Genomic DNA, 57,671 nt, shown 5'->3' with positions numbered 1-57,671 from the left:
TGCAAATTAATCCCTTCGGCGCTCACACTCAGTACACTGCCTTGCTCATACCAATCGCCCACCACAATACGTTGACAGCCATTGGCAAGTTGATGAATGGCGGGTCTATGGGTATGACCGTGGATCATATGTTTGGTGTGGGTCTTGGCAAATAACTCATCGACCGCATTGGGCTCCACATCCATGATGGTATAGCTTTTTTGCTGATTGCTGCTTTTGCTATTGCTGCGAATTTTATCGGCGATACCCTGACGGGTTTTCTTGGATAAACAACCATATAGCCAACGCGCCAGTGACAAACTGCGCAGTTTCCGAAAGCGCTGGTAGGCTTTATCTAAAGTACACAAGCTGTCGCCGTGTAAGATAACCGTCTCTATGCCGTATAAATTCAGGCACGTCACTTCGGGTAAGATTTGCATTCCTGCGGCGCGCGCATACTGCTTGCCTAACATAAAGTCACGGTTACCGTGGATGAAATAGACCGGTAGCTTTTGCGATACTTGCTTGAGTTTTTCGGCGAGTTCGAGGGCAAAAGGCAAGGCAATATCATCGCCAACCCAGACTTCAAACAAATCACCTAAGATATAGAGGGCGTCGGCATCATCGAGCTCAGTGTCGAGGAAGCGAGTGAACGCTTGGGTGATATCAAGACGATCTGCACTCAGGTGCAGATCGCCTATAAATAAAGTTCGCATCCGCAGGGATTATGCCGCAACGCTGACTTTTTCAATCACAATGGCTTCTAATGGCACATCTTGATGCATGCCACGGTTGCCAGTGCTAACAGCTTTGATTTTTTCGATAATGTCCATGCCTTCAACGATTTCGCCGAATACGCAGTAGCCCCAGCCCTGTGAGGTTTCTGATTTAAAATCGAGGAAAGTGTTGTCGTTCACGTTAATGAAGAACTGTGCAGTGGCTGAATGTGGATCAGAAGTACGGGCCATAGCGACAGTACCAGTACGGTTTGATAAACCGTTATTGGCTTCGTTTTTCACTGGCTCGTTACAACGCTTTTGGCTCATGTCTTCGTTGAAGCCACCACCTTGGATCATGAAACCGTCAATCACACGGTGGAAGATAGTGCCGTCGAAGAAACCTTCGTCAACATATTTCATAAAGTTTGCTACTGTTAACGGCGCTTTTTCAGCGTTCAGTTGCAGTTTAATGTCGCCCAAATTGGTGTGTATTGTGATCATGTTTTCATACTCTCTGTAAATAGTGGCGCGATTCTAACTTATCTCGGATTGCGCGCAAAGTGCAGTATTCAAAACCTGTCAGGCCGTGGTAGACTGACTCCTTGATTTTACACCTGAATGTATCATTGAAGAGAATATCGATGTTGAAGATTTACAACAGTATTACCCGCCAAAAACAGGAATTTAAGCCGATTACTCCCGGAAAAATCGGGATGTACGTGTGTGGTGTGACCATATACGATCTCTGTCATATTGGTCATGGCCGTACTTTTGTTTCCTTTGACATGATAGTGCGCTACCTGCGTTATGCGGGTTATGAAGTGAATTTTCAGCGCAATATCACCGATGTTGATGACAAAATCATCAAGCGCGCTAACGAGAATAACGAAAGCTGTGAAGCCTTAACCGAGCGTTTGATCGGTGAAATGCATCAAGACTTCGATGCCTTAAATATGTTGCGCCCAGACTTTGAACCGCGCGCAACCCTGCATATTGCCGAAATCATCGACATGGTTGAGTTATTACTCGCCCGTGGTCATGCCTATGTGGCGAGCGATGGTGATGTGCTTTTCAGCGTGGCTTCCTATCCTGATTACGGCCGTTTATCAGGCCAGAATTTAGATCAACTGCAAGCCGGTGCTCGGGTAGAAGTGGACGAAACAAAACAAAATCCAATGGATTTTGTGTTGTGGAAAATGTCTAAACCTGGCGAACCGACGTGGGAATCGCCATGGGGACCGGGTCGTCCTGGCTGGCATATCGAATGTTCGGCCATGAACAGCAAACATTTAGGTCTACATTTTGATATTCATGGCGGCGGCTCTGACTTACAGTTCCCGCACCATGAGAACGAAATCGCCCAGTCTTGCTGTGCCCATGACACGCCATACGTTAACTATTGGATGCACACTGGCATGGTGATGGTTGACCGTGAAAAAATGTCTAAGTCGTTAGGCAATTTCTTTACCATTCGCGATGTACTTGGTCACTATGATGCTGAAACTGTGCGTTATTTCCTGTTATCTGGCCATTATCGTAGCCAACTGAACTATTCAGAAGATAACTTGAAACAAGCTCGCTCAGCTTTAGAGCGTTTGTATACGGCCATTAAAGATGTCGACTTGACTGTCGCTGCAGCGCCAGCAGAAGAGTTTGTCGCGAAATTTAAAGCGGCGATGGATGATGACTTTAATACACCTGAAGCCTACTCAGTCCTGTTTGACATGGTACGTGAGATCAATCGCTTAAAACTGACCGATATGGCACAGGCATCGGCATTAGCAGTCACCTTGAAGCAATTAGCGGATGTTTTAGGCTTATTAAGCCAAGAGCCTGAAGCTTTCTTCCAAGGCGGCGGTAGTGATGATGAAGTGGCTGAAATCGAAGCTTTAATCGTTGAACGTAACCGTGCTCGTACTGAAAAGGACTGGGCTGCTGCGGATGTGGCGCGTAACCGTTTGAATGAGTTAGGCGTTGAGCTCGAAGATGGCCCAAGTGGCACCACTTGGCGCAAGAAATAAGCTTAGTTAGTTGTTTTCTCTCATCTAGATGAAATCTTCAGCCATAAAAAAACCTGCATCATGCAGGTTTTTTTATGGCTGAAGAACTTTAGAACTTAGAACTTAGTCGTGATATTGCTCAGCAGCGTATAAGGTGTTTTCCAATAGACTCGCAATCGTCATCGGGCCAACACCGCCGGGGACCGGAGTGATAAAGCTGGCATTTTGCGCCGCAACGTCATATTGCACATCGCCGACTAAGGTGCCGTTATCTAAACGGTTAATGCCTACGTCAATGACGATAGCGCCGGGCTTGATCCACTCACCAGGAATGAAGCCGGGTTTACCGACTGCGACAACCACGAGATCTGCGATACGAATTTTTTGCTCAAGATTCTTAGTGAAACGGTGGCAAGTGGTCGTAGTGCAACCCGCCAACAGTAATTCTAACGTCATAGGGCGGCCGACAATATTAGACGCACCAACCACGACAGCATCTAAACCATAGGTATCAACGCCGGTGGATTTGATGAGTGTCATTATGCCCATCGGCGTGCAAGAGCGCAGCACCGGAATACGCTGGGCTAAACGGCCAACGTTGTACGGGTGAAATCCATCGACATCTTTATCTGGGCGAATACGTTCGATGACTTTTGAATCTTCGATATGGGCGGGTAGTGGCAGTTGCACTAAAATGCCATCGATGGTCGGATCATCATTCAGACTATCAATAAGGCTCAGCAACTCATCTTCACTGCAACTTGTTTCTAAATCGTATGAACGAGAAATAAATCCAACTTCCTCACAGGCCTTACGTTTGCTTCCAACATAAACCTGTGATGCCGGATCGGCTCCCACTAATACTACGGCTAAACCCGGAATGCGCTGTCCAGCCTCTTTGCGGGCGGTGACTTTTTCGCTGAGCTTAGTGCGGATGGATTGAGCAATCGCCTTGCCGTCGATTATTTGGGCTGTCATGGGTGTAGGATATCCTTTATATGGGCGATGGTTAAAACAGTAGTTAACACAGAGATTGGCAATCGCGGCTATTTTAACAGGGCACAGCTACTGTGTCATGGTTAAAGCCGTCGCCAAATGGATAAAAAAAACCGGATTAGCCTGATAATTCAGCACCTAGAGTCAATCAATAAAAAAATCGTTGACGGTTGTAAAGTGAGGGGATAAGATGCGCTCCGTTCTCAGGCAGATGTGTTCATCTAGCACTGAAAATGTTATTTAAGACCTTCGGTGATTGGCGCGTCCGGTAATGCATCTTGTTTTTAGATGAGAGCGGGCCAGAGGAAACCCTCTGAGTTGATACCAAAAAAATGTAAGACCTTCGGTGATTAGCGCAGCCCGGTAGCGCATCTGGTTTGGGACCAGAGGGTCAGAGGTTCGAATCCTCTATCACCGACCACTTTATTATTGTTTGCTTCAATGAATTTGAAGATAATTTGAACTCAAATAAGCGAATGGTAGGGTTAGCTAAGTGCTTTCCAAAATCGGTTAGGATACAGAAAGTTCTGTAAACCATGCGCCCGTAGCTCAGTTGGATAGAGCACCCGCCTTCTAAGCGGGTGGTCGCAGGTTCGAATCCTGCCGGGCGTACCAGTTTCAGTGGTGATTGTAGCTCAGTTGGTAGAGTCCCGGATTGTGATTCCGGTTGTCGTGGGTTCGAGCCCCATCAGTCACCCCATTTTTTAGTACTTTGAGTACAAATTAAAAAAAGCGACCTTGTGTCGCTTTTTTTATACCCCAGATTCGGCTGTTGAGGCTCGACTCTGCAGAAAACGGTGGCTATAATGTCGCGTCTTGATAGATATCAACTATGAGCGACCTGTGCCTAAAGCCAGTAGTGGTGGGCATTGTAGTCAAATTTAATGATCAAGAAACGAATACCTGAATAGTTGATGAATCGGCTATTACAAAGGACGTTAGACAAATTTCGAGGTAAAACAATGCAAGTTTCTGTTGAAGCAACCCAAGGCCTAGAGCGTCGCCTGACCATTTCTGTTCCTGCTGAACAAATTGAAAAGCTGGTTAAAGACAGTTTACAACGTGAAGCTAAGCGTGCTCGTATCCCAGGTTTCCGTCCTGGTAAAGTGCCTATTACTGTGATTAACAAACGTTACGGAGCAGCGATTCGTCAAGACATCATGGGTGAAGTGATGCAACGTAACTTCATCGAAGCAATTATTGCTGAGAAGTTAAACCCAGCCGGTGCACCGACTTTTGTTCCAGGTTCAACTGATGGCGAAAAGTTCGAATTTATCGCTACCTTTGAAATCTATCCAGAAGTTGAGCTGAAAGGCTTAGATGCAATCGAAGTAGAACAACCAAAAGCTGAAGTGACTGACGCTGACGTTGACACTATGATTGAAACGCTACGTAAACAACACGCAACTTTCGCTGCTGTTGAACGTGAAGCTGCCGATGGCGACAAAGTGAAAATGAACTTTGTTGGCTCAGTTGACGGTGAAGAATTTGAAGGCGGCAAAGCTGACGATTTCGAACTGCAATTAGGCAGCGGCCGTATGATCCCTGGTTTTGAAGCGGGTATTTTAGGTCACAAAGCGGGTGAAGAATTTGTTATCGACGTGAACTTCCCAGAAGAATATCACGCTGAAAACCTGAAAGGTAAAGCCGCTAAGTTCGCGATCACGCTGACTGAAGTTCAAGCAGCTAACCTGCCAGAAGTAAACGATGAGTTTGCTGCTCTGTTCGGTATCAGCGAAGGTGGCTTAGAAGCCCTTAAAGCTGAAATCCGTAAAAACATGAACCGTGAACTTGAGCAAGCGTTAAAAGCTAACGTGAAAGAGCAAGTGATCAACGGTCTGTTAGCGAACAATGACATCACTTTGCCAAAAGCACTGATCGATGGCGAAGTTAACGTACTGCGTCAACAAGCAATGCAACGTTTTGGCAATCAAACGGCAAACATGCCTGAACTGCCAGCTGAATTGTTCACTGAACAAGCTGCACGTCGCGTTAAAATCGGTCTGTTATTAGGCGAAGTCATCAAGACTAACGAACTTAAAGCAGAAGACGAACGCGTACAAGGCTTGATCGCTTCTATGGCTTCTGCCTACGAAGATCCAAGTGAAGTTGTTGCTTATTACAACAGCAACAAAGAGCTGATGCAAAACATGCGCAACGTTGCTTTAGAAGAGCAAGCAGTTGAAGCACTGTTGAAATCTGCCAAAGTGACCGAAAAAGAAGTCGCTTTTGAAGAATTTATGAACAAGGCTACTGGTCGCGCATAAGCTAAGCTTGACTTGATTAGCTGTTCGCCATTTATAATGGCTCGTATGAGGCTCCTCATGCGAGCCATTTTTATTTAGGGAAGTGAATAATGCATAATGCGTCAGACATACAAAGTGCTTTAGTGCCTATGGTGATCGAACAGACTGCTAAGGGTGAACGCTCATACGATATTTATTCTCGTTTGTTGAAAGAGCGGATTATCTTTTTGGTAGGTCAAGTTGAAGAACACATGGCAAACCTTATCGTGGCGCAACTATTATTCTTAGAATCAGAAAGCCCAGATAAAGATATCTTTTTATACATTAACTCTCCAGGTGGCTCAGTCACCGCAGGCATGGCGATTTATGATACCATGCAGTTTATCAAACCGAATGTTAGCACTGTCTGTATCGGCCAAGCGGCCAGCATGGGCGCTTTCTTATTAGCCGGTGGTGAGAAGGGCAAACGTCACTGTTTACCAAACTCTCGCGTGATGATCCATCAACCACTGGGTGGTTTCCAAGGTCAAGCTTCTGACATCGCTATCCATGCCAAAGAAATCTTAGGCATTAAGAATAAGCTTAACCAAATGTTAGCCGAGCACACTGGCCAACCGCTCGAAGTGGTTGAACGCGATACCGATCGTGACAACTTTATGAGCGCGACTCAAGCCGTCGAATATGGCTTAGTTGACTCTGTGATGACGAAACGCGGCTGATTTTTGCTTTTGACTGAGCTATGCTCTGTAAAGGTTAAGCAAATTTAAGACAGGCAGTAGAGCAGACTGCAAATGAGGTAATTAATGGGCGACAACAAAAATAATGGTGACAGCGGTAAATTGCTGTACTGCTCTTTTTGCGGAAAGAGCCAGCATGAAGTCAGAAAACTCATTGCTGGCCCATCAGTGTATGTATGCGACGAATGTGTTGAGTTATGTAACGACATCATTCGTGAAGAGATTAAAGAAATCTCTCCAAAGCGCGATAGCGATAAGTTACCGACACCACATGAGTTGCGTGCACATTTAGACGATTATGTGATTGGCCAAGACAGAGCGAAAAAAGTGCTGTCTGTGGCAGTGTATAACCACTATAAGCGTTTGAAAAATGCGTCGCCTAAAGATGGTATCGAGCTGGGTAAGAGTAACATTTTGCTTATCGGTCCAACGGGTAGCGGTAAGACGTTATTGGCTGAAACCCTTGCGCGTTCACTCAATGTACCTTTCACTATGGCCGATGCCACGACACTGACTGAAGCGGGTTATGTGGGTGAAGACGTTGAAAACATCATTCAAAAGTTGCTGCAAAAGTGCGACTACGATGTAGAGAAAGCGCAGCGTGGTATCGTTTATATCGATGAAATCGATAAAATTAGCCGTAAGTCAGACAATCCATCGATCACCCGTGACGTATCGGGTGAGGGCGTGCAGCAAGCGCTGCTTAAGCTGATTGAAGGTACTGTTGCCGCGGTTCCACCTCAAGGTGGCCGTAAGCATCCACAGCAAGAATTCTTACAAGTCGATACTTCTAAGATCCTGTTTATCTGTGGCGGTGCGTTTGCAGGGCTTGAGAAAGTGATTGAGCAACGTGCACACGTTGGTTCGGGTATCGGTTTTGGTGCTCAGGTAAAAGGCGAAAAAGAGAAGGCGACGATTTCTGAAACCTTAACTCAAGTTGAACCTGGCGATTTGGTCAAATATGGCTTAATTCCTGAGTTTATCGGCCGTCTGCCAGTGGTTGCGACTCTGACTGAGCTGGATGAAGAAGCCCTAGTGCAAATTTTATCTCAACCTAAAAATGCCCTGACTAAGCAGTACAGTGCCTTATTTGAGATGGAAGGTGTCGAGCTTGAGTTCCGCGAAGATGCACTTAAAGCGATAGCACACAAGGCGATGTCACGTAAGACAGGTGCCCGTGGTTTACGCTCAATCGTTGAAAGTATTCTACTGGATACTATGTACGATATTCCTTCAGTCGATGGTGTTGTGAAGGCCGTTGTCGATGAATCAGTGGTGAAAGGTGAATCTGCACCTATCCTGATTTATGAGCACAATGAAGCCCAAGCAGCCTCTGGCGAGCAATAATTGTACTGATTGCTAATAAACTGAAAAACAAGGAGTCCAATGGACTCCTTTTTTCGTATTAGCCATTGAAACTCAATAAAGCGTCCCAATATACTCCAGTATTAATCCATTTCACCAAAACGGAATCGAACTATGACCCAAGAGCGTGAAGCGCATATCGAACTCCCCGTGCTGCCACTGCGAGATGTGGTGGTCTATCCCCATATGGTAATTCCGTTATTTGTCGGACGAGAAAAATCTATTCGATGTCTCGAAACCGCAATGGCGCAGGATAAGCAAATTATTTTAGTGGCGCAGCGTGATGCCGAACTCGATGAACCATCAAAAGATGACATCTTCGAAGTGGGTACGGTTGCCTCTATTTTACAGTTACTTAAGCTGCCAGACGGCACAGTCAAAGTGTTGGTAGAAGGCGGACGTCGCGCCCGCATTACCCGTTACACCCAAGAAACAGAGTTTTTTGTGGCTAAGGCTGAGTATCTGGAATCAGAACCGCTGGAAGACAAAGAAGAAGAAGTGTTAGTGCGCAGTGCTATTGGTCAGTTTGAAGGTTATATCAAGCTGAACAAAAAGATACCGCCAGAAGTATTGACCTCTTTATCGGGTATCGATGAAGCGGCGCGTCTGGCTGATACTATGGCCGCACACATGCCACTTAAGCTTGAAGATAAGCAATCTGTGCTTGAGATGATCAACGTTGGCGAGCGTCTGGAATATTTAATGGCGATGATGGAATCGGAGATCGACCTATTGCAGGTTGAGAAACGTATCCGTACCCGCGTTAAAAAACAGATGGAAAAAAGTCAGCGTGAGTACTATCTGAACGAACAGATGAAAGCCATCCAGAAAGAACTGGGTGACTTAGACGAAGGCCATGACGAGTTTGAAGCCTTAAATCGTAAGATTGAAGAGGCTAACATGCCCGCCGAGGCGAAAGAAAAAGCCCTGGCTGAGCTTAACAAGCTACGTATGATGTCGCCAATGTCGGCAGAAGCCACAGTTGTTCGCAGCTATGTGGATTGGATGACGTCAGTGCCTTGGAGCCAACGCTCTAAAATCAAACGTGATTTAGCGAAAGCCCAAGAAGTGCTCGATACCGATCATTTTGGTCTGGAAAAAGTTAAAGAACGTATCTTGGAATATTTGGCAGTCCAAAGCCGAGTGCGTCAGCTTAAAGGGCCAATCCTGTGTCTCGTTGGACCTCCAGGTGTGGGTAAAACTTCCTTGGGTCAATCGATCGCTAAGGCGACCGGGCGTAAGTATGTGCGTGTTGCCTTAGGCGGCGTGCGTGATGAAGCGGAAATCCGTGGTCATCGCCGTACCTATATTGGTTCTATGCCAGGTAAAGTCATTCAAAAAATGGCTAAAGTGGGCGTGAAAAACCCATTATTCTTGCTCGATGAAATCGACAAGATGAGTTCAGACATGCGCGGCGATCCGGCTTCTGCTTTATTAGAAGTCCTCGATCCTGAGCAAAATGCGACCTTTAACGATCATTACCTCGAAGTCGATTACGACTTATCCGATGTGATGTTTGTGGCAACGTCTAACTCTATGGATATTCCTGGTCCACTACTGGACCGTATGGAAGTGATCCGTTTGTCGGGTTACACCGAAGACGAGAAGTTGAATATTGCTAAGCAACATTTGCTGAATAAGCAAATTGAGCGCAACGGCTTAAAAGCGGCTGAAATTAAAGTCGAGGATAGCGCTATCGTTGGCATTATCCGCTATTACACCCGTGAAGCGGGCGTGCGTTCGCTTGAGCGTGAATTGTCTAAGATTTGCCGTAAAGTCGTGAAAATGATTTTGCTCGATAAATCAGTAAAATCTGTCACTGTGAATCAAGAGAACCTTAAGTCATTCCTTGGCGTGCAGCGCTTCGATTACGGTAAAGCCGAGTCGAAGAACCAAATCGGTCAAGTGACAGGCTTAGCGTGGACACAAGTAGGCGGTGATCTGCTAACGATTGAAGCAACGTCAGTGCCTGGTAAAGGTAAGTTAACTTATACCGGTTCCCTTGGCGACGTCATGCAAGAGTCGATTCAAGCGGCGATGACAGTTGTTCGCGCCCGTGCGGAACAATTAGGCATCAATGCGGATTTCTACGAGAAACGTGATATCCATGTGCATGTGCCAGAAGGTGCAACGCCAAAAGATGGTCCATCGGCCGGTGCGGCTATGTGTACCGCTTTAGTATCCAGCTTAACGGGTAACCCAGTGCGTAGCGACGTGGCCATGACAGGTGAAATAACCTTACGTGGTGAAGTGTTACCTATCGGTGGTTTGAAAGAAAAACTGCTGGCAGCACACCGCGGCGGCATAAAATTAGTGCTTATACCAAAAGAAAACGAGCGTGATCTGGAAGAAATTCCTGCCAATGTGATTGCCGATTTAGAAATTCGTCCCGTGCGTTGGGTCGATGAAGTGTTAAAACTGGCCCTAGAAAGACCGGTTGAAGGCTTCGAAGTGGTTAAAAACTTGGCATAACGCAAGAAATTGCGCTATCACGTTAAAAAAAATGAAAAAAGGGGCTTAACAAAGCGTAGACCTGTGGTAGCCTAGGTCTGTGGAGAGCCAGCTGCTCCAAGCCCTTGGCGCAACTGGCTTTGAGCTGTATCCAGTTTTATTTCTTTGGTTTTCGAACTCAGCTTGAACTTTGAATTCAAGCTTGTTATAAAAGCCTCCGCAGACCGCTCTAGAGACGGATTTGGTTGCGGCGCAAAAAAATTACATTCAAGGGGATGACATGAACAAATCTGAACTAATCGAGAAAATCGCATCTGGTGCTGACATTTCTAAAGCCGCTGCCGGCCGTGCACTGGATTCTTTTATCGCTGCTGTGACCGAAGGTCTGAAAGAAGGCGATAAAATTTCTCTTGTTGGTTTTGGTACTTTTGAAGTGCGTGAACGTGCTGAGCGTACTGGTCGCAACCCACAAACGGGTGAAGAAATCAAAATCGCAGCAGCTAAAATTCCAGCATTCAAAGCTGGTAAAGCACTGAAAGACGCTGTTAATTAATCATTAATATCGTAGCCTTTGTAAGGCATTCGTAATGACAAGCACTGTTTATCAGTGCTTTTTACGAATTGAAAGTAATGGAATATGAAGCTTAATTTCTACCATTACTCGGGGTTTTAGAATTTACCAGTGGTAGCGTCTGAATATTCCCCATAAATTACAGAAAGGCGCATCTCAAACTGATGCGCCTTTTTATTTTGTTAATCGCAACAAGCGAGAAATCTGATGTTAGAAAAGATCCGCGATGGTTCGCAAGGCGTGATTGCTAAAGGCATTCTCGTACTTGTGATTTTATCTTTTGCATTTGCAGGAGTCAGCAGTTACTTAGGTTCTACAACTGATGTGCCTGCAGCAGAAGTGAACGGTGACATAATCACTAAAGCTGAGCTTGAGCAGGCTTACCAAAGCGAGCGCTCTCGTATGGAGCAACAGCTAGGTGAGATGTTTGCTGCGTTATCTGCTGACGAAAAATATCTACAAAGCATTAAGCAGAGCGTATTAGAGCGCTTAGTGGCTGACAAACTGATAGATCAAGCGGCTAAGGCTATGGGTTTGCGAGTATCTGACGAACAGATTATTGCTGCCGTGAAAACTGAACCCGCATTCCAAACCGATGGCAAATTTGATAACGACCGTTATCAAGCGATTCTACGTCAGTTAGGTTATCAACCACAGGCATTCAGAGACATGATGCGCGTCGATATGACCCGTCGTCAGTTAACGGCAGCGCTAGTTGGTACTGAATTTGTGTTAGCTGGCGAAGCTAAGCAGTTAGCTGAGTTACAAGGCCAAACTCGCGATGTGCGTTATTTAGTCGTTGATTCTGCGCCATTCTTAGCGACAGCGGTTGTGACTGACGAGCAAGTGAAAAACTATTATGACGCAAACCAAGGGCAGTTTATGAGCCCTGAAATGGTGAGCTTAGAATATGTTGAGCTGAATGCGGCTGATTTTGCTAAAAATAACCCAGTTTCTGACGAAGAAGCGCAAGCTTATTACGAAGAACATAAAGCGCAATACGTGTCTAATGAGAAGCGTCTTGCCGCACACATTCTGGTTATGCCAGGTAGCGATGAAGCGGCTGCAAAAGCCAAGGCTGAAGATTTAGCGAAGCAATTAGACAGCGGTGCCGATTTTGCTGATCTGGCTAAAGCGAACTCTGACGATACCTTGAGTGCAGAGCAGGGCGGTAAACTGGATTGGTTTGAACCAGGTGTGATGGACCCCGCTTTCGATGCTGCATTATTTGCATTGAACAAAGGCCAACATTCAGCGGTAGTTAAAACTGACTTTGGTTTCCACATTATCAAGCTATTAGATGTGCAACCGGGTGTGACTGTACCGTTTGCCGATGTGAAAGCTAAGATAGTAGCGCAATTGCAAGATAAGAAAGCGGTTGATCAATTCTACAGCTTACAAAGCAAATTAGCTGATACTAGCTATGAAGTGCCAGATACGTTATCTGAAACCGCTAAAGCTGTGGGCGTCGATATTAAGACGACTCCACTGTTCTCTCGCGATAACGTTCCTGCTGCGCTGAACAAGCCAGACTTAGTTAAAGCCGCGTTCTCTGAAACTGTTATGCTGAAAGGGTTAAACAGTGAAGTGATTGAGCTTGAACCTAACCACGTGGTGGTGGTTCGTGTGAAGGAACATCATGATGCGGGCACTTTGGCCCTAGCGGAAGTGAAAGCCAATATCACAGAGCGTTTGAAGCAAGATCAAGCAAACGAAGCTGCCCGTGCGAAAGCACAAGAGCTGATGGCACAAGTTAAAGCCGGTGCAATGGATCTTGGTTTAGTGGCTAAAGCAAAACTAGGCCGCGGCGCGCAAGATGTTGATGCTGCTATTGTAGGCAAAGCGTTCCAAATGCCAACGCCAAGTACTTCTCCAGTTGTCGATACCGTGGGTTTAGCAAATGGTTATGCCGTGGTTGCGCTAGATAAAGTCAACGCTGCTGAAGGTGTGAGTGATGAGCTGGTGAATGCGCTTAAACAACGCCTGAACGCACAATACAGCGAAGCAGACTACCGTGGCTTGATAGACTCACTTAAAGCCAATGCCAAGGTGCTTTACCCTGTAGAAGAATGATTTAAGCGAGGATAGCGCGTTGAACTGGTTATCCTACTTGTAAACTTCGATTAAAAAGGCCAAGTGATTTCACTTGGCCTTTTTGTTTTTCAATGCGATGAAGTATGTCGATGATTGTGCAGTGAATAAGTTACAGCAACACAGTCAGACTCAATACGCCATAACATCAAGCGCGACGTTACAGTCGTGCTAATCATCAACGCCTATCATCACGCTGCTGGCTTTGATAAGTGCATAAGCCGAATCCCCCACTTTAAGACCTAGGCGCTCACAGGACGCTTTAGTCACCACAGAGGTCAATACCACTCCGGGTGCAAGTTCGATCGTCACTTCATTGTTTACCGCGCCCATTTCTATGGATTTGATCGTACCGCTGAGCGTATTTCTTGCGCTAATTTTCATCGTCTTTCCTTATTGAGGGATTATTAGGGAGTGATTGGTGAAAGCTAGTGTAGCGCATCTTAGTTCGGGCGTTGCAAATAAAAACGCCACTAAAAAGTGGCGTTTAACGTTGTGATAAGCAGTGACTAGCTATCGCAGTCGATTAGAGCTCGATAACGTCAAACTCAACGTATGGGTTAACGTCGGCATCGTAATCAATACCTTCGATACCAAAGCCGAATAATTTAATAAATTCAGCTTTGTATTCACGGTAATCCGTTAATTCTGACAAGTTTTCTGTGGTCACTTGTGGCCACAGATTACGGCAGTGTTGCTGAATATCTTCACGCAGTTCCCAATCGTCTAAACGGATGCGATTGTCGCTGTCAGTTTCTGGCTTAGCACCATCGGCGCGGAATAGACGCTCACTGAACATGCGATAGATTTGCTCCATACAACCTTCATGCAGACCTTCCTGACGCATTTTCTTGAATACCATAGCGATATACAAAGGCATGACTGGAATAGCCGAACTCGCTTGAGTCACAACGCTCTTCAGTACCGCGACGTTAGCGCTGCCACCAGTGGCTGACAATTGCTCATTTAAGGCTTTTGCTGCGCGGTCTAAATCCATCTTGGCCTTGCCAAGGGCGCCGTGCCAGTAGATTGGCCACGTCAGTTCAGTACCGATATAGCTATAGGCTACGGTTTTGCAGTTATCCGCTAATACACCCGCTTCAGATAAGGCTTTGATCCACAGTTCCCAATCTTCGCCGCCCATAACAGTGACAGTATCGGCAATTTCTTGCTCAGTTGCTGGCTCAACGGTGGCTTCAATGATGCAGTCTTTATTGGTATCAACCGCAGTCGCAGTGTAAGTTTCACCGATTGGTTTTAGCGCAGAACGGATAAGTTCACCAGAATCTGGCAGTTTGCGCACAGGTGATGCCAGTGAGTAAACGACCATGTCGATTTCACCGAGATCTTGCTTAATAAGTTCGATCACTTTTTGTTTTGCTTCATGGCTAAAGGCATCGCAGTTAATGCTCTTAGAATATAAGCCTTCAGCTTTAGCAAATTTGTCGAAAGCGGCAGAGTTGTACCAACCCGCAGTACCTGGTTTCGTTTCAGTACCTGGCTTTTCGAAGAACACGCCAATCGTTGCGGCATCGCTACCGAAAGCGGCGGCGATACGTGAAGACAGACCGTAACCGCTTGATGAACCAACCACTAATACCTTTTTCGGGCCGTTAGCAATTTTACCTTTAGCTTTGGTTAGCGTGATTTGTTCTTGAACGTTTGCTTCACAACCGACTGGGTGTGTAGTGGTACAAATGAATCCACGAATTTTTGGTTTGATAATCATGTTTAAGCTTCTTCTATCAAAATGACCAATAGGATAAATATTTCGGCGGGTAAATGGCACCTATTTTTAGCCAATTCACCTGATTATTTAAGTGGTTGGAGCAGTTTAACGTTTATGGACAAACAGACTTTGCTCTTGGATCAACCTCTGGGTATATTCATGTTGTGGCGAGTTAAATATCTGTTCTGTAGGTGCTTTCTCGACCATTACACCTTTGTGCAGCACCATAATTTTATCGCTAACATGGCGAATAATATTGAGATTATGGGATACGAAGATATAAGACAAGCCGAGGTCTTTTTGCAGTTTCAGCAGCAAATTGAGAATTTGTGAGCGTACTGAAAGGTCAAGCGCGGTCAAGGCTTCGTCGGCAATAATAATTTTAGGATTGAGCATTAGGGCTCGCGCTACCGCAACGCGCTGTTTCTGGCCTTCGGAAATCATGTGCGGATAAAACTCCGCATGCTCAGGTAATAAGCCCACTTTGCGCAATGTGTCGACCACTTGGGTGTGCCGCGATTGCGCCGACATTTTGGTATTAAAACGCAGCGGCTCATCGAGCAACTGGCCAATTGTCAAACGCGGGTTTAGTGAGGTATTCGGATCTTGGAAAATCATTCGAATTAAGCGGCATCTTTGCTTGATATCGCGGCTGTCTAAGGCTTCACCTTCGAAAAAAATCTCGCCGCCACTGCGGGGCTCAGCGCCGACTAAAATGCGGGCTAAGGTGCTCTTACCCGAACCTGCTTCACCCACTATGGCTAAGGTTTCGCCGCGTTGGAGCTCGAAGGATACGGGCGCTAAGGCATCGTTATATTGGCGGGAAAAGCCCCTATAACCGGTATCGTATCTTTTATAAAGATCGTTAACTTTAAGCAGTGGGGTCGTCATTGTGGGTTTCGCCGTGATAAGGGAAATGACAGGCAAAATAGCGGTCTTTAATATGACTTAAATTTGGCTGATTAACGCATTTTTTTTGGGCTTCAGGGCAACGAGGCCCTAAGCGACAACCGATTGGCAAATGCTGTAAGGCGGGCGCAGACCCTGGAAGGGTAGGCATAATCGCCTTGTGGCCACCTGAGCCTGAATAGTCGGGCATGTTGTCAAGCAGCGCCTTAGTGTAAGGATGATAAGGCTGCTTAATCACTTCGTCTGTCGGCCCCGATTCCATAACCTGACCGCAATAGAGCACGGATAAGTGATCGCACCATTGGGCTAAGGTTTCAAGCTCGTGGCTGATCAATAGAATCGATACATTTTGTAATTGATTTAATTGAGATAATAATCTGAATATCTGCGCTTGAGTGCTGAGCTCCATCGAGCTTGTGGGTTCATCGGCAATCAAGAGGCGAGGCTGATTAGCAACCGCCATCGCAATCATCACCTTTTGGCATTCGCCTTCGGATAATTCCCACGCATAGCTAGACATTACCTGTCGAGGATTTTTAATCCCGACTTTATGCAGCCATTTTTGCGCTGTCAGCCGTGCATGTCGACGTTTTTGCCAAAAATAGGCATTGGGATTCTTAGGCATAGCTTGCATCAGCTGACTGCCGACGGTTTGCGCCGGATCTAAGCTGCCCGATGGATCTTGGAAGATCATCGCCATGTCTGAACCCATTAGATTGCGGCGCTCTTTTGAGCTCATAGCCATCAAGTTATTGCCATCCCACATCATGCGATCGGCTGTGATGGTCCAGTTGGGACCTGGGATCCCAAGAATCGCTCTGGCTAACAAACTTCGTCCAGAGCCTGACTCACCGACTAGGCCATGAATTTCGCCGGCATTGAGCGTTAAGCTGACTTTTTCGAGCGCCCGCACTCTACCGTGGGGCGTATCGAGTTCAATCGTGAGATTTCGTACGTCGAGTAAAGGCATAAGTTAGTTTCTGATGGGCGCAAGCGCCGACCGTAGGCCATCGCCAACCAAGTTAATGGAAAGCACACTGAAAAGAATCGCTAAGCCCGGGATAGTTACAGCCCAAGGCGCCGTTAATAAATTATCCATACCTTGGGCGACCATAGCGCCCCATTCAGGGCTTGGTGCCTGCGCGCCTAAGCTTAAAAAACCGAGGGCGGCGATATCTAAAATGGCGGCCGAAATGGCAAGTGTGGTTTGAATGATCACCACTTCCCACACGTTTGGCATGATGACATACCAAAAAATTTGCATTGAGTTCGCGCCATCTAAACGCGCCGCTGTGACGTATTCTTTTTGCAACTCTTCATGCACTGATTGGTGTATCGAGCGCACAAATTGCGGGGTTAACGCTATCCCGACGGCCCAGAACACATTTTCAAGTCCTGGCCCCATTACCGCCACCACTAAAATGGCCATCAATAATGAGGGAATGGATAACAGCGCATCGAGTAAGTGCCCGAGGATACTGGATTTTAAGCCCCGCATCATGCCCGACAGTGATCCTATAATAAAGCCTGTGAATAATGCGGTGACGACGATCAGCAGCGCCATACCAAAGGTCAAGTGCGCGCCGTGTAATAATCGGCTGAAGATATCGCGGCCTAAATCGTCTGTGCCTAAAAAGTGTGCCACAGTGCCTGAGGGATCCCAAGAGGGCGGCAATAGCAAGGCTCTGGGATCTTGTGCCTCTGGTGGGAAGGGCGCAATCATAGGACCAAATAGCGTTAGCAAGAGCAGGAAAGCAATCGTCCACAGACCTGCCAAGGCGAAAGGATTAGCCGAAAAGTTAAGCCAAACCCGCATAGTCGGGGAGGCAATCTGATCTTCTTGATAAATTTTAACTGGTGGCATAAAGGTCTTTTCTGCTCAGTGGATTAAAGACTGTATGCAGCACTTCAATCAAGATACTTAGGAAGATAATCAATAGGGCTACGGCCAAAATACCACCTTGGATGACAGTGTAGTCCCGTTGGTAAATCCCTGACACCAGCCAAGAACCCACGCCAGGCCAAGAGAAAATCATTTCGACCACTATGGCATAACTGGCAAATGAGCCAAGCATCAACCCTAAATGTTTCAGCACGGGGATCAAGGCGTTAGGTAGGGCGTGACGTAGTATAATAGTCCCAGTATGCATGCCTCTGGCTTCGGCGGCGCGGATAAAGGTTTGATTCATTACATTCATCATCGCCGATCGCGTGCTGCGAACCACCACAGTAAAAGGTAACACGGCCAGTGTCGTGGCAGGCAAAATGATGTGCAGCAGCGCATCTTTAAATGCCGACATGCCGTATTCAGACTCAGACAACAGGGTATCTACCAACATAAAGCCAGTAACAGGTTTGATTTCATATAACAAATTGATTTGTCCCGAAATCGGTAACCAACCGAGATCGACACCAAACCAGAGCGAAAGATAAAGACCTAACCAGAACACGGGCACAGAGTAGCCCGTTAGCGTGATCGCCATAATGGTATTTTGGGTGAGCTTATGTTGGCTCTGGGAAGCAAGCACACCTAAGGGCACACCAAAGCAAATCGCGATAATGGCCGCCATCACAGCAAGTTCGAAGGAGGCGGGTAGGACAGCGCTGAGTTCTTCTGCCACTTCTTGATGAGAGGTGACTGAAATGCCTAAATTACCGCTAAGCCTTTGTTGTAGATAAGCGATAAATTGCCACGCTTGGTTTTTATCTAATTTGTAGTCCTGCTCGATTTGAACCAGTTGACTCGCCGTCGGTGTATGTATGCCAGTGAGTGCGTGGGTGCGATCCACCGGAAATAAGCCGGTGGCGTAAAATAAGACACCCACCATGACTAACGAGGTGGCAAGAAACAAATTGAGGCGGCGCAGTAGGTATTTAAACATTAATTCGCCTCCTCTTGTGCTTGGCTAGTGTGGGCGAAGGAAATGCCACCAAAAGGCGTGAGTTGCATGTCTTTGACATCATGGCGAGTTAACGCCACACGCTTGGCATGGGCCAGACTCAGCATAGGCACTTGTTCGGCTAAAAAGGCTTCTGCTTGCTGATAAATGACTTTACGTTCGCCCTGATCTGACACTTCCCTTGCTCTATCTAAGATGGCATCAAACTCAGGGTTACACCAGCGCGAACGATTGTTGTTAGACTGCATTGCGGCGCAGCTCAGCAGTGGAGTAAAGAAGTTATCGGGATCACTGTTATCAGCATTCCAGCCAATTAACACTGAATCATAGTCGTCGCGGCTGAGCCGCTGACTAAACACGCTCCAGTCGTAACTGACGATGTTCACTTTGACGCCTATGTTGGCCAGATCCGATTGAATTAATTCAGCCGTTTTTAACGCATTGGGGTTATAGGCGCGGGCAACTGGCATAGCCCAAATATCGATACTGAGATTTTTAATGCCAGCTTCTTTTAATAGGTCGCGCGCTTTTTGCGGATTGTAATCCACAAGCCCTTTGTTATTGTCGTAGGCCCAAGATGCTGGCGGCAGAACGCCTGTGGCTTCAATGGCGGTATTTTGATAAACCGCCCGCAGGATATTTTGTTTATCTACCGCATAGGCCAGTGCGCGGCGTACTCGGACATCATTCAGTGGCGGCTTTTGCGTATTAAAGGCCCAAAATGCTACGTTGAGTCCAGGTTGTGACTCAATATTCAATTCTTCATGTTGCTTGATAACGGGCAGTTCACCCGCTTTGGGCAGCGCAGATACACTGCAATCCCCCGCGATAAGTTTTGCGAGTCTGACGGTACTTTTTGGCGTGATATCAAATACCAGCATATCAATTTTTGCTGGTTCGCCCCAAAAGTCAGGATGACGGCGATAGCGAATATATTCGTTTTTCGCGTACTGAACTAAAGTGAACGGCCCTGTGCCAATGGCAAAGTGGTCGACGTTTTCAGGATGACCCAAGGCTAACTGCTGCTGCGCATATTCATCGGATAAGATCACCGCAAAGTCGGTGGCCAGATTTGATAAAAAAGAAGCGTCTTTGCGGGTTAAATAAAAGACCACTTCATGATCGTTTATCTTTTCTATCCCTTTAACTTGTTCAGAAAAGCCAATACTTTGGAAGAAGGGATAACCCGTGCGGGAGACAAAATGATAAGGATGCTGGGTATCGATAATACGCTTAAAGGAGAACAACACATCGTCGGCATTGAAGGGCCGTGTTGGGGTAAACCTCTTCGAATGCTGGAACTGCACGTTTTCCCTGAGGGTGAAGCGATAGCTTAAGCCATCATCGGACATAGCCCAACTTGTCGCCAAGGCAGGGACAAGCTTGCCTGACTGGGTATCATAATCCACTAAGCGACTATAAATTTGGTGCGAGGTGGCATCGATTGTCGTGCCAGACGTCACCAATTGTGGATTAAAAGACTCAGGGTTCCCTTCGGAGCAATACACCAAACCGGAAGGGAGTCGTTGGGGGCCACACGCGACCAACAACCAACTCATGCAAGAAACTGCAGTTGTTAGGCACAGGCGTCTAATTAGCACACTCATTTATAAATCATTATTTTATCGACTATGAACGGCTATTTTAGCAGTGCATCTCCCCCGTGGGCAATCTGCTTATGCTTTATCAAGTAAATTGTATTTTTTAAGGATGCCACGCAGTTGGTGGTAGCTTAATCCGAGCATGTCGGCGGTTTTCTTTTGGTTGTATTGGCTGCTTGAGAGCGCCTGTTGGATCAGATCCATTTCGTACTTCTCAGTTTGCTCTTTAAAATCCAGCGGAAAATTAAAGCTATTCACTGAACACTCAGTATTGACTGGTACTTCAGCCTCAAGTATCGGCGCATATTGCGGCGTACTGGCAACGGTTGTTTGCGCGACTGAGGTGATTTGACGTTCGCGGGTCTTGATCCGAGTTTTAGGTCGATAGGGTGAAGCAAAGGGATCAAGAGTGATATGGTCGATGGGCCGATTTTCACCACCATTACGGTAAACGCTGCGCTCTACCACGTTTTTAAGTTCTCGGATATTGCCCGGCCAGTCGTGGGTCATTAGTTGCTCGACCGCATGGGCACTAAAACCGCTGAACAGCTGCAGCTTTAACTGACGCGCCATGCCAACGGCGAAGTATTCCGCCAGCGTCATTATGTCTTCTGGGCGGCAACGCAGCGGTGGCAGAGTGATCACATCGAAGGCGAGTCTATCGAGCAAGTCGGCACGAAATTCGCCTGCGTCAGCAAGTGAGGGCAGATCTTCGTTGGCGGCGCAGATTAAACGAACATCACTTTGCACGGTTTTACTGCCGCCGACTCGTTCAAATTCGCCGTATTCAATGACGCGCAGAAGCTTTTCTTGGATAAGTCCTGAGGTATTGGCTAATTCGTCGAGGAATAAAGTGCCGCCGTCGGCGCGCTCAAAGCGACCTTCGTGTTTGCCTTTGGCGCCAGTAAAGGCACCTGACTCATGGCCAAATAATTCGCTCTCGAGTAAATTTTCACTCAAAGATGAACAGTTTAGCTTAATAAAACTTTGATCCCAGCGCTTAGACAGATAATGTAAGCGTTCGGCAATAAGCTCTTTACCTGTGCCACGTTCACCAATAATCAGTACGGGTTTAGACAGCGGCGCTATTTGCGACACATGTTCTAACACTTCGAGTAGGGCGTTGGATTGACCGATAAGGTTGTCTTGCTGAAATTTATTATCCACGATATTTTTTAGTCTTTCGCGCTAAAATTTGGTGAAAATGATAATAAGTGGCTTGAAGCGTAAAAGGAAGTAAAAGTTAAGATTTTGTATAAGTTGCTGTATTTAAATAAGAAATAAAAGTTGGCACGGTTAGTGTATTACCTTGTACGAGACCAACATCAATTTGAGGATAGGATTATGGGAATTTTCTCTCGTTTCGCCGATATCATTAACTCTAATATCAGCGCATTGCTGGATAAAGCCGAAGACCCAGAAAAAATGGTTCGACTGATTATCCAAGAAATGGAAGACACACTCGTTGAAGTGCGTTCTACCTCAGCTAAAGTGTTAGCTGAGAAGAAAGAGCTGCAACGTCGTATCAACCGCGTGTTAGAGCAAGTGCAAGATTGGCAAGATAAGGCTGAACTGGCACTGTCCAAAGACCGTGAAGACTTAGCGAAAGCCGCTTTAGTTGAAAAACAAAAAGCGACCGGTTTAGCTGACACGCTGAATCAAGAGTTAGCTGTTATCGATGAACATATCGCACGTTTGAAAGATGAAGTGGGTATGTTGCAAGAAAAGCTGCTCGATGCAAAAGCGCGTCAAAAGACCATTATTTTGCGCACTCAAACAGCGTCATCACGCTTAGAAGTGAAAAAGCAGTTAGATTCAAGCAAGATCGACAACGCTATGCTCAAGTTTGAGCAATATGAGCGCCGCGTCGAAGGCTTAGAAGCCCAAGTTGAATCTTACGATCTTGGCAGCAAAAAAACCTTAGCCGATGAGTTTGCGGCGCTAGAAGCGGAAGATTCTGTGAATGCAGAACTGGCAGCGCTAAAAGCCAAGGTGAAAGGTAAAGCGCCAACTAAGTCAAAAGAATAACAATTCAGAGGTGAGTTATGGATATGGACGTGCTAATGGCGCCGATTATTATTTTCATGGTGATAGTCGCGCCAATATGGTTAGTTCTTCATTATCGCAGTAAGCGACAAGTGAGCCAGGGACTCACTGAGGAAGAGTTTTCACAACTCAATGACTTGATATCCAAGGCCGATAAAATGGCGGCGCGTATCGAGACCTTAGAGGCCATTCTGGATACAGAATCGCCCGAATGGAGGGGGAAACATGAGAGGATCTAATGGCCGTACTTTGTACCGCATTCCCCAGTCAGGCAAAATAGCGGGTGTATGTGCAGGGATTGCCGAGTACTTTGCGATTGAAACTTGGTTAGTGCGAGTACTGGCGGTGTCTATCTTCTTACTCGGCGGCTCAGGTGTAGTGTTTATCATCTATGTCGCTTTGTGGGTGATTTTAGACATCAAGCCGCAAAAGCATTACGATAGAGACGATATCGAGGTGAAGAAGAAGCCGTGGCAGTCGGGAGAACCCGCAAAGCAAGCGCTGAGCGACGTGAGTCGTCAATTTCGAAGTCTGGAAGTCAGGCTACAAAATTTAGAACGTCACGTCACCTCTGACAACTTTGATTTAAAAAGACAAATCAATAGTTTGTAACCCTTCTAAAGGGCGGCCATGTCCGCCCTTGTTGCTTAATCTCTGTTTCACTCCAGTGTATAGTCAACATCACTTGACATAAGTTAACATCATTCGACATAAGGGAAGTCTCTATGGGAATGCTTGATGCCTCGCTCCATAAATTAACCCAAAAGGGCCAATCCCTGTTACATCGCACCGCGGACCGGCATCTACGTTTGGCCGTGACTGGGCTTTCTGGTGCGGGAAAAACCGCGTTTATCACAGGTTTAGTCAATCAGTTACTTAATTCTGGACCAGTCTCAACCTTACCCCACGCCCGCAACAACAGCGCTTTGCCATTGTGGCAGGTGAGCCGCGATCAGCGTTTGCTCGGGGTTAAGCGTGCCATGCAGCCGGATCTGGAAATCGCCAGTTTTGATTATCAAGCCGCCATGTTAGCGCTCACTTCCGATCCTGCGACATGGCCAGCCTCCACTCGCACTATTTCTGAATTACGACTGGCGATTAAATACCGACCGCAAAAGGGCTTACTGGCCAAGTTTTCTGATACCGCCACACTGTATTTGGACATAGTCGATTATCCTGGCGAATGGCTACTCGATTTACCTATGCTGCGCCAAGACTTCGTTACTTGGTGCCGTGCTCAACAAGTTCGTATTGAGAATCTTAAAAGCTCACCCTTGTATGCTGAGTTTGAACAATCTTTGATGTCATTAGATTTAGCCGCTAGCGCCGATGAGCAGCAATTAAAGCGGATTGCCGATCAATATCAGTTATTACTCAATGATTTAGTGCACGTGCAAGGTTATTACCAAGCGCAGCCTGGACGCATGTTATTACCGGGTGAATGGCAGGGCGCTCCCTTATTAGCTTTTTTCCCCCTGTTATTAGTTAATGATGAAAAGTTCGCAGCGCTTTCGCAAAGCGATAAACACAGTGGATTCCACGTCCTGGAAAAACGCTATCAAGAATACGTCGCTAAAGTGGTTAAGCCTTTCTATAAAAACCACTTTGCCGGTTTTGATCGGCAACTCGTGTTAGTTGACTGCTTTAGTGCGTTGAATCGTGGTAAAAAGCAATTTGAGGATATGGGCGCGGCGCTCAATGCCATTATGGAAAGCTTTCAGTTTGGCCAATCGAGTTATTTACGGCGTTTATTTTCTCCCCGTATCGACCGTTTATTGTTTGCCGCGAGCAAGGTTGACCATGTGACTCGTGATCAGCAGAGCCATGTTTTGTCCCTGCTGACAGATATGTTGAAACACAGCCAGCATTTTGCCAGTTTCGATGGTTGTAAAGTGGAGACGATGGCGATTAGCGCCATCAAGGCGACTCGCCATGGCATGGTAACGACCCAGGAGGGTGAGGTCGAAGTCGTGCAGGGGACGGGACTCAATGGTAAAGCCCTGACCTTGTTTCCAGGCGAAGTGCCCACTCGCTTACCTGAGCCTGATTTTTGGCGTGACCAAGGGTTTAACTTTGTCGGTTTTGCACCGCCGAGCAATGTCAATGTTGACCCATCTCAAGTGCACTTTGACCATATTCGTCTCGATCATATGCTGCAGTACTTACTGGGAGATAAGTTGGAATGACGCTAAAGCTATCGGATAACGCTAATGAGCAGGCTTCTAATTCTTCTGCGAACTCATTTGCACACTCAGTTGAAAATAAGCCGCTGAAAAAGCAGCAGCTGTTTGACTCACAAGTTGTTGAGCTCAAACCCAGCAAAGAGGAGCTCAAAGGGGCGAAAGCTTTTGATCCGCATACACCAGTGCAAGAAGTGGCTGCCGATATTGAGGAATTGATGGATGAAACGCTGTCATCCCATCCTAAAATGATCGATGCTAAATCGGTATCGCCTCAACTTGTAAAATCACGCCGTTGGTCTTGGCTCGCTCGTCTGGCGGTAACGAGTTTATTGCTGCTCGTAGTGGTTCAAACGGGATTAGGATTGAGGGATGCTTGGCTTGAGAGCCCTTGGTTGTTCAGTTTTTATGGTGTGGTGCTTGGGGTCGTCAGTGCGTGGGCATTGGCGGGGGCGTTTAGTGAGTACCGCAAACTGAAGCGACTCAAACAGGTTGCCGATACCCAAGAAACAGGCGCTAGGCTTGCGCAGAGCATGCAAATGGGTGAGGCAGATAGTTTTATCGATAACATAGTGTGCCACTATGGCGACAGCCAAGGTTTGCAGCAACTTCGCAGTTCATTAAAAGATGAACATAATGATGCCGAGAAAGTCTTGTTATTTGAGGACTTAGTGCTGACGGAGCGGGATGAACTGGCCAAAAAAGTCGTGCGACGTTATGCGGCTGAGTCGGCAGTGTTACTGGCGGCCAGTCCGTTAGCTGTGCTCGATATGGCAATCATCCTTTGGCGTAATCAACGTATGCTGCGTGATGTCGCCCGCTGTTATGGCATTGAACTGGGTTATTGGAGCCGGATTAAACTTATCCGCAGTATCATCATCAATATTATTTATGCGGGCACCAGTGAGTTAGTTACTGATTTAGGAACACAGCTGTTATCGGTTGAAATGACAGGTAAATTGTCTGCTCGTTTGGCGCAAGGTTTAGGGGGCGGCATGCTAACTGCGCGCCTTGGATATCAAGCCATGGCGCTGTGTCGGCCGATTGTGTTTAGGGAAGAGCAAAGGCCTAAATTGTCTAAAGTGCATCAGGAATTGTTGATCGAACTGAAGCAGTTTTCAGGCAAGCTGTTTACCAAGGAAGGCCGCGACGCATTAAAAGGCCAGTTCGCCGATGTTGATGACAAAGTACCTCGGGCAGGTAAAGAGAAGACTAAAGAGTAGATATTATTTAATATCAAACAATTAACCGATTTAAATCGGCCGAAAGTAGATGCGCTAATGGACTTGTTCCTTAGCGCATTTTTTTATGATTTTTTGCAGGTACCGAGTATGACCAAGTGCGGCTGAAAAGTGCTATGTAACAAGTTAATTACACTTTTGTGCGCTGCTATTTTCGCCATGCTACTGGCTTAAGTGCTTGGCCGCGTTATGGTAGGGCTTATTCGATAGGGCTAATGTTATCCATTGAATAGTCCATAACGCAGGTATTGAGCATCCCAAACGAACAATCAATCAAGAAGGGATCAGTTCAATGCCAATGACAAGGAGCTAGGTATGCAAGATGAGTCAGGCAAGATGTGGAAAGCGGCAACACAGGTTATTCATGGCGGCCATGAGCGTGAGGCCTTTGGCGCCTTAGTGACGCCGCTATATCAAAGTGCAACTTTTGTGTTTGAGTCTGCACAGCAAGGCGGTGAGCGATTTGCGGGTAATGAGCCGGGTTATATTTACACGCGCTTAGGGAATCCGACAACCGCCGAGCTTGAACGTAAAATGGCGATTTTAGAAGGTGCAGAGGCTGCCGCTGCAACCGCATCTGGTATGGGCGCAGTATCCGCCGCATTACTGGCTAACTTGCAGATGGGCGATCACTTAGTGGCATCCAATGCCGTATACGGCTGTACTTATGCGCTAATGACGACTCAGTTCGCTCGCTTTGGTATTGAAGTGTCCCTAGTGGACTTTTCATCGGTAACAGAAATAGAAGCGGCGATTCAATCCAATACTAAGGTCATTTTCTGTGAAACCCCAGTGAATCCCCATTTACAGGTGTTTGATTTAGCGGCAATTGCGACTATTGCCAAACGTCATCAGTTGGTCAGTATTGTCGATAATACTTTTATGACCCCATTACTGCAGAGGCCGCTGGATTTTGGTATTGATTTGGTGATCCACAGTGCGACTAAATATCTGAATGGCCATGGTGATGTGATTGCGGGGATAGTGTGTGGCAGTGAAGAGCAGCTCCATAAAGTGAAGTATGAAATCTTAAAAGATATTGGCGCTGTGATATCGCCACACGATGCTTGGCTGATCTTGCGCGGCCTTAAAACCTTAGATGTACGTTTACAGCGCCATTGCGATAGTGCACAGCGCGTGGCCGAATTTTTAGCCGAACATCCCAGTATTAACCGCGTGTATTATCCCGGACTTGCCTCTCACCCAGGGCATAAATTCATTGGTCAGCAGATGAAACGTGCAGGCGGGGTGATCGCGTTTGAACTGGCGGCAAATTTAGAGGAGGCTATGGCCTTTGTGGGGCATTTAAGCTTGTTCTCTATTGCGGTGAGCCTAGGTGATGCAGAATCCCTCATTCAACATCCAGCGTCGATGACGCACTCTCCCTATACGCCAGAGGCGAGAGCGGCGGCTGGCATTGGTGATAATCTGCTGCGAATTTCAATTGGCTTAGAAGATTGTGACGACATTATCGCCGACCTGAATCAAGCACTCGCGCGTTTGGCATAACGAGTGTCACTAATTTAAACCACCAACTATTTGAATGATAAAAGGGATGCGATTTAGCATCCCTTTTTCTATGGTTAGGTCTAGGTTCATCGGGTTAAGAGGTGAAGTTTAGCTAGGGTGAATATTTGTGGCGCCGATTTGGTATTTCATAACAGCATGGACTATTTTTGATTTGAGGCCACGGAAGTAGGAAGAGAGGCCGCAATTCATGGAATAGAGGAAGAGTTATGAACATCACCAAATGTATACCTGCGATTATGAGCGCCATGGCATTAACGGCTTTTTTAACAACGCCAGCAATCGCCGCAGACACCCCGACTAAAGCCGCCGCTAAAATGCAGACTCAGGCTAAAACTGAGGCGAGCGATATGGCATCGGATGCGAAGAAAGCTATGCCAGATGCTGCTCAAGTCAACATCAATACGGCTTCCGCCGAGCAGTTACAAGTGCTAAAAGGGATTGGTGCCGCTAAGGCGCAAGCAATTGTCGATTATCGCACCAAAAATGGTAAGTTCAATGCAATTGATGATTTAGCCAATGTCTCGGGTGTTGGGGCTAAGTTGATTGAGCAGAATCGTCATTTGATTAAGTTGTAATTATTTCAGGCGATGATTGAGCGTCATTATGTATTGAGTTTACTCTTGTTGGATTTTCTTTATACCAAGTTTGACACAGTGAAACTCAGGGAAATGTCTATAAAAGTCTGCATTTGCAGGCTTTTATCATTTCAATCACTGCACTTGCTTATAGATTGTGCAGTTAGGCGGGATATTAAGAGATCTTGTCGATTAGCGCTTGATCCCATAGGAGGCATGGGGGATAATCCTCGGCGTTCAAGCAAGCACTTTGGTTTATATCTTTCAAAGCAATGCTCGAAGTTATGGTGACCCTAGGGTCCCCCGCAATGATAACTTGTGAACTCGGCCAGGCCCGGAAGGGAGCAACCGCAGCAAGCGACTCGTGTGCCGGGGTGTCGGCTCTAGGGGAACCTCCAATTCTGCAATATCTCTGTTTTATTCTCGTTTTACTTCTCTCTATCTACTCAATTTATTTTATTCAATATACTGGCTAACTGACTATTTCTGTTTTCTGCCGTTAATCATTTATAGCGTGAATACTTTATACGCAATGGGATAATCCATTGTTTGCCTCTTTCCTGCCACTGTAACGGCTAAAATATCCTAAAAAGTCAGACCTTAGCGAGATTAACGATTGGCTTCGGCTTCTTCCTGTAATCTTTTTTGCAGATTTTGTTTTAGAAAAGCGCGGGACTTTTCGAGTGCGGTTTGGATCTCACGCTTTAATGCTTGCAGCTCGTTATAGTCTTCAAAGAAGTAGGTATCGACGAGGTGGCGTATGTAGCGCACTGGCAGTTGATTTAAGGTCACACAACATAAGTCGGCGAGATAGTCTTCAGGAAGCTCGTCCATAAGTCCTTCATCTGACAATATTTCCATTAAAAGAACTTCGTAGTAATTACGGATTTCGAGTTGCATCGTTATGCTCCATGACGGTTTTTATTGAGTTTGCTACCACAAATGGTTTGCCGCAATAAAAAGTTGGCTGTGTCTTTGGCTTAATTGTAGTGCGTCTCTGCTGTAGCCGCCGCCTATCACGGCAGCAATTGGAATATTTTCCGATTTTGCCATTGATAACACAGTTAAATCCCGTCTGAACAGCCCTTCTTGACTGATATTGAGCAAGCCGAGATCATCATTTTGATGGATATCGACCCCAGCATCATAAAGAATGAGATCTGGCTGATGGATGCGGATGAGCAGGGCGAGTGTTTGCTCCACGGTTTCGAGATACAGATTGTCATCGCTGCCTTTGGTTAGCTCAATATCATGGTGGGAATGCTGCTTACGACTCGGGAAGTTCTCTTTGCAGTGAATCGAGCAACTGATTATCCCTTGATGTCGCTGGCTGAGTGTTGCACTACCATCACCTTGATGCACATCGCAATCAAAAATCAGTACCTTGTGTACTTGCTGGCTCGCGATGGCATTTCTGGCCGCGAGGATAAGGTCGTTGAAGATACAATAGCCACTGCCAAAATCGTAATGGGCGTGATGGTAGCCGCCCGTTAGGTGCAGGCCAATACCCTGATTTATGGCCAACGAAGCCGTGAGTGTGGTGCCAGCCACAGAATGCAAGGTGCGCTCGACTAAGGCTTCACTCCACGGAAAACCAATCCGCCTGAGCGCCGCTGTTGGCAAAGTGCCCGCGATAAACTGCTCTACGTACTCGCGTTGATGCACTTGCATTACATCCTGCGCTGTCATCGCCGTTGGCGTGTGGAACTGGGCTGGTGTGGCAAGCAGATTCTCGAGTAAGTACTGCCGTAAATTCGCGTACTTGGTCGTGGGAAATCTGTGATGAGGAGGAAGCGCCAGCTTGGAATAGCTGGCGTGATAAACCAGTGGGATCAGAGTCAATATTGACTAAACCTCGTTATCGCAAGTCGTTATAGCTGTGAAATTGCCCAGCTCATAAATTCTTTACGTGTTTTCTCATCCGCTTGTAACCACCAGTATTGCAACATTTGTTGTGGATTAGCAGCTGTTGCTTTAGAAGTGTCTACGGGAGCTGTGAGTGAGGTTGCGCTAACGGTAGCCGATGTTGCCACGGGTGCTGGTGCAACGGCAACCACTGCGCCTGCTGCACCAGTTGCTGCCGCGGCAGTTCCCGATACGTCAACGGCTTGATTACCACTAAAAAGACGAGAGACAAAGCTTTCTTCTTCTAAATTGGTATTCACCACTTGGAAATTGACGTCGCCTTTGTCGCCACGGGTCAATTTGATTTGTGGGTTTTGCGCGTAAACTTTGGGTTTTTTAACGACTTTGCCTTCGGCGGCTTGGAGGTAATATTGATAGTCGCCATCAACGTCTAAGGTCACGATGAAAGGGGCTGATTTAACAAAGGTTTGGCTATCGCTAAAATCGTCTTCTACCATCTCATGGTAACGAATGGCGATTTTATGAGTGCCAGGTGTCAATTCTAAGCTGCTTTTATGATTGAACACGCTAGACTCGACTTTTTTACCATCGAGTGCAAGGTACTCAAATGACATCGGAATGTTGAGATCTGCGGCGAAGGCTGAAGCAGAACCGAGTAATACTAGCAGGCTGCTGATTGGCAAAAGTGATTTCAATTGTTACTCCTTAACGATTATTACTCTGATACGGACGTTCGAATATTTGAATGCGATCTTCTATATAACTAATAGCTTGCCTGCATTTTCCTAGACGACGATGCATCAAAAGGATGTCATTTTGCAATTTTATTTTGTCAGCACTATGACAGTTTTCAAGTTTTGATTCCATTTCTTCAATTTTTTGTTCAAATTTTTTCGCCCAATTCAGATGTTTGTTCAATTCTTCATAGATCTCATGACTATTTTGCATCACGTTATTGGCGATCCAATCGAAACCACTGGCTTGGTGAGACTGATGCTGACGCTGAGCAAAACGGGCGCGGCTACTAGCACGTTGCTGAGTTTTGGACTTAATGTCGATAGAGGTCGTCAGCAAGGCCCGTTTGACGGCGGTGAATCTGTCTTGGATCCGCTCACAGCTGAGGGCAATCGTTTGGGGGGCGAGTTTGAGCTTAATTTGTTTTTCGAGCTGTATAATGCTGCTCCGAATTTGTTCAATACAAGGGCCGAGTTGAGCGCCGTGTTGGACAAACAGCGAATGATTAAAGCGCTCCGTTTCTTGCAGGAGTTTACGCTGAGGCGGCGCGAGTCGATTATCGTGCTGCAGTACTTCTTGCTCTAGGGCTTTGAGCTGATTTTTCAGCATCACCAGTAATTGTTGGGTGTTCACAACCATGCGCTCCATGCCAAATTTGCTGCAATCATTAGCACGATCAAAATAAACAGTGGACGAATAAAGGGCATGCCAAATTTAATCGCGCAGCGGGCGCCGATAAATGAGCCTAACATCATGCATAATCCCATCCACAAACCTATTTGCCACTCTACCTGCCCAAGCCAGCCAAAGATAGTCAATGCGGTCAAGTTGCTGGTGAAGGTCATTGCACGGGCGAGGCCGCAACTGTGCAGTAAAGGCAGTTTATACAAAGAGCCGGATGTGACAGTCCAAAACGCGCCAATGCCAGGGCCGGCAAAGCCATCATAAGTGCCTAAAGCGAGTCCCTGTAGCCATTGTTGCTTGGCGGGTGGTTTGCTGGTTGGGGCTTGGCAGTTAACATCTGATATCGCATTGGGGCTGATTAAACTGTAAATGGCGATGCCAATGATCAGCAGTGGCAGGACTTTTTCGAGCCATTGGGTATCGACTAAATAGACTAAGAAACTGCCCAATACGGCGCCAATAAAGGTGGCAATAAAGGCCATGTACCAAAACGAGGGTTTAAAAAGGTGCTGACGATAATAGGTCCAAGCCGCCATTGAAGAGCCAAAACTAGCGGCTAACTTATTGGTACCTAATACGGTGTGCGGTGCAATGCCTAAGGTTAACAGTGCGGGGATCGACAATAGGCCACCGCCGCCAACAACAGCATCGATGAACCCAGCGATAAGACCTATAACTGCCAACAGGGCCCAATGACTGGGCTCGAGTAACAATTCCAAATTTTAATCCTACTCTATGACACGTCTAAAGGGCGGTAAGGCGTCCAGCAAGGACTTGCCATAGCGTTTAGTAACTAACCGCCTATCTAAAATGGTGACTCGGCCATAATCTTGCTCTTTACGCAGTAATCTACCACAACTTTGAATAAGCTTACGTGAAGCATCTGGGATAGTCAGTTGCAAGAATGGATTGCCGCCTTTGACTTTGACATATTCCGCATGGGCTTGCTCAACGGGCGAGGTTGGCACCGCAAAGGGCAGTTTAGTGACGATCAAGTTCGTCAGATAATCGCCGGGTAAGTCGAGGCCTTCGGAGAAACTGCCGGTTCCGAATAGTATGCTCGGTTCGCCTTTATCGCACTTAGCTTTATGATTCTCTAACAACTGTTGCCGAGGCGCATTGCCTTGAATAAGCAGTTCTGTGGTGAGTTTACCTTCAAGTAATTCAACCACTTTTTCCATCTGCCAGTAGGAGGCGAATAACACTAAGGTGGCCATTTCTCCTTCAATCAGAGTGACGATTTGCTCGGCAAGTTCTGCCGTATAGGCATCATCCGTCGGCTCAGTGCGCATTTTGGGTAAATAAAGTGTCGCGTTATTGGGATAATCGAAGGGCGATTGTAAGGCTAAATAACGGCTGCCATCATTGAGTGACAACCCAACTTGATGCACGAAATGGTCGAAGTTATTGAGTGCGCGCAGCGTAGCGCTACATAAAACTACGCCCGCGGCTTTTTGCCACAGCATGGATTCCAGCATAAAGCCGACTTCAATGGGCGAGGCGCTAAACAGATAATCCACTTGCTTACCTGTGATGAGCTCGACCCAGCGCGCCATAGGGGCACCTTTATGTTTATCTTCCTTGGCCATCATCTTCCACAATTTTTGTAGATTCTCGAGCCTTTGCAGCATAAATCCGGTTTCGGCTAATAGTGCTTCGGATTGATGTTTAGGAATGTCGCCATCTTTAATCGCCTCTGCCAACAGCGACAGCATTTTATTAAACTGCTTGAGGGCAAGATTAGAGGTCACAGCAAGGTTTTCGGCCAGAATAAGTAATGAGTCAGGCAGTTTGCCGTGCTCAAAACGCAGACGGTTTTCAGGATTAGCAAAGTGCTTAGTCTGGGTATCGCAGTAGTGGGCCACTTGATTGAGCTGGGCGATAAGATCGCCTAAGTGATCTTGCATCGCCTGCGCGGGAGCAATGATGTTGTTGCTCTTTATTTGGTTTTGTAACTTAGCGCAGGTTTTGCCAATTTTTTCGAGCCAGTCACAGGCGCCCCTCAGCGTGGCCTGCGCACTGGAGAAGTCCCGCGCCACAATGGGTAAGTGATGTGCCTCGTCGATAACATAAAACACGTCTTCGGGATCGGGCAAAATCACGCCGCCACCTAATTCTAAATCGGCAAATAACAAGCTGTGGTTGGCAATGAGCACGTCCCAGGTATCGACATCTTCACGGGCTTTATGGAACGGGCAATTTCTGTGGCTGGCGACCTGGCGATGACAGCTGTGTTTGTCGCAGGCGATTTGTTGCCACAGATGATCGGGCAGCGGCACGGCTAAGGTATCGATTTCACCGTTCCAGCGACCTTCGTTATAGTCTTTTAACAGGCTATGCATCATAGCCACTTGGCTATTGTCAGGCTTAGTTTGCCACATGGCCATTTGTGTACTGTTGTCGTCACCGATGAGCATCGCCAGTTTCGATAGACACACATAACGTTGTCGACCTTTGACTAGGCCAAAGCGGAAATTTAAGCCGGATTGCTCAAGGAAGAAGGGCAAGTCTTTATGCAGTAATTGTTCTTGCAGGGCGACGGTCGCGGTGGCGATACAGACTTTTTTCTTGCTCGCTAATGCCAGTGGAATGGTACCGAGAATATAAGACAATGATTTACCGATACCAGTCCCTGCTTCGACCACTATGATGCGTCTATCTTTGTCATAGTCGCCGGCGAGGGTCTTAGAGATTTCCGCCACCATATAGTTTTGTTCGCGGCGCGGCCTAAAATGAGGCAAGGCGGTAGCGATATCCTTATAGATGGCGCGGATCTGGGTTTTTACATTGTCAGGTAACATGCGTCACTACTTTATCGAATTAATGCTGTACATAATAACAGTGATTGCATAGCCTAAGAAACTTTTCTGCCATTTGGCGGCATTTAAATTGAGTAGCTATACGATTAGGGAACCCATGCGATGAAGCCTAAGGCAACAACGGCCGTTAGTGTACAAGGTCGAGTCTTAACACGCCATGCGATTCATCGTCATGGGAGTTTAGTGTTGCAGTATTATCTGGCGACCGCCCAAGGCCCTGTGCTGGTGGAAGTGCAAGGCACCGAACACATTTGTTTTTGTCATCAAACGGATGTGGCGGCTCTACAGTTACAAACGCCGGGTCAAGCATTGCGGTTTGTGCCGTTAGCGCTCAAAAGCTTTAAAGGCGGCGCCGTCAGTGGAGTTTATGCTAAATCGAGCAATAGCTTACGTACCTTACAGCGCATCGCAAAAGATGCCGACATTCCCTTATTTGAAGCGGATATTCGGCCCGAACAGCGTTATTTAATCGAGCGGTTTGTGGCGCTGGATGTGGCATTTTTAGGGCATTTCTCTGCGCCGACTAGCGACAGTCTTGAGGCTAACTCGCTGCCGGTGTTTATCGCCGAGCGGGCTAAGAGTATTGCCCCTTTAACGGCGGTGAATTTACGCTGTATCTCACTGGATTTTGAATGCAGCTTTGAGGGCTTACTCTATTCGGTGGCGCTATATAGTCAAGACAGTGGCCGAGACGAGGGGCAAGGCAGCCTCAAGCAGACTTATGAAAAAGTGATTATGGTGGGCGAAGCTGAATCAAACTCCCCCGATTATATCGAATGGGTGGCCGATGAAGCGGCGCTGATCCATCTATTAATCGCGTGGTTCCATGAGTTTGATCCTGACTTTATTATCGGTTGGTCAGTGGTGAGTTTCGATCTCGCGCTGTTGTCACGCCGTGCATTATTACACCGTATTCCGCTCACCATTGGCCGCGGCGGCGCCAAGCTTGATTGGAAAGTTGACAATAAGTTTCGCCCAGAAACCTTAGTCTTACCGGGCCGTGTGGTACTCGATGGTATCGATTGGCTTAAAGCCGCTTTTTATCACTTTGAGCGTTTCTCGTTGGAATTTGTGTCGCGGCAACTATTAGGTGAAGGCAAGGCCATTCATAACGTCGATAATCGCGTTGAAGAAATTGACCAGCTGTTTAAGACCGATAAACAAGCCTTAGCGCATTATAATCTTACCGATAGCCGCCTAGTATGGGATATTTTTACTCACACTCAATTGTGGGATTTTGCCCTCGCGCGTGCTGAACTGACAGGTTTAGAACTGGGACGGGTAGGGGCCTCAGTGGCGGCGTTTAATCATTTGTATTTACCGCATCTACATCGCGCGGGTTATGTCGCTCCTGCAGAGCCTGTGAGTCAGGGCATTGAAAGTCCTGGTGGTTACGTGATGGATTCTGTGCCGGGTCTTTATAAACACATCTTAGTGTTCGATTTTAAAAGTCTGTATCCCTCCATTATTCGCACCTTTTTGATCGATCCTAAGGGATTGATTGAAGGCTTGCAGTTGCCCGAGTCTGAATGTGTTGCGGGTTTTCTTGGCGGCCGTTTCAGTCGGCAACAGCCTATTTTACCTAAGCTAATTCAAACCTTATCTGAGCAGCGCGAAAAGGCCAAGCGTGAGCACAATGCGCCGTTATCCCAGGCGATAAAAATTATCATGAACTCGCTGTATGGGGTTTTAGGCTCTCAAGGCTGCGTGTTCCATGATGCTAAGTTGGCAAGTTCGATCACGATGCGCGGCCATCAAATCATGAAACAAACCCGCGCATGGATAGAAGAGATGGGCTATCAAGTGATTTATGGCGATACGGATTCGACCTTTGTGTGGCTTGGCAGCGAGCCTGATCTCTCAGACATTAACGCCTTAGGTAACACTCTGGCGCAGGATATCAATGCTAAGTGGCAGGCTAAAATCTGTGCTGATCACCAAGTTGAGAGTTTTCTCGAGTTACAGTTTGAGCGGCATTACGAGCAGTTCTTTATGCCAACCTTAAGAGGTTCATTAGAAGGCAGTAAAAAACGTTATGTTGGCGCGTGGCGCAATGCGAGCGATGAACTTGAGCTCACCTTTAAAGGGATGGAACAAGTGCGTAGTGATTGGAGCCCCTTAGCGCGCAAAGTCCAAGAGTCACTCTATGAGCGAATGTTTAACCAAAGGGATATCAGTGTTTATTTAGCCAGCGTGTTTGAAAAACTGCTTGATGGTCAGTTGGATAATGATTTGGTATTTCGTAAACGCATGCGGCGCAATATTGAAGATTACACAGCTAAATCTTCACCACATGTTAAAGTCGCCCAGCAACTATGCGGAATAACAGGTGATGTCTCTTTTGGCAAGCGTGGGGCGCAAATTGACTACCTGATTACTGTAAATGGACCGGAACCCTTACTGTACAGAACGTCACCAATTGATTACCAATACTACATTGATAAGCAAATTAGCCCTATTGCAGAGCCGGTATTTTCGATAATGAAACTAAACTACATGGATATTGCGTCAAAGCAGTTGCTGTTAATATAGTGTTTTTTAATGTTCCTTATGTGTTGCGATAGGTGGCGAATGTAGCGTTTTAACCTGTTTTGTAGAGGTTAACTGGTTTGTTTTTGTGATGTTAATCGACATATTCTTTAGGTTTCGCTTTGAGGGAATATTGAAAATTTGCTACCCTTTAAGTGGAAATTGTAAGGAAATATAACAACGGAATGACGTTGGTAGAACATAAACAAAAAAAGGTTAAGCACCAAATGAACAAGACGTTAGTAGCAACTGCGCTTGCAGCAATGTTTTTAGTACCATCAGTCTCGGCTATCGAGATCTATAAAGATAATAAAAATGCCGTAGAAATCGGTGGTTTTATTGATGCACGCGTGATCAACACTCAAGGGGAAACAGAGGTTGTTAACGGCGCATCTCGCATTAATTTTGGTTTTAATCGTGAGTTGACTGACGGTTGGAAAGCCTTTGCTAAATTAGAGTGGGGTGTAAACCCAGTTGGTAATAGCGATATTGTCTATAACAATCGCTTCGAATCTGTTCAAGAAGAGTTCTTCTATAACCGTTTAGGTTACGCTGGTCTGTCCCATGCCACTTATGGAACACTGACTATTGGTAAGCAGTGGGGCGCTTGGTACGATGTCGTTTACAACACTAACTACGGTTTTGTGTGGGACGGCAACACTGCAGGTGTTTACACTTATAACAAAGATGACGGCGCGGTAAACGGCGTGGGTCGTGGTGATAAAACAGTTCAATATCGCAATGCCTTTGGTGACGTTAGCTTCGCAGTTCAAGCGCAGTTAAAAAACAGCAGCTTCTACACCTGTGATACTACAGATGATATTTCACAAGCTCAGTGTCAAGCGAACTGGGAAAGCGGTGATAAAGCGGCTCAACAAGTTGAGTACAACTATACTTATGGTGGCGCACTGACCTATAAAGCTACTGATATGTTGACGTTAACTGCGGGTGTTAACCGTGGTGAGTTTGATGTGAGTTTTGGTAATGGTGAGCAAAGAACTGCCATCGATGTTATCTATGGTGCTGGTATCACTTGGGGTAACTTCGATAACGATGGTTTATATGCCGCAGCGAACTTTAACAGACAAGAAAACCATGACACTGACAATATTGGTCGTTTGATCAAAGATGCCTATGGTATTGAAAGTTTAGTTTCTTACAAGTTTGACAATGGCCTACGCCCATTCATTTCTTACAACGTGCTTGATGCGGGTAAAGACTATGTCATCCAGCCTAACTTCAATGCCGATCCAAACGATGAATTTAGACGTCAGTTTGTCGTGGTCGGATTGCACTTTGTATGGGATCCAAACACAGTCCTGTACATAGAAGCACGTAAAGATTACAGCGATTTCACCAGCGCAGATAAAGACCAAGAAGCCAGAATGGCACTTTCTGAATCTGATGGCGTAGCAATCGGTATCCGTTACACGCTCTAAGTTTCAAGGTTCTTTAAAGTAAGAAGCTTTTCAGATATTACCCCAAAAGCCAGTCAGCAATGACTGGCTTTTTTATTGAAAAGAGTCTGCCGTAATATTATAAATATGAGGTAATTTTGCTATCAATAAGCATTAATAATTAACCTGAACTCGAGGTAGGAAATGTTGAACTAATTGCCCTCCAAGTGATTGAATCTTTCGACCAAGAGAAACCCCATCACACCGGAGAGCCTATGCATAAATTAGTGGAAGTGTTTTGCGATGTCGATGAGCAAAGTTATGACCATCATCATACATTTTTTCAAATGTCTCACAACCGTGATTTCAAGAACTTCTACATCGTCTATCTCGCTCATTTCTACAAATCTGCTTTTCCCAATTTTCTCAGATATACCCGCTGTCTTGAGGTGACGCCCACTGCTTTAGTGCTGCTTAGCAGCTACTTTGCCAGTCTGAAAAGTGAACCCTCAGGTATTTGCTAGTTTGTGATATCACCATATCCTAAAACTACCTTTGTATAAATAATGACCATAAAGTGTACGCCAAAGTATACTAAAGTCGTTAATAATGCGTTATTTGTTTTTATGGTGTTGATTAAGTGTTTCATATGTGATTTTATTGCTACTGAGATTGACATGGTTGCAACTTGATTTGCGACAGAGCAATTTACGTTATCTATACGTAATGTAGATGCATAATATAAGAAAAACATGATTTATCAAGGGAGATTGACAATGTATAAGAGCAATTTGTTAGCTAATTCAGTGCGTTATGCGTTGCTAGGCGGTTTGGCGGCAGCAACATTAAATACCTCCGCGGTTCTGGCAGCAGAAGACGGCGCGAAAGTTGAGCGTATTGAAGTTACTGGTTCACGTATTAAACGTACAGATATGGAGGCGGCTAGTCCTGTTTTAGTTATGAACAGGGAAGAGATTGCTGCAACAGGTCTAGTTAGCCTAGGTGATATTTTACAAACCATACCATCAGCAGGTGCTGCCCTTAATACCGCGTTCAACAACGGTGGTAATGGCTCAACTAATATGGATTTACGTAACTTAGGTTCGCAGCGATTACTTGTTCTTGTCAATGGTCGTCGCTGGATTTCTTCGTTAGGTTCAACTGTTGATATGAACACAATTCCAACAGCTGCTGTTGAACGTATAGAGGTACTTAAAGACGGCGCCTCAGCGGTATATGGTTCAGATGCCATTGCTGGCGTTGTAAACATTATTACTCGAAAAGATTTTGACGGAGTTGAGCTTTCAGTTTACGGTGGTGAAAACTTAAGTGAAGGTGATGGACGTCAATATACAGCAGATCTTACCTTTGGGGTCACTGGTGAAAAAGGCGGCTTGTTATTTAATATGAGCCATGTGACTCAGCAACCAATTTGGGCCGGTGATCGTGATATTTCTTCAACAGGTAACAGTTCTACAACTGAAAATACCCGTTTTAGAGTTGATCCAACAACGTTAAATCAAGCTAACCAAGATGCACTTGCTTCAGCAGGTTATACTATTAGAAGTAATGGTTTATATGATTTGATGTCACTACCTGGCACCGGTGAGGATGTCGGAATAGATAAATTCCGTAATCGTGCTGGCGATGTCTATAACTATGCTCCTGATAACTATTTAGTTACTCCACAAAACCGAAATGCATTTTATGTCCAAGGCTATTATGATTTGGCTGACAACTTACGTCTAGTTAGTGATTTTATGATGACGAATCGTAAGTCATCGCAAGAACTTGCTCCTATGCCAGTAACACTTGGTGCCTCATTTGGTGCTGCGGCAAGCCGAGTGGATATACATGCTGATAATATTTACAACCCGTTTGGTCAAACATTATACGGTGATAGTGACCGTGCAGTTGCGAATGGCGAAGCAGATGGTTATGTGCCATATGCACTCCAACGTCGCATGCTTGAGGCTGGGTCTCGCCGTTATGAACAGAATGATGTTACCTATCGAGCAATGGTCGGACTGGAAGGAAATATTACTGATACCTGGAGTTGGAGTGCCCACTACATTTATGGACAAAATAGTCAAGATGAATTGACAACGGGTTTACTTAATCTTACTAGGATTAACCAGGCACTTGGTGCAAATTGTGATGCAAGTACTTCTTGTACTGCGTTGAATCTTTTTGGTGGTCCTGGTTCCATAACAGATGACATGATTGACTACATAACTTTTGATTCTGTTGGACGTTCTGGTCTAACAATGAAAGATTATGCATTTAATATTTCTGGAGACATATTTGATTTACCAGCAGGTAGTGTTGGCATGGCTATTGGCTTAGAACGTCGCGAGGAAACTGGCTACGATACTCCTGATCCTCTAACTGTGACAGGTGAATCTTCGGGGAATCAACGTGATGCAACTTCCGGTAGTTTCCGTTTGGATGAGGCGTATATCGAACTGTCAATTCCTGTGCTTGAAAGTTTAATTATTACTCCTGCAACACGTTTTTCAGATCATGATGTTTATGGTGATAATACAAGTTCAAAAGTTGGCGCCGAATTCCGTCCAATAGATGACTTATTATTACGTGCAACATGGGCTGAAGGATACCGTGCCCCGTCTATTTCAGATTTGTATGCTGGTAATGCTGACTCTTTCCCTAGTTGGTCTGATCCTTGTAATACTAGAGATAGTGATGGTAATACTTTAGATATTTCAGGTAAACCAGGTTGTTCAGGTGTACCGGATGGGTATAGCCAAGCTAATAGTCAGATTCGTATTACTCAAGTTGCATCGCCTGACTTAAAACCTGAAACCTCAGAATCAGTAACGGCAGGTTTTGTATATAACCCTTCATGGCTTGAAGGCGCAGAATTAACTTTAGATTACTACAATATTAAGGTTAAAGATGCGATTGGTCGTTATGGTTATGAAGATATTGCTACAGAATGTGCTGAAGGGACGAACACAACTTCATGTGATTTCATTGACCGTGATTCTTTAGGTAATATTGTTGATTTACGCAACTATTTACTAAATGCCAACAATTACGATGTTAGTGGTCTTGACATGTACACTGGTTATCGATTTGAAACCGGTTTTGGTAGCTTTAAGACATCTTTAGATATGTCATACGTAATTGAAAATAATTTTAATGGTAAAGATCAAGTAGGGCAACAGTACGGGGATGGCGGATATCCTCGTATTAAAGCTAACTTTTATATCGACTGGGCGATGGGTGATTGGGATGCTCATTGGAAAACACGTTATGTACACAGCATGATGAGCAATTATTATGTTGATGGTGTTTATGACTATTACGGTGTACCTGAAAGTGATTATACCAAAGAGTTTGATGCATATATGGTTCACAATATCTCAGTTGGTTATTCTTTTGCAGAGTACAATACAAATGTGAGCTTAGGTATAAATAATTTATTTGCAGAGAAACCAGAGTCAGAATATATTAATAATGATCTTGCCATGTCAACAAACAACTTCTCTGTTACAGAGTACGATGTAAACATGGACCGTTTTGTTTATTTACGCGCTACAGTAAAATTCTAACTACCTGTTAGTTTTTATTCTATCAATTGAAATTTGCTGTTTCTTGTATGTAAAAGGCCTGCTAATGCAGGCCTTTTTGATATAGACTCAAATTTGTTCCAGAATTTATATCATTACCAGAATTCAGATAATAACTGCGACCCTCTAATTGAGGTGCTGGGGGATCCCCTCATAATTGAAGTCTTCCAGCGTCATGAACTAAGTTTATATATTCGATTAATGCCTAGCAAAAAATTGACTCCTTTACCGGATATTTGTCTCTTTTGCGTACTTCCTTTCCAAGTCTAACAATTGATAGCACTGCCCGCTTTCTCACTGTATTGGCTTGAAAATATCTTTGCAATCCAAGGTGTTGTGCCGCTAACCCAATACACCACAACACAATTTCAGCGAGCATAGAGATGAGCAGCAATACATCATATCGCTTTGGACAACGGCTGCGGCTTTGTCTGAGGCTCATGCCATATTGCGGACTTTTTAAATCGCGGAAGGTTTCTTCAATTTGCATTCGTTTAGCATATAAATCGACGACCGTTGAAGGGCCAAAGTAGTCTGGCGGTAAATTTGTTGCGAGTAGCCAAGGCTCTTTACTCCCTAAGCTGTAACTCTTTTGTGCAGTGTGATTTCGCCCAGCCTTAGAAGAACGTTTATCCTTACGCAGCTTAGGTTTAGCTTTAAACAAGTGCAGGCAACATTGTAACGGAGACTTGCGCGCTAACTTGACGCTACCTATGTATTTCGCGGTTGAATTCGCTTTAGGGTAGAGGGATTTATTTGACTGCCATGATGTTTGGCCGTTGAGCATAAAACTGACATCACCGCGAACTCTACCTAGCCAAAACCAGCCATGGCGCTCGACTTCCCTAAACCAAGTATTGCGATAACCTACATCGGTGACGATGAGCGGGCAGCATCCTGGCGGCAATACGTTTGCAAGCACAGCTAAGAAAGCGTTATGACTGCGTGGGGCATTGTAATCTTCAAACAGAAAAGTGCGTTCGTACAAAGTAATGGAGCGACCTTTAACACTGATTGATGCGCGTAAGGTCATCATTCGCAGTTGTTCGCGCACATCAGACCAATCCATAAGAATAATGGGCATCGGATTTGAGTCGCATAGATACTGTGCATGCCATTGATAAATAGCGAACTTATCTTTGACAACATGTAGATTTCCCAGCAGTCGGTCAATACGCTTGATATTGTGTTTTGGTGCAACGTTACCCGTTATGTTCCGTCCTAACTGGGTTAACGAGAGTTGATTGCCATCGAGTAAAGACTCAGTAGCAACCATCAGAGAATTAAGGCGTTTTTGGTGTATTTGAGGGCATTGTTTTTTGAGTAAATCGTGTAATATGTCGATATCACGCATGATGTTGGATCTAGTAGGTTTTTGGCGAAATTGATTAGATCAAACAGCATCATGCGTGTCTACTTATTTGAATCCCATCGAATTTATGTGGGGATTCGCTAGAATGCGGGGTTATGGGAAAAGGGGTATCCACGTAATGAAGCGGGTCATCTGAAACAATGGAAAATCAATAACGGCTATCACCAGCGCTCTCTAGCAGAGACCGCCATGGGCCAAATAAACAGTTGAATAGTTACGTGATTACAATGAGCAAGTTGCAGAGGCATTGGCCGGTGTGAAGGCTATGAACAAAGTCATTAGACTGGGTATGCCCGTTCGCCAGCAAGTTGCTTAATCGCTCATAAGCCTTTGAATGATTAACTTCTATGAAATTATTTAATCAACAACGCCAATTCACTATGCCACTGCATTGATTTAGTTCAGATGTTCTTACTCCATCAGTAGATTTTTACCTATAGAAGTGAATGATGTAAAGAGCATCAACTTGAGTCGGTTTCATGTTGAAAAATGTTAATTAAAAGGAGTAAGGAGGATAAAATTAACTTGGATATATTGCTATGATTTTATTGGATTTAATTTTAAGCTGCATTAGTTTCCTCTAAAAGTTGTAACTCTAAAGACTCTTTTCTGTGCAAAAAAACACCTTTCGTAAAAATTTTTATTCATAGCGCCTCTTTACACTAGTTTTTAGTCGGCCGAAATGTTGACACAGGTCAACATTTTGTGAAATGATGCCAGCGGGTCTATGCCTTTAAGGGCGTAGGAAAGGGAAGAAAAAACTAAGAACCACAAGAGAAAGACGAACTTACAGTAATTTTTTCGGCGAGCATTAATTGCTTCTCGTTTTGTTGCTGGTAAGTTACCTTTTTATTCACTTCAAATTGGTTGGGAACTATGTCCAAGGTAAGCAATAGAACAAAAATCGCTACTGCACTTGTTGGCGTGCTGGCATTAGCGAGCAGCAACTTAGTTGTTGCAGATCCTCTTACCGACGTGCAGAAAGCGGATAGTATGATCCATGCTGATGCTGCTGCGTCGCAAAAGAACGTTGATAAGTATTTCGATCAAGCACAAGACATGCTTTTTGAGTATGGTTCTGTCGCAGATGAGCGCGAATCACTGAAATCATATAACGATTATGTTGCCAGTTTAGTCGCTGATCAACAAAAGACAATGGACTCAGTGCAAGGTGACATCAATGGTGTTGATAAACTTCGCCAAGGCGTAGTGCCATTGATGTTTAAAATGGTTGAGTCATTAGAACAGTTTGTTCAATTAGATTTACCTTTCAACTCTGAAGTACGTACTAATCGTGTTAATGAGCTGAAAAACCTACTTAATACTGCTGAAGTTACCTTAGCCGAAAAATACCGTTTAATTCTTGATGCTTATAGCATCGAGCGTGAATATGGTAGTGCGGTTGCTGTTAACCAAGGAAAATTAAACCTAGATGGTAAAGAAGTGTTGGTTGACTTCTTTAACTTAGGTCGTGTTGCTCTTTATGCACAGAGTTTAGATCAAAAGACTGGCTGGATGTACAACCCAGAATCTAAGGGTTGGGACAAGTTAGATGACAGCTATTTGCGTGAACTGACTAAAGGTATCCGCATTGCCCGTAAACAAGGTGCTCTAGATCTATTTGCGTTACCAATTCCTGCTGCGGAGACTGCACAATAATGAAGAAGTTAATTACTACAGCTGTGTTGGCTGCAAGTTTCTCTTTAACTGCTGGTATGGCTAGCGCTGCAGATGCGCCTAAGTCGATTGACCAATTATTGCAGCAAGTTAAAGTTGAACGCGCTGCAGAAGGCAAAATCAACAGCAAACGCGAGCAAGAATTCCAAGCAGAACGTGGTGATAAAGCTGCACTGTTAAAGCGTGAAAAAGATGCATTAGCCGCTGAAAAACAACGTGGTAAAGATTTAAACCAAGCGTTCTTAGATAACGAGCGTAAAATTGCTCAGTTAGAAGAAGATCTGAAAACTGCTCAAGGTGACTTGGGTGAGATGTTTGGTGTGGTTAAAGGTGAAGCCGGTGATTTCGCGGGTAAACTGGCAAGCTCAAACATCAGTGCTCAATACCCAAATCGTGATAAATTCATCGCTGATTTAGGTGCGCGTAAGCAATTACCTAAAATCGAAGAACTAGAGCAATTCTGGCAAGAGCAGCTGTTTGAAATGGCGCAATCTGGCAAAGTTGTTAAGTTCGAAGGTTCTGTTACTGGTATCGACGGAAGCGTTAAAACAACGACTATTCACCGTATCGGTTCTTACAACTTAACAGCCGATGGCAAATACGTTGTTTATAACCCTGAGTTAGGTTTAATTCAGCAGTTATCTCAACAACCAGAAGGTTACCAAGTTAGCGCGGTTGCTGACTGGGAAAAAATCACTTCAGGTACTGCACCATTTTATGTTGACCCTGCACGCGGTGTACTGCTAAACATCTTCACTAACAAAGCTAGCTTTGAAGACCGTTTAGAAGCCGGTGGTACTATCGGTTACATCATTATTGCTCTGTTAGCACTGGGTTTATTAATCTCTATCGAACGTCTTGTCACTATGACTATCATTGGCGCTCGCGTTAATAGCCAACGTAAGAACGTCGATAAGCCTGGTAACAACGCTTTAGGTCGTATCTTAAAAGTTTACCAAGAAAACAAAGACGTTGATGTTGAAACGTTAGAGTTGAAACTTGATGAAGCGATTCTGAAAGAAACTCCAGCATTAGAAGCGCGTATTTCAATCATTAAAGTACTGGCCGCTATCGCACCTATGATGGGTCTATTAGGTACAGTAACGGGTATGATTGCAACCTTCCAAAGTATCCAATTATTTGGTACTGGCGATCCAAAACTGATGGCGGGCGGTATTTCTATGGCGCTTATCACTACAGTTCAAGGTCTGGTTGCTGCACTACCGTTAATGTTAATGCATGCAGTTGTTGTTGCGCGTAGCAAGTCAATCGTTCAGATCCTTGAAGAGCAAAGTGCTGGTATCATCGCAGCACATGCTGAGAAGAGGGCTGACTAATGATGCTATACCTGATGGACATTTGGGATTCCGTCAGGGGCTTCATGGCCTCCGGAGGCGACGTACTCTGGCTTGTAGCGGCTGTTCTGTTCTTAATGTGGGTATTGATGCTTGAGCGTTATTGGTATCTTAATTGGATATCACCAAAGCAACATAAAGCAATCATAGCTGCATGGGACGCCAGAGAGGAAACGACCTCTTGGTATGCACACCGTATCCGTGAAGCTTGGATGTCCCAAGCGAAGCAAGATTTGAATGCACGTATGCTGATTATTAAAACCTTAGTGGCGATTTGTCCAATGATAGGTTTGTTAGGTACCGTAACCGGTATGATTTCAGTGTTCGATGTGATGGCAGTTCAGGGGACGAGTAATGCTCGTTTGATGGCGGCTGGTATTTCAATGGCGACTATGCCTACGATGGCAGGTATGGTTGCAGCATTATCGGGAGTGTTCTTCAGTACTCGCCTTGATGCAAAAATGAAGATCAGTTTAGAAAAGCTAAAAGACAGCATGCCGCACCACTAGAGAGAGATTGAACATGGCACGTAAAAAGCATTCCAGTATAGATGAGGAAGCGCAAATTGATATGACACCGATGCTCGACATCGTGTTCATCATGCTAATCTTCTTCATTGTAACAACGTCATTCGTGAAACCATCTGGTTTGGACTATAACAAACCAAAAGCTTCACAAGCGACTTCAAAGCCTTCGGCGAACATCTTTATCGGCGTCAGCAAAACGGGCGTGATCATGATGGAAAACCGTCAGGTTGATATCGAACGTGTAACTGCAAACGTTGAACGTATGCTGGCTGAAGCTCCTGAAGCTGCTGTATTGATTCAGGCTGATAAAGACGCAATGCACGGCTTAGTTGTTAAAGTTCTAGACCAAGTGAAAGCGGCTGGTATAGATAAAATTTCGGTATCTGCGGGGAACGATTAATATGCTAAGAGCACTAGTATCGATCATTATTGGTGCTGCTGTGACTTTTGGTCTGTTCGCTTTTATGGCGTTCTTGGTCGGTGGCGGCGCACAGCGCGGCGAAACATCGGCTGAGACCCCTGTAATTGAAATCACTATGGATAGACAGGATTCAAAAGCACAGAATAAGCCAAGGGTAGTGCCTAAGCCACCACCACCACCAGAGCAACCACAGAAGCCTGATACAACGCCACCTGATTCATCAAGTAATATTGATACATCAATGTCGTTCAATATGGGTGGTGTAGAAGCTGGCGGTGCAAGTACTGGTTTCAAATTAGGCAATATGATGACTCGCGATGGTGATGCTACGCCTATCGTTCGTATCGAACCTCAGTATCCAATTGCTGCGGCGCGTGATGGGAAAGAAGGTTGGGTACAACTTCGTTTCACCATCAACGAACTCGGTGGTATCGATGACGTTGAAGTTATTCAAGCAGAGCCAAAACGTTTATTTGATAAAGAAGCGATTCGCGCACTGAAGAAGTGGAAGTACAAGCCAAAGATTGTTGATGGCAAGCCACTGAAGCAACCTGGTCAGACAGTTCAGCTGGACTTTACCTTAGATAAGGGAGGCAAATAACGATGCGTAATGTTAATAAAATCGCAGCTCTATTATTGCTTTCTGTTTGTGGCGGGACATTAACGCTTTCTTCTGCGGTAGCGGAAGAAAAGTGTCCTATCGATAAACGTCAATCTAAAGCGGTAGGCGAAGGCGCAGCGAAGAAAGTTCAAAAGTCGTTCGAAGCTTATACTAATGGCCAGTTAGATGAAGCCATTGCTATTTTGCTCGAAGCTAATGCTAAGAACGACTTCGATAAGGCTTATGTTGCACGCATGTTAGGTAACTTTTATGCCGAAAAAGGCAAAATGGATACTGCGATCAAGTACCTAAAACAAGCTGTTGAAGCTGATATTTTAGGTGGCACAGATCATGCTGCAACTATGCGTCTTTATGCGGATTTGCTGTTACAAGAGAAGAAGTTTAAGGAATCGATTCCTTACTACTACAAGTGGATGGAATTCACTTGTAAATCTGACTCTCAAATATACCGTCGTATTGGTATTGCATATTCAGAGCTAAAACAGTGGGATAAAGTGATTGAAGTGGCCGATAAAGGTCTTTCATTAGCTGAAGCTCCTGATAAAGGTCTGTATCAGATGAAACTGACAGCTTACTTCAACCAGAAGAAGTATAAGAAAGCTGTTGGTGTGTTAGAAGTCATGGTGCCATTATTCCCTGAAGACGGCAGACTGTGGGTTCAATTAGCGCAGTTTTATTTGATGGTTGAAGACTATGACAAGTCTCTTGCTACTTACGATTTAGCTTATAGAAATGGTTTCTTAGAGAGCGCGGGTAACATTACCCGTTTAGCACAATTGATGGCACAGAAAGGTGCTCCATATCAAGCTGCTAAAGTTTATCAGAAACACATGAAATCAGGCTTGATTGCTGAGGATGCTAAGTCCTTAGAGATTTTGGCTGGTTTCTATCAAAATGCTAAAGAGTTTAAGCAAGCAGCTGATTATTATGGTAAAGCTGCCGCTATAAGCAAGGATGGTAAGACTTACCTGAAACAAGGTCGCTTACTAAACTTGGATGAACAATACACTGCTGCGATCCCTGTGCTTGAAAAAGCCATATCCATGGGCATTGATCATCCTGGCGAAGCAAACTTCGAATTAGCTTTGGCTCATTTAAGTTTGAAACAGTACAAGTCAGCTTATAACCGTGCAGTATTAGCTGCTAACGATAAGAAGACTGAGAAGAGTGCAAATAGCTATATCTCTTATATCAAAGAGAAAGCACGTATGCATAACATCACACTGTAATCGCTTGGCAGTTTAGCGTTTGAATTTGAAAGCCCCGAAAGGGGCTTTTTCTTTGCTACTAATTACAACACAAGCTTACTGTAAGCGGATTAAAGCTTGTGATTGATCATGGCTTTTTTCAAGATCTTGTGAGAGTTGGCTGACATTACTGAAGAGTGACTCGATTTTGTTTTCTTGCGTCGGTAAGCAAATGCAGGCGGCCAGTTTATAATCAATTGTCAGCTTATGATTTTTACCAAAATCTTGATTAAAGTCAGATATTTGTTGTTCTATTCGCTTTAACACTACCTCAGTTCCCACCTCATCTATGTTGAATAAACCCAGCGCAAAGTGATTATGATCAAGCCTCGCAATCATATCTGTTGCTCTTAATAGTGCTTCCTGCACTTGTTTGGTAAAGAATTCGAGTAAATGGGGTTGTTTGACGGTTTCATGAATGTGAGGGCACAGATACAATAGTGCCAAGCTTTGGTGTTCTCTCATGTGACGATGCCATTCTCGGTTGAATACTTCCATGAAATAGGTTTGGTTATAGACTCCAGTTTCTGGATCCCTGAAACCTGAGTTGCGGAACGAGTAGATCATAGATTAACTCCGATAGCAGACCTTGAACTAAGTATAGAAACAGTTCTGCAATAGCGGGCCAAAAAGGAGAAATATTAAAATGAAATTGGGTTTATTGGCAGGTTCGATAGCGTTAATCTTCACCCTTCAAGGCTGTTCTAAGCCTGAAGCCACTGAAGTTCAAGAAAACAGCCAAGCTAATGCAGTTGCAGAGCAGGGCGAAACACAAACGGCCGAGCAGCGTTATTTAGCGCTTGTGGATGCTTATTTTAAAGATTACCTAAAGCTTGAGCCCATCTACGCCACCTTTGTCGGCGTTAATGACTATAACGCCGATTTTGGCGGGGATCTAACCGAAGATTACCTCAAGGCTCGCCATGATCTTAATACTCACTATTTAGCTCAGGTGCGCGCGATAGATCCAAAGCAACTGCCCGCTGATTTACAGTTAAGTTATGATCTGTTTGTCTATGACCGTGATATGGCGTTAGTGGACGAAACTTTCCCATCTCGCTTTATGCCGATAAGCCAGTTCTATAGTACTGTTATTACCATGGTGCAGTTGGGTAGTGGCGAGAGTGCACAACCTTTTAATACTGTTCAAGATTATCGTAATTGGGAACAGAGAGTCGATGGTTTCATCAAGTGGGTAGCGCTTGCTGAAAATCGGATGAATCAAGGCATTGAAAGTAAAGTGGTGCTACCTCGGGTGTTGGTAGAGCGCATTATTCCCCAGTTAGACGCTATGCTAACGACTGATGCGACTCAGAGTATTTTCTACTCGCCCATTCAGCATTTCCCTGAGAGTTTTTCTGAGCAAGATAAAGCGGAATTGACAGCTCGTTATCAAGCCATGATAGCCGAACGTATCGTGCCAGCGTTGACGGACTTGCGTGATTATTTTAAGCAAACCTATTTACCTAAATCGCGGGCGACTGATGGTTGGTCTGGTTTACCTAACGGCAAAGCTTGGTATCAGCATCTGGCTAACTCACATACGACCACCACTATGTCTGTGGATGAAATTCATCAAATTGGCTTAAGTGAAGTGGCGCGAATTTTATCTGAGATGGATAAGGTACGTGAGCAAGTCGGTTTTAAGGGCGATTTGAAAGCATTTTTCGCGTCTTTATCTTCCGAACCTCAGTATTTCTACAGCGACCGTCAAGGTTTGATTGATGGTTATATGGTGTTGAAAGATAAAATCAATCAAGTGCTGCCTAACTACTTTAATGTGATGCCAAAGGCTGATTACGTGGTTAAGCCGGTTGAAAGTTTCAGAGAACAATCTGCAGCGGGTGCTTCTTATGAATCGCCTGCGGTGGATGGCAGTCGTCCAGGCGTGTTTTATATCAACACTTATAACCTCAAGGCGCAGCCAAAGTGGGGAATGACGACCTTGTCTTTACACGAGGCCGCTCCTGGGCATCATTTTCAAATTGCGATCAAGCAAGAGCTAACCGGTGTGCCTGAGTTCCAGCGTTTCAGTGGTTATACGGCTTTCGAGGAAGGTTGGGCACTGTATGCTGAGTACTTAGGTATTGAGATGGGCTTGTTTACTGATCCTTATCAGTATTTTGGCAAGCTTTCCGATGAAATGCTGCGTGCGATGCGCTTAGTGGTGGATACCGGTCTCCATTCAAAAGGCTGGAGTCGTGAACAAGCGATTCAGTACATGAAAGACAACTCGCCGATGGCTGAAAGTGACATAGTTGCTGAAGTGGAGCGCTATATGGCGATCCCTGGTCAAGCTTTGTCTTACAAAGTCGGTCAGCTGAAGATCCTGGCACTGCGCGCCCGCGCTGAAAAAGCCTTGGGTGATAAATTTGATTTAAAAGCGTTCCACGATCAAATCCTCACCTCAGGTTCATTACCTATGGCGGTCATGGAGAACAAAATCGATCGTTGGATAGCGTCTAAACAGGCTTAGCCCGTAATATGCCGTTATTTGACTTTGAAGTGAATGACGGCATTTTAAGACTTTTTTATTCAACAGAAAGTTTTTATACTGTTGATTCAAAACCTGTTAAAACGGATGTTTTAATGGGAATATCAATGATATTTGGGGCAAATGTCTCATGATCCTCACAGGAGTTTTACTATGGTCCAGGCAACAGCAAGACATTTGTTAGTCAGCAGCGAAGAGCAATGCCAAGCGCTGAAACAGCAAATATTGGAAGGTGCAGATTTTGCTCAAATTGCTCGCGCGCACTCTTCTTGCCCATCAGGTGCCCAAGGCGGCGAATTGGGGTCATTCGGTCCTGGTATGATGGTGAGAGAGTTTGATGAAGTTGTCTTCAGCGCGCCATTAAACGAAGTGCAAGGTCCAGTTAAAACGCAGTTTGGTTTTCATTTACTTGAAGTGACCAGCCGCGCGTAAGTTTTACAGCTTATTTGATACGGCAGCGTTTGCTGCCGTTTTTGTTTTATCTGCTCATCACGGAGTCACTATGCTGGAACTCTATACCGATAGATTGAAACTCAGGAGCTTACAAGATAGTGACTGGGAACATTTTTATGCGTTGCACAGCGATCCTGAGATTAATCGCTATGTGCGAGTGCCAGAGTCGCAAGAGGTGATCCGCAGTAAGTTTCAGCAGCGCTCCGATACTTGGTTTTACGGTTCTGGCGATTGGCTCACCTTAGTGATTGAGACCGTCGATACAGGGCTGTTTGTCGGGTTAACAGGCCTTTATTGTCAAAGCCTTGATGAGCAGCGTGCAGAAGTGGGTTACTTGCTGGCCGCAGAGGGCCACGGCAAGGGTTATGCGACTGAGAGCTTAATGGCGGTCATTGATTGGGCCTGCTTAAGTTTTAATGTGCATAAATTTGTTGGTCATTGCGCCAAAGATAATCATGCATCGGCGCGGGTTCTTGAAAAGTGCGGCTTCAGGCTTGAAGGCTTACTCAGGCAGCAATTCAAAATGGGTGAAAACTGGCTCGATGAATCGGTCTTCGGTTTACTCGCCGATGAAAGACGTCTCTAGCCAAATTATCTTCAGCGGATTTTGTGCGGTGCTGGTATAATGCCGCAGGTTTATTTTTAGAAGGCGTGTATTAAGTGGCGCAAATTAATCAATTGGCTTTGCATTCTGGCGAAGATTTCATTGAATTGTACAAAGTATTAAAAGTGCAGGGCATGAGCAATGCCGGCGGCGAAGCCAAGCATTTTATCGAGGAAGGTCAAGTCACAGTGAATGGTGAAGTTGAAACTCGTAAGCGTAAAAAAATTATTGCGGGCGATATCGTCAGCTTTAATGGTGAATCAGTTCAAATCATTGCGGCAGAATAAGCCTGAAACAGTGGAGCAAGATATGCAATTTCCAGATGATGACAATGGTAAAATGCTGGCCGCAATGGCTGAAGCAGGAATCGATTTAACAAAAGAGTTAGATGTTGATTTCTTTTTGGTTTTTGATGACCAACGTGATGCTGAAACGGCGTTAGAAGAACTCACAAATTCTGACTTGCAAGGCGAGCTTGAGCTGAATCTGAATGATGAGCTGGGCAAGTGGGAAATCATTGTTTGCCTCAATATGGTACCTGATTACGATACTTTGGTTGAGCAAGAAGTCATGTTGAATGATTTTGCCGCCGAATTCGGGGGTATGACCGACGGTTGGGGCGTAATGCAACACCAAGACGGTGATGACGAGTTTATGGAAGATGATGACCATGAGCATGTTCACGGTGCTCATTGCAATCACTGATGCTGATTTGCTTTGACCTTTGAGTCTAAGAAACCACCTTCTTGGTGGTTTTTTATTGCCGTTTTTTTGCGCCCATTTGCTGCACTTGTGTTCAGCACTCGATAGTCTTATTTGGCACACATAGCGTTATTGCACTTTGCTGGAATGGTGAAATTCCAAATGTTGTTTAGTGGCGATAAGGCGCAAACACTTCTAATAACCAGTCAATAAAAGCTTGGGCTTTTAACGGCAAGCTAGGGGATTTGGGTGTGAGCAGGTAATAGCGATAGGGGCTGGTGAAAGGGGCGTCAAAGGGAATGACTAAGCTGCCGTTTGCCAATTGCTCTTCGATAAAAAATCGCGGAATAAGCGCTGCCCCCATGCCACTCGCGGCGGCTTGGCTGAGCATGTAGAAATGCTCGACGCCAAAGGTTTGTACTTGGGTGAGTGTTAAGCCCACTTTTTCAGCCCAATATTCCCACAGTTCGGGTCTTGTAGTGTGTTTCAGTAAGGTGACGTGATTGATATCTTCGATATTTTGCAGTTTTGGCGCTAACGAAGGCGCGCAAACCAAACACAAATCCTCATCCATCAGTTTGATATAATTCGCGCCCTTAGGAATAGCTGTGCAGCTGCGAATCGCAATATCATAACGGCCTTGGCTAAAGTCCACGGCAAAGTCACCAATCGACAAATCGACATAAAGGTGCGGATGGCGGGACTTAAACTGCTCCATTCTCGGGATGAGCCAATTAATGGTTAAGCTTGGCAGCACATTGATGGCTAAGGTTTGTGGCTTAGAAGGCTGGCGGCGTAGGTCACTCGTTGCACTTGACAGGGTTTGCAGCGCGGCTTGGACATGGGGCAAATAGCGCTTGGCTTCATCGGTTAAACTGACTTTTTTATGTAAGCGCACAAAAAGCGCAAAACCTAAATAATCCTCTAATACTCGGATTTGTTTACTGACCGCACCATGGGTGACATGCAGCTCCTTGCTGGCTAATGTCATGCTCTGCAAGCGTGCAGCCGCTTCAAAAGCACGGAGGGAATTGAGTGGCGGCAGTTCGGTCAACATTTGATGTCCTACAGTTGGGGAATTCGAACAGGATTACAGGTTTTGTGTGAGTTTAACTCACGCAATGACGACAATAACTCCTTTGCGTTTATTTGGCAAACGCAGTCTAATGCCCAGCAATCACTCCCTTTTTTATCAGAAGAATAATAAATCATTATGGAATTTGAACTGACGCTACAAATCGCTGCGATACTTTTTGCCGTCGCTATGGTGGCAGGTTTTATCGACGCTATCGCCGGTGGCGGTGGCTTGTTGACGATTCCTGCACTCATGTGGGCTGGTTTGCCGCCTGCGGTTGCCTTAGGCACAAATAAGCTGCAGGCCTGTGGCGGCAGTTTTTTTGCGAGCTTGTACTTTATCCGTAAAGGACTCGTGGATCTTAAATCCGTAAAGTTAGCCTTGATCTGTGCGTTCATCGGCGCGGCATTAGGCACTATTCTCGTTCAACTCGTCGATACCAAAGTGCTGGAATTAATGTTGCCATTTTTGATTTTGGCGATTGGTTGTTACTTCTTATTTTCGAAAAAGATTTCTGAAGACGATAAGCATCAAGTACTGACACCTACCGCGTTTGCGTTCACTGCCGCGTTAGGTGTGGGATTGTACGATGGTTTTTTTGGTCCTGGCACTGGCAGCTTTTTTGCGCTGGCGTTTGTATCGTTAGCGGGGTTTGGTCTGGCTAAGGCTACGGCTCACGCGAAACTACTTAATTTCTCAACCAATATTGCTTCACTGATCTTCTTCGCCTTGGGCGGCAAAGTGATTTGGTTATTGGGGTTGGTCATGCTCGCAGGACAAGCGATTGGCGCAACTTTGGGTTCTCGTCTGGTTGTGACTAAAGGCACGAAGATCATCAAGCCACTGGTCGTGACTATGTCCCTTGCCATGAGCTTTAAACTCCTCGCAACGCAATATCACTTATTCTAATTGATTGTTTCTTATCAATAAGCGCAGCCTTAAATGGAGGATTAGCTAATCTTCGCGCGTAAGCTTAAGTTAATTTATCTTATCTTATCTGAGTGACGTTCACCTTGGCTCATAAGTTTAGCTGAGGTGGATATCGCTCAGAATATCCTCTAAAGATGATAGCAACGTCTCTTCCTACTTTGCAATAGGTATACTCTTTCAAGGTTTTTGAATAGTATAACCTGTCAATTTTAATGCACTTTTTAGGCTTCTCATTTTTCTATGTGCATTTAAACGCTATGTCTTTATTTAATACGATTTAACCCGATTTGCATGCGTGCAGTGTCTATCTCGTCTGCCTTATTTTTGCGTTGATGTGCCGGCACATGCGCTCAGGTTTAGCGCTACCACTTTTTTAAAAGAGCGATTATGAAATTTATCCACACCTCGGACTGGCACATAGGTCGTCAGTTACACAATCAGTCATTACTGGATGATCAAGCCTTTGTGCTCGAGCAAATTATTGCATTAGCAGATGAGCATAAGGTGGATGCTGTGATTGTGGCGGGGGATATTTATGACAGATCGATTCCACCAGCAAACGCGGTCGCGCTGTTAGATGATATGCTCAACCGCTTAGTACAAGATTTAGGCCTGCAAGTGATTATGATTGCCGGTAACCACGATGGCCATGAGCGCTTAGGATTTGCGGCAAAACAAATGGCGACAAGCGGGTTACATATTATTGGGCCTTTGAGTGCTGACATTCATCCTATTACTTTGTCGAGTTCAAGCGGTGATGTGGTTTTTTATCCCTTGCCTTACGCTGAACCTGCAACAGTTCGCCAAGTGTTTGAGTGTGAGGCATCGAGCCACGAAATGGCCATGGATGTGTTGCTGGAAAAAGTGCGTCAGCACGATAGCCAAGGCTTACCCAAAGTGGTGATCAGCCATTGCTTTTTGGATGGTGGCAGCGAATCCGAATCAGAGCGGCCGCTCAGTATTGGTGGCGCCGATAAAATATCGCCAAAGCTCTTTACTGAGTTTGATTATGTCGCCCTTGGGCATTTACACGGACCGCAATACAAAGGCGCCGAGCATGTGCGCTACTCTGGCTCGATTTTGAAGTATTCCTTTAGCGAACAACATCAACACAAGTCGGTGACCTTAGTCGAACTGGGCACGCAAACGCCGATTGATATCCGTTTATTGCCGTTAACGTCGATGCGTGATGTCCGCATCTTAGAAGGGGAGTTTGACACTTTACTCGCCCAAGGTAAAACGGATGCAAAGCGTGAGGATTACCTTATGGTCAGGCTCCTCGATAAACATGCCATTTTAGACGCTATGGGCAAACTTAGGGCCGTCTACCCTAATGTGCTGCATTTAGAGCGGACAGGCCTGATGGCGGGGCAGCAACAGGTCGCTTTGAGTCGGGATCATATCAAAAAAGGCGAGATGGACATGTTCTGTGACTTTTTCTCCCAGGTGTCTGGCGAGTCATTGACGCAGGCTCAGCAAGCCGTGATGGATGACCTCCTGACTAAGCTACACAATGAGGAGCGCCAAGCATGAGACCACTTAGCCTTTCAATGTCAGCCTTTGGTCCCTTTGCATCGACTCAGGCACTTGATTTTACCGCCCTTGGAACCAATCCGTTATTTCTCATCAACGGGCCCACAGGCGCGGGTAAGACGACCTTGCTCGATGGCATTTGTTTTGCGCTCTATGGCAAAACCACAGGTAATGAGCGTGAAGGCAGCCAAATGCGCTGCGATATGGCCGACGATAGTTTACTAACAGAAGTCACTTTCAGTTTTCAGCTCGGTAGTAACAGCTATCGTATTCGCCGGGTGCCAGAGCAAGACAGAGTTAAGAAAAGCGGTGACGGCTCGACAGTGCAAAAGCCTGAAGCGCAGCTCTTTAAAATTGACGCCGATGGCAATGAAAGCTTATTAGTTGCCAGTAAAGTGTCCGAGGCCACCGCTGAGATTGAAGCTTTGACTGGGCTCGATGTGGAGCAGTTTCGCCAAGTGATGGTATTACCTCAGGGTAAGTTTCGCGAATTGTTAATGGCGGACTCTAAAGCGCGCGAGCTGATATTTAGTCAGTTATTTCAAACGCATATTTATCGCCGGATTGAAGATACCTTAAAAAATAAGGCTGCCGACATTAGCGGCTTAGTGAAAGATCAACGCAGCCGCCGCGATGGTATTTTACAAAGTGCTGGCCTAGCATCCAATGACGAGCTAAGCAATGAATTAGCCAAGCTCACACCTGAACTTGTGCTCGCTCAAAGTGCCAAGGAACAAGCATTACAGCAGCAACAATTAATCATTAAAGCCAGCGATGCCGCCCAGCATCTACTGGCTGAATTTGCGCAGTTTGATACCTTAACTCAAACCGCTGCAGCGCTCGAGGCGCAGCAAGAAAGCATAGTCGCACAAACCCACAAACTGAACTTAGCTAAACAAGCGCAGCGTTTAGCGCCTATGGTTGAGGTGTTTTTAGCCCGTGAACAAGAAGCAAAAGCCGCCAATCTCGCCTTTAGCAATGCGCAAACGGCACTGACTCAAGCTAAGCAAGCCTTTGATGATGCTGAGCTCAAAGTGCAAGACTTACCCGTATTGGAAGCGTCGCTACTGGAGCAGGAACAAGCCAAACAGCAACTGAATACGCTGGGACCGCAGCTTAGGGAACTGGATAGACTCAATAAAACCCTCGAGCAAGAGAAAGCACAGTTAG

51 protein-coding genes, 3 tRNA genes, 1 other RNA gene and 2 pseudogenes (2 of these 57 only partly in view) are annotated in these 57,671 nt (G+C 45.5%); 37 read left to right on the top strand and 20 right to left on the bottom strand.

The genetic code is table 11. The features are described 5' to 3' along the window. Both OX890_RS15145 and OX890_RS15140 read right to left on the bottom strand, forming a co-directional pair. Positions 1 to 695 carry the 5' portion of a UDP-2,3-diacylglucosamine diphosphatase gene (locus tag OX890_RS15145; RefSeq protein WP_268649478.1) on the bottom strand. The gene continues 19 nt to the left of window position 1, outside the view, so 695 of the gene's 714 nt are visible here — the first part of the coding sequence; it begins with the start codon at positions 693 to 695; its stop codon lies off the left edge, out of view. A gap of 9 nt (positions 696 to 704) precedes the next feature. Further along, positions 705 to 1,199, bottom strand: a complete 495-nt coding sequence (locus OX890_RS15140) for a peptidylprolyl isomerase (RefSeq protein ID WP_006081120.1) — start codon at positions 1,197 to 1,199, stop codon at positions 705 to 707. 140 nt (positions 1,200 to 1,339) lie between these two features. Here OX890_RS15140 and cysS point away from each other — a divergent pair, with 140 nt between their 5' ends. Then, positions 1,340 to 2,719 carry a cysteine--tRNA ligase gene (cysS, locus tag OX890_RS15135; protein ID WP_006081121.1) on the top strand — a complete coding sequence of 460 codons (1,380 nt, stop codon included), beginning with the start codon at positions 1,340 to 1,342 and terminating at the stop codon, positions 2,717 to 2,719. A 102-nt stretch (positions 2,720 to 2,821) separates the two neighbouring features. Here the strand turns inward: cysS and folD are convergent, their stop codons facing one another. Then, positions 2,822 to 3,676, bottom strand: coding sequence for a bifunctional methylenetetrahydrofolate dehydrogenase/methenyltetrahydrofolate cyclohydrolase FolD (folD, locus tag OX890_RS15130; RefSeq protein WP_011846463.1), 855 nt, complete (start codon positions 3,674 to 3,676; stop codon positions 2,822 to 2,824). 362 nt (positions 3,677 to 4,038) lie between these two features. Between folD and OX890_RS15125 the strand changes: the two genes are divergently transcribed. From OX890_RS15125 to OX890_RS15085, 9 genes are all read left to right on the top strand, one after another. After that, positions 4,039 to 4,115: transfer RNA gene (locus OX890_RS15125), tRNA-Pro, on the top strand. 117 nt (positions 4,116 to 4,232) lie between these two features. Beyond that, positions 4,233 to 4,309: transfer RNA gene (locus tag OX890_RS15120), tRNA-Arg, on the top strand. A gap of 9 nt (positions 4,310 to 4,318) precedes the next feature. Continuing rightward, a tRNA-His gene (locus OX890_RS15115) sits at positions 4,319 to 4,394 on the top strand. Between the two features lie 262 nt (positions 4,395 to 4,656). After that, a complete protein-coding gene (tig, locus tag OX890_RS15110; RefSeq protein WP_006085365.1) occupies positions 4,657 to 5,961 on the top strand; it encodes a trigger factor in 1,305 nt (434 codons plus the stop codon). Between the two features lie 89 nt (positions 5,962 to 6,050). Further along, positions 6,051 to 6,659: an ATP-dependent Clp endopeptidase proteolytic subunit ClpP gene (gene clpP, locus OX890_RS15105; protein WP_006081124.1), complete on the top strand. Its 609-nt coding sequence runs from the start codon at positions 6,051 to 6,053 to the stop codon at positions 6,657 to 6,659. A gap of 84 nt (positions 6,660 to 6,743) precedes the next feature. Beyond that, complete coding sequence (gene clpX / locus OX890_RS15100) at positions 6,744 to 8,024, top strand: ATP-dependent protease ATP-binding subunit ClpX (RefSeq protein WP_006081125.1); 1,281 nt, start codon at positions 6,744 to 6,746, stop codon at positions 8,022 to 8,024. Between the two features lie 132 nt (positions 8,025 to 8,156). Beyond that, a complete protein-coding gene (lon, locus tag OX890_RS15095; protein ID WP_071938997.1) occupies positions 8,157 to 10,514 on the top strand; it encodes an endopeptidase La in 2,358 nt (785 codons plus the stop codon). Positions 10,515 to 10,773: 259 nt separating this feature from the next. Beyond that, entirely contained in the window at positions 10,774 to 11,046 is a 273-nt protein-coding gene (hupB, locus tag OX890_RS15090) for a nucleoid-associated protein HU-beta (protein ID WP_006081127.1), read from the top strand. Positions 11,047 to 11,271: 225 nt separating this feature from the next. Further along, a complete protein-coding gene (locus tag OX890_RS15085; protein WP_268649477.1) occupies positions 11,272 to 13,137 on the top strand; it encodes a SurA N-terminal domain-containing protein in 1,866 nt (621 codons plus the stop codon). 189 nt (positions 13,138 to 13,326) lie between these two features. On the opposite strand, the gene OX890_RS15080 is transcribed toward OX890_RS15085, so the two are convergent. From OX890_RS15080 to pspF, 8 genes are all read right to left on the bottom strand, one after another. Further along, a complete protein-coding gene (locus OX890_RS15080; RefSeq protein WP_006085368.1) occupies positions 13,327 to 13,539 on the bottom strand; it encodes a TOBE domain-containing protein in 213 nt (70 codons plus the stop codon). Positions 13,540 to 13,681: 142 nt separating this feature from the next. Beyond that, the gene (gene fabV / locus OX890_RS15075; RefSeq protein ID WP_011846466.1) at positions 13,682 to 14,884 is read right to left on the bottom strand and encodes an enoyl-ACP reductase FabV; all 1,203 of its coding nucleotides are present in this window, start codon (positions 14,882 to 14,884) and stop codon (positions 13,682 to 13,684) included. A gap of 105 nt (positions 14,885 to 14,989) precedes the next feature. After that, positions 14,990 to 15,775 (bottom strand): peptide ABC transporter ATP-binding protein, encoded by a 786-nt coding sequence (locus tag OX890_RS15070; protein WP_006085370.1) that lies wholly within the window; start codon positions 15,773 to 15,775, stop codon positions 14,990 to 14,992. After that, entirely contained in the window at positions 15,756 to 16,763 is a 1,008-nt protein-coding gene (locus tag OX890_RS15065) for a peptide ABC transporter ATP-binding protein (protein ID WP_006081132.1), read from the bottom strand. The genes OX890_RS15070 and OX890_RS15065 overlap by 20 nt, the downstream gene beginning before the upstream one ends. Positions 16,764 to 16,766: 3 nt before the next feature. Beyond that, on the bottom strand, positions 16,767 to 17,657 hold the full coding sequence (locus OX890_RS15060) for an ABC transporter permease subunit (RefSeq protein ID WP_006081133.1): 891 nt from the start codon (positions 17,655 to 17,657) through the stop codon (positions 16,767 to 16,769). Then, a complete protein-coding gene (locus OX890_RS15055; protein ID WP_006085371.1) occupies positions 17,644 to 18,675 on the bottom strand; it encodes an ABC transporter permease in 1,032 nt (343 codons plus the stop codon). The genes OX890_RS15060 and OX890_RS15055 overlap by 14 nt, the downstream gene beginning before the upstream one ends. Continuing rightward, positions 18,675 to 20,300, bottom strand: a complete 1,626-nt coding sequence (sapA, locus tag OX890_RS15050; protein WP_268649476.1) for an ABC transporter substrate-binding protein SapA — start codon at positions 20,298 to 20,300, stop codon at positions 18,675 to 18,677. Before sapA ends, OX890_RS15055 begins: the two co-directional genes overlap by 1 nt. A gap of 69 nt (positions 20,301 to 20,369) precedes the next feature. After that, positions 20,370 to 21,461: a phage shock protein operon transcriptional activator gene (pspF, locus tag OX890_RS15045; protein WP_268649475.1), complete on the bottom strand. Its 1,092-nt coding sequence runs from the start codon at positions 21,459 to 21,461 to the stop codon at positions 20,370 to 20,372. Positions 21,462 to 21,638: 177 nt separating this feature from the next. Here pspF and pspA point away from each other — a divergent pair, with 177 nt between their 5' ends. The 8 genes from pspA (at position 21,639) to ffs (ending at position 28,256) form a co-directional block, all read left to right on the top strand. Beyond that, positions 21,639 to 22,322: a phage shock protein PspA gene (gene pspA / locus OX890_RS15040; protein ID WP_006081137.1), complete on the top strand. Its 684-nt coding sequence runs from the start codon at positions 21,639 to 21,641 to the stop codon at positions 22,320 to 22,322. Positions 22,323 to 22,339: 17 nt separating this feature from the next. Then, the gene (gene pspB / locus OX890_RS15035) at positions 22,340 to 22,579 is read left to right on the top strand and encodes an envelope stress response membrane protein PspB (RefSeq protein WP_006081138.1); all 240 of its coding nucleotides are present in this window, start codon (positions 22,340 to 22,342) and stop codon (positions 22,577 to 22,579) included. Beyond that, the gene (pspC, locus tag OX890_RS15030; RefSeq protein WP_006081139.1) at positions 22,566 to 22,952 is read left to right on the top strand and encodes an envelope stress response membrane protein PspC; all 387 of its coding nucleotides are present in this window, start codon (positions 22,566 to 22,568) and stop codon (positions 22,950 to 22,952) included. The genes pspB and pspC overlap by 14 nt, the downstream gene beginning before the upstream one ends. Before the next feature lie 113 nt (positions 22,953 to 23,065). Then, complete coding sequence (locus OX890_RS15025; protein WP_268649474.1) at positions 23,066 to 24,526, top strand: YcjX family protein; 1,461 nt, start codon at positions 23,066 to 23,068, stop codon at positions 24,524 to 24,526. Then, the gene (locus OX890_RS15020) at positions 24,523 to 25,743 is read left to right on the top strand and encodes a TIGR01620 family protein (RefSeq protein ID WP_268649472.1); all 1,221 of its coding nucleotides are present in this window, start codon (positions 24,523 to 24,525) and stop codon (positions 25,741 to 25,743) included. The genes OX890_RS15025 and OX890_RS15020 overlap by 4 nt, the downstream gene beginning before the upstream one ends. Positions 25,744 to 26,076: 333 nt before the next feature. Further along, a complete protein-coding gene (gene megL, locus OX890_RS15015; RefSeq protein ID WP_268649471.1) occupies positions 26,077 to 27,270 on the top strand; it encodes a methionine gamma-lyase in 1,194 nt (397 codons plus the stop codon). A 227-nt stretch (positions 27,271 to 27,497) separates the two neighbouring features. Further along, a complete protein-coding gene (locus OX890_RS15010; protein ID WP_006085377.1) occupies positions 27,498 to 27,866 on the top strand; it encodes a ComEA family DNA-binding protein in 369 nt (122 codons plus the stop codon). Between the two features lie 293 nt (positions 27,867 to 28,159). Next, an RNA gene (gene ffs, locus OX890_RS15005) (signal recognition particle sRNA small type) lies at positions 28,160 to 28,256 on the top strand. Positions 28,257 to 28,475: 219 nt separating this feature from the next. Here ffs and OX890_RS15000 read toward each other — a convergent pair. Genes OX890_RS15000 through dinG form a run of 6 tightly spaced genes read right to left on the bottom strand, consistent with a single transcriptional unit; the run spans position 28,476 to position 33,952 of the window. After that, the gene (locus OX890_RS15000; RefSeq protein WP_006081144.1) at positions 28,476 to 28,766 is read right to left on the bottom strand and encodes a late competence development ComFB family protein; all 291 of its coding nucleotides are present in this window, start codon (positions 28,764 to 28,766) and stop codon (positions 28,476 to 28,478) included. Positions 28,767 to 28,799: 33 nt separating this feature from the next. Then, on the bottom strand, positions 28,800 to 29,708 hold the full coding sequence (locus tag OX890_RS14995) for a histone deacetylase family protein (RefSeq protein WP_268649470.1): 909 nt from the start codon (positions 29,706 to 29,708) through the stop codon (positions 28,800 to 28,802). 29 nt (positions 29,709 to 29,737) lie between these two features. After that, positions 29,738 to 30,427 carry a DUF2057 domain-containing protein gene (locus tag OX890_RS14990; RefSeq protein WP_006085379.1) on the bottom strand — a complete coding sequence of 230 codons (690 nt, stop codon included), beginning with the start codon at positions 30,425 to 30,427 and terminating at the stop codon, positions 29,738 to 29,740. A 10-nt stretch (positions 30,428 to 30,437) separates the two neighbouring features. Continuing rightward, a complete protein-coding gene (locus tag OX890_RS14985) occupies positions 30,438 to 31,100 on the bottom strand; it encodes a primosomal replication protein (RefSeq protein ID WP_126492265.1) in 663 nt (220 codons plus the stop codon). Then, positions 31,097 to 31,870, bottom strand: coding sequence for a sulfite exporter TauE/SafE family protein (locus OX890_RS14980; protein WP_012196866.1), 774 nt, complete (start codon positions 31,868 to 31,870; stop codon positions 31,097 to 31,099). The genes OX890_RS14985 and OX890_RS14980 overlap by 4 nt, the downstream gene beginning before the upstream one ends. Before the next feature lie 9 nt (positions 31,871 to 31,879). Beyond that, positions 31,880 to 33,952: an ATP-dependent DNA helicase DinG gene (dinG, locus tag OX890_RS14975; protein ID WP_268649469.1), complete on the bottom strand. Its 2,073-nt coding sequence runs from the start codon at positions 33,950 to 33,952 to the stop codon at positions 31,880 to 31,882. Between the two features lie 120 nt (positions 33,953 to 34,072). Between dinG and OX890_RS14970 the strand changes: the two genes are divergently transcribed. The 4 genes and pseudogenes from OX890_RS14970 to OX890_RS14955 all read left to right on the top strand — a co-directional run bounded on the left by OX890_RS14970 (position 34,073) and on the right by OX890_RS14955 (position 41,471). After that, positions 34,073 to 36,502: a DNA polymerase II gene (locus OX890_RS14970; protein WP_268649468.1), complete on the top strand. Its 2,430-nt coding sequence runs from the start codon at positions 34,073 to 34,075 to the stop codon at positions 36,500 to 36,502. Between the two features lie 224 nt (positions 36,503 to 36,726). Further along, positions 36,727 to 37,938, top strand: a complete 1,212-nt coding sequence (locus tag OX890_RS14965; protein ID WP_268649467.1) for a porin — start codon at positions 36,727 to 36,729, stop codon at positions 37,936 to 37,938. A 261-nt stretch (positions 37,939 to 38,199) separates the two neighbouring features. Further along, positions 38,200 to 38,411: pseudogene (locus OX890_RS14960) on the top strand (IS982 family transposase); the annotation flags it as partial. A gap of 261 nt (positions 38,412 to 38,672) precedes the next feature. Then, on the top strand, positions 38,673 to 41,471 hold the full coding sequence (locus tag OX890_RS14955) for a TonB-dependent receptor plug domain-containing protein (RefSeq protein ID WP_126492260.1): 2,799 nt from the start codon (positions 38,673 to 38,675) through the stop codon (positions 41,469 to 41,471). Between the two features lie 223 nt (positions 41,472 to 41,694). Here the strand turns inward: OX890_RS14955 and OX890_RS14950 are convergent, their stop codons facing one another. Further along, entirely contained in the window at positions 41,695 to 42,843 is a 1,149-nt protein-coding gene (locus OX890_RS14950; RefSeq protein WP_126492258.1) for an IS4 family transposase, read from the bottom strand. Positions 42,844 to 42,945: 102 nt separating this feature from the next. Between OX890_RS14950 and OX890_RS14945 the strand changes: the two are divergent. From OX890_RS14945 to OX890_RS14915, 7 genes and pseudogenes are all read left to right on the top strand, one after another. Continuing rightward, a pseudogene (locus OX890_RS14945) lies at positions 42,946 to 43,177 on the top strand (IS5/IS1182 family transposase); the annotation flags it as partial. Positions 43,178 to 43,737: 560 nt separating this feature from the next. Beyond that, a complete protein-coding gene (locus OX890_RS14940) occupies positions 43,738 to 44,520 on the top strand; it encodes a DUF3450 domain-containing protein (RefSeq protein WP_012088828.1) in 783 nt (260 codons plus the stop codon). Next, complete coding sequence (locus tag OX890_RS14935) at positions 44,520 to 45,875, top strand: MotA/TolQ/ExbB proton channel family protein (RefSeq protein WP_012088829.1); 1,356 nt, start codon at positions 44,520 to 44,522, stop codon at positions 45,873 to 45,875. The genes OX890_RS14940 and OX890_RS14935 overlap by 1 nt, the downstream gene beginning before the upstream one ends. Then, entirely contained in the window at positions 45,875 to 46,402 is a 528-nt protein-coding gene (locus tag OX890_RS14930; RefSeq protein WP_006081157.1) for a MotA/TolQ/ExbB proton channel family protein, read from the top strand. Before OX890_RS14935 ends, OX890_RS14930 begins: the two co-directional genes overlap by 1 nt. Positions 46,403 to 46,415: 13 nt before the next feature. Next, complete coding sequence (locus tag OX890_RS14925; protein WP_006081158.1) at positions 46,416 to 46,820, top strand: ExbD/TolR family protein; 405 nt, start codon at positions 46,416 to 46,418, stop codon at positions 46,818 to 46,820. Between the two features lies 1 nt (position 46,821). Beyond that, entirely contained in the window at positions 46,822 to 47,442 is a 621-nt protein-coding gene (locus OX890_RS14920) for an energy transducer TonB (protein ID WP_012088830.1), read from the top strand. A gap of 2 nt (positions 47,443 to 47,444) precedes the next feature. Beyond that, positions 47,445 to 48,692 carry a tetratricopeptide repeat protein gene (locus OX890_RS14915; RefSeq protein ID WP_012088831.1) on the top strand — a complete coding sequence of 416 codons (1,248 nt, stop codon included), beginning with the start codon at positions 47,445 to 47,447 and terminating at the stop codon, positions 48,690 to 48,692. A 75-nt stretch (positions 48,693 to 48,767) separates the two neighbouring features. On the opposite strand, the gene OX890_RS14910 is transcribed toward OX890_RS14915, so the two are convergent. Further along, a complete protein-coding gene (locus OX890_RS14910; protein WP_006081161.1) occupies positions 48,768 to 49,277 on the bottom strand; it encodes a diguanylate cyclase domain-containing protein in 510 nt (169 codons plus the stop codon). Positions 49,278 to 49,356: 79 nt separating this feature from the next. Here OX890_RS14910 and OX890_RS14905 point away from each other — a divergent pair, with 79 nt between their 5' ends. The 5 genes from OX890_RS14905 to OX890_RS14885 all read left to right on the top strand — a co-directional run bounded on the left by OX890_RS14905 (position 49,357) and on the right by OX890_RS14885 (position 52,966). Then, the gene (locus OX890_RS14905; protein ID WP_268649466.1) at positions 49,357 to 51,186 is read left to right on the top strand and encodes a DUF885 domain-containing protein; all 1,830 of its coding nucleotides are present in this window, start codon (positions 49,357 to 49,359) and stop codon (positions 51,184 to 51,186) included. A 171-nt stretch (positions 51,187 to 51,357) separates the two neighbouring features. Then, complete coding sequence (locus OX890_RS14900; RefSeq protein WP_006081163.1) at positions 51,358 to 51,636, top strand: peptidylprolyl isomerase; 279 nt, start codon at positions 51,358 to 51,360, stop codon at positions 51,634 to 51,636. 70 nt (positions 51,637 to 51,706) lie between these two features. Then, on the top strand, positions 51,707 to 52,243 hold the full coding sequence (locus tag OX890_RS14895) for a GNAT family N-acetyltransferase (RefSeq protein WP_107404815.1): 537 nt from the start codon (positions 51,707 to 51,709) through the stop codon (positions 52,241 to 52,243). A gap of 74 nt (positions 52,244 to 52,317) precedes the next feature. Beyond that, a complete protein-coding gene (locus OX890_RS14890; protein WP_006081165.1) occupies positions 52,318 to 52,548 on the top strand; it encodes an RNA-binding S4 domain-containing protein in 231 nt (76 codons plus the stop codon). A 22-nt stretch (positions 52,549 to 52,570) separates the two neighbouring features. Then, entirely contained in the window at positions 52,571 to 52,966 is a 396-nt protein-coding gene (locus tag OX890_RS14885; RefSeq protein ID WP_011846490.1) for a ribonuclease E inhibitor RraB, read from the top strand. Positions 52,967 to 53,132: 166 nt separating this feature from the next. Here the strand turns inward: OX890_RS14885 and OX890_RS14880 are convergent, their stop codons facing one another. After that, positions 53,133 to 54,020, bottom strand: a complete 888-nt coding sequence (locus tag OX890_RS14880; RefSeq protein WP_011846491.1) for a LysR family transcriptional regulator — start codon at positions 54,018 to 54,020, stop codon at positions 53,133 to 53,135. Positions 54,021 to 54,176: 156 nt separating this feature from the next. Here OX890_RS14880 and OX890_RS14875 point away from each other — a divergent pair, with 156 nt between their 5' ends. The 3 genes from OX890_RS14875 to OX890_RS14865 form a co-directional block, all read left to right on the top strand. Further along, positions 54,177 to 54,947 (top strand): TSUP family transporter, encoded by a 771-nt coding sequence (locus OX890_RS14875; protein ID WP_259563170.1) that lies wholly within the window; start codon positions 54,177 to 54,179, stop codon positions 54,945 to 54,947. Between the two features lie 408 nt (positions 54,948 to 55,355). Then, complete coding sequence (locus tag OX890_RS14870; RefSeq protein ID WP_268649465.1) at positions 55,356 to 56,501, top strand: exonuclease SbcCD subunit D; 1,146 nt, start codon at positions 55,356 to 55,358, stop codon at positions 56,499 to 56,501. Next, positions 56,498 to 57,671 carry the 5' end (the start) of an SbcC/MukB-like Walker B domain-containing protein gene (locus OX890_RS14865; RefSeq protein WP_268649464.1) on the top strand. Its footprint extends 1,883 nt past the window's final position, so 1,174 of the gene's 3,057 nt are visible here — the first part of the coding sequence; its start codon is at positions 56,498 to 56,500; its stop codon lies off the right edge, out of view. Before OX890_RS14870 ends, OX890_RS14865 begins: the two co-directional genes overlap by 4 nt.

The organism is Shewanella sp. DAU305 (assembly GCF_026802235.1).
GTDB classification, from domain to species: Bacteria; Pseudomonadota; Gammaproteobacteria; order Enterobacterales; family Shewanellaceae; genus Shewanella; species Shewanella baltica.
The sequence above is the reverse complement of the archived record's forward strand: the minus strand, read 5'-3'. Positions and strand labels throughout refer to the sequence as shown.

Bases quoted from the DNA above. Each gene is read 5' to 3' on its own strand.
- OX890_RS14910 (WP_006081161.1), bottom strand. From the start codon at position 49,277: ATGATCTACTCGTTCCGCAACTCAGGTTTCAGGGATCCAGAAACTGGA.
- OX890_RS14965 (WP_268649467.1), top strand. From the start codon at position 36,727: ATGAACAAGACGTTAGTAGCAACTGCGCTTGCAGCAATGTTTTTAGTA.
- OX890_RS14915 (WP_012088831.1), top strand. From the start codon at position 47,445: ATGCGTAATGTTAATAAAATCGCAGCTCTATTATTGCTTTCTGTTTGT.
- OX890_RS15020 (WP_268649472.1), top strand. From the start codon at position 24,523: ATGACGCTAAAGCTATCGGATAACGCTAATGAGCAGGCTTCTAATTCT.
- OX890_RS15070 (WP_006085370.1), bottom strand. From the start codon at position 15,775: ATGACGACCCCACTGCTTAAAGTTAACGATCTTTATAAAAGATACGAT.
- OX890_RS14905 (WP_268649466.1), top strand. From the start codon at position 49,357: ATGAAATTGGGTTTATTGGCAGGTTCGATAGCGTTAATCTTCACCCTT.
- OX890_RS14875 (WP_259563170.1), top strand. From the start codon at position 54,177: ATGGAATTTGAACTGACGCTACAAATCGCTGCGATACTTTTTGCCGTC.
- pspB (WP_006081138.1), top strand. From the start codon at position 22,340: ATGGATATGGACGTGCTAATGGCGCCGATTATTATTTTCATGGTGATA.
- OX890_RS14900 (WP_006081163.1), top strand. From the start codon at position 51,358: ATGGTCCAGGCAACAGCAAGACATTTGTTAGTCAGCAGCGAAGAGCAA.
- OX890_RS14955 (WP_126492260.1), top strand. From the start codon at position 38,673: ATGTATAAGAGCAATTTGTTAGCTAATTCAGTGCGTTATGCGTTGCTA.
- OX890_RS15000 (WP_006081144.1), bottom strand. From the start codon at position 28,766: ATGCAACTCGAAATCCGTAATTACTACGAAGTTCTTTTAATGGAAATA.
- OX890_RS14895 (WP_107404815.1), top strand. From the start codon at position 51,707: ATGCTGGAACTCTATACCGATAGATTGAAACTCAGGAGCTTACAAGAT.
- OX890_RS14920 (WP_012088830.1), top strand. From the start codon at position 46,822: ATGCTAAGAGCACTAGTATCGATCATTATTGGTGCTGCTGTGACTTTT.
- OX890_RS14935 (WP_012088829.1), top strand. From the start codon at position 44,520: ATGAAGAAGTTAATTACTACAGCTGTGTTGGCTGCAAGTTTCTCTTTA.
- OX890_RS14885 (WP_011846490.1), top strand. From the start codon at position 52,571: ATGCAATTTCCAGATGATGACAATGGTAAAATGCTGGCCGCAATGGCT.
- clpP (WP_006081124.1), top strand. From the start codon at position 6,051: ATGCATAATGCGTCAGACATACAAAGTGCTTTAGTGCCTATGGTGATC.
- pspC (WP_006081139.1), top strand. From the start codon at position 22,566: ATGAGAGGATCTAATGGCCGTACTTTGTACCGCATTCCCCAGTCAGGC.
- OX890_RS15025 (WP_268649474.1), top strand. From the start codon at position 23,066: ATGGGAATGCTTGATGCCTCGCTCCATAAATTAACCCAAAAGGGCCAA.
- OX890_RS14870 (WP_268649465.1), top strand. From the start codon at position 55,356: ATGAAATTTATCCACACCTCGGACTGGCACATAGGTCGTCAGTTACAC.
- cysS (WP_006081121.1), top strand. From the start codon at position 1,340: ATGTTGAAGATTTACAACAGTATTACCCGCCAAAAACAGGAATTTAAG.
- OX890_RS14940 (WP_012088828.1), top strand. From the start codon at position 43,738: ATGTCCAAGGTAAGCAATAGAACAAAAATCGCTACTGCACTTGTTGGC.
- folD (WP_011846463.1), bottom strand. From the start codon at position 3,676: ATGACAGCCCAAATAATCGACGGCAAGGCGATTGCTCAATCCATCCGC.
- hupB (WP_006081127.1), top strand. From the start codon at position 10,774: ATGAACAAATCTGAACTAATCGAGAAAATCGCATCTGGTGCTGACATT.
- lon (WP_071938997.1), top strand. From the start codon at position 8,157: ATGACCCAAGAGCGTGAAGCGCATATCGAACTCCCCGTGCTGCCACTG.
- OX890_RS14950 (WP_126492258.1), bottom strand. From the start codon at position 42,843: ATGCGTGATATCGACATATTACACGATTTACTCAAAAAACAATGCCCT.
- OX890_RS15085 (WP_268649477.1), top strand. From the start codon at position 11,272: ATGTTAGAAAAGATCCGCGATGGTTCGCAAGGCGTGATTGCTAAAGGC.
- OX890_RS15055 (WP_006085371.1), bottom strand. From the start codon at position 18,675: ATGTTTAAATACCTACTGCGCCGCCTCAATTTGTTTCTTGCCACCTCG.
- fabV (WP_011846466.1), bottom strand. From the start codon at position 14,884: ATGATTATCAAACCAAAAATTCGTGGATTCATTTGTACCACTACACAC.
- sapA (WP_268649476.1), bottom strand. From the start codon at position 20,300: ATGAGTGTGCTAATTAGACGCCTGTGCCTAACAACTGCAGTTTCTTGC.
- OX890_RS14930 (WP_006081157.1), top strand. From the start codon at position 45,875: ATGATGCTATACCTGATGGACATTTGGGATTCCGTCAGGGGCTTCATG.
- megL (WP_268649471.1), top strand. From the start codon at position 26,077: ATGCAAGATGAGTCAGGCAAGATGTGGAAAGCGGCAACACAGGTTATT.
- OX890_RS15010 (WP_006085377.1), top strand. From the start codon at position 27,498: ATGAACATCACCAAATGTATACCTGCGATTATGAGCGCCATGGCATTA.
- pspA (WP_006081137.1), top strand. From the start codon at position 21,639: ATGGGAATTTTCTCTCGTTTCGCCGATATCATTAACTCTAATATCAGC.
- OX890_RS15060 (WP_006081133.1), bottom strand. From the start codon at position 17,657: ATGCCACCAGTTAAAATTTATCAAGAAGATCAGATTGCCTCCCCGACT.
- clpX (WP_006081125.1), top strand. From the start codon at position 6,744: ATGGGCGACAACAAAAATAATGGTGACAGCGGTAAATTGCTGTACTGC.
- tig (WP_006085365.1), top strand. From the start codon at position 4,657: ATGCAAGTTTCTGTTGAAGCAACCCAAGGCCTAGAGCGTCGCCTGACC.
- OX890_RS14925 (WP_006081158.1), top strand. From the start codon at position 46,416: ATGGCACGTAAAAAGCATTCCAGTATAGATGAGGAAGCGCAAATTGAT.
- OX890_RS15140 (WP_006081120.1), bottom strand. From the start codon at position 1,199: ATGATCACAATACACACCAATTTGGGCGACATTAAACTGCAACTGAAC.
- OX890_RS14970 (WP_268649468.1), top strand. From the start codon at position 34,073: ATGAAGCCTAAGGCAACAACGGCCGTTAGTGTACAAGGTCGAGTCTTA.
- dinG (WP_268649469.1), bottom strand. From the start codon at position 33,952: ATGTTACCTGACAATGTAAAAACCCAGATCCGCGCCATCTATAAGGAT.
- OX890_RS15065 (WP_006081132.1), bottom strand. From the start codon at position 16,763: ATGCCTTTACTCGACGTACGAAATCTCACGATTGAACTCGATACGCCC.
- OX890_RS14880 (WP_011846491.1), bottom strand. From the start codon at position 54,020: ATGTTGACCGAACTGCCGCCACTCAATTCCCTCCGTGCTTTTGAAGCG.
- OX890_RS15080 (WP_006085368.1), bottom strand. From the start codon at position 13,539: ATGAAAATTAGCGCAAGAAATACGCTCAGCGGTACGATCAAATCCATA.